Below are 57,671 nucleotides of genomic sequence, written 5' to 3'. Positions count from 1 at the left end.
GCCTCGGCGTGGCCCGGGCCTCTCGCCGCGCTCCTCGTCGTGCCCTACCTCGCGGTCGTCTGGCCGTTCCGCAGCGTGACCGACGACACCGCGGAGACGGCCACGCGCGGCTGGCGGCGCTTCCTCTGGGTGAACCAGCTCGCCGGCTTCGGCGCGACGCTGCTGCTCATCTGGTGGGCCCTCCTCCCGGCCTGACGCGGCGCCCGCCGCACCCGCCGCACCCGCCGCACCCGCCGCACCCGCGAGACTTCATCGTGGCTACGAGACTGCACGCGTCGCCCGCAGTCTCGTAGTCCGGGTGAAGTCTCGCGGTCGTGAGAGGTACGGGTACGAACCACGAAGGCCCCGCCCCCGAACGCATCGGGGGCGGGGCCTTCTTGCGGATCAGCCCTGGTCGCCCAGTTCGATCAGGCGCTCGACGGCCGCGGTCAGCCGCTCGTCGGCCTCACCGAACGCGGTGAGGTCGCCGGCGCGCAGCGCGGTGTCGCGGTCGAGCATGGCCTGCTGGGCCTGCTGCAGAGCCGTCTGGTAGTCGGACGACGGGGTCGTGGGCGTCGTCGGCTCGGGCGACGCGGTCTCACCCGGGGTCGGCGTGGGCGACGGTGTGGCCCCGCCCTCGGGCGTGGTCGGCGTCACCTCTTCGTCGCCGGTGTCGGCACCGGAGTCACCGCCGAAGAGCACGTCGAGCGCCTCGCTCAGGGTGTCTTCGAACGCGATCTGGTCGCCGAAGGCCACCAGTACGCGTCGCAGCTGCGGCAGCTGCGTGCCCGCCGACGACTGCACGAACACGGGCTGCACGTAGAGCAGGCCTCCGCCCACGGGGAGGGTCAGCAGGTTTCCACTGAGCACCTCCGACTGCCCCTGCGACAGGATGTTGATCTGCGAGGAGACCGCCGTGTCGGAGTTGAACGTGTTCTGCACCTGACCGGGTCCGGGCACGGTGGTCGCCGAATCGATCTCCAGCAGGCGCAGCTTGCCGTAGTCGTCGGACTTCACGCCGGCCTGGTCGCCCGCGTTGGCGTCGACGGCGAGATAGCCCGTCAGCACGTTGCGCGCGTTGCCCTGCGAGGCCGGGATGAAGCTCGAGAACATCGAGAATGTCGGTTCCTCCTGGCCGGGCATCTGCATCGTCAGGTAGTACGGCGGCTGGAACCGCGTCTCGTTCTGGGGGTCGTCGGGCGTCGCCCAGCGGTTGTCCTGCTGGTAGAACGAGCCGGCGTCGTCGACGTGGTAGATGCCGAGCTTCTCGCGCTGCACCTTGAACAGGTCCGTGGGGTAGCGCACGTGGCTCATCAGGTCGGCCGACATCTCCGAGATGGGCTGCACGGTGGTGGGGTACACCTTCTGCCATGCCTGCAGGAGCGGGTCTTCCTCATCCCAGGCGTACAGCGTCACCGAGCCGTCGTAGGCGTCGACGGTGGCCTTGACCGAGTTGCGGATGTAGTTGATGTTGTCGAGCGCGAAGCGCGGCTGCGTGTTGTTCGTGTCGGCGATCGCCTGCGACAGACTGACGCTGCTGGAGTACGGGTAGCTCGCGCTGGTCGTGTAGGCGTCGACGACCCACTTGATCCGACCGTCGACCACCGTGGGGTACGGGTCGCTGTCGAGAGTCAGGTAGGGCGCGACCTTGCTGATGCGCTGCAGCGGGTCGCGGTCGTAGAGGATCTGCGAGTCGGCGTTCACCGAGTCGGAGAAGAGGATCTGCTCCGACTGGAACTTCAGGGCGTAGATGAGGCGGCTGAAGACGTTGCCGACGCTCGGGCCGCCGTTTCCGTCGAACGTCGTGCGCGTGACGTTTCCGCTCTCGGCGCCGATGGGGTAATCGAGTTCGACGGGCTCGGTGCCGGCCGGCGCGCCGACGATCGAGTACGCGGGCGACTGCTCGCCGAAGTAGACGCGCGGCTGGAAGTCCTCCTGGTCGCTGAGGAACCCGGTGGCCGGAATACCCTGCTCGAGGAAGACGGGGTCGCCGTCGGTGGTGCGCTCGTTGCCGGCGAGGGCGACCATTCCGTAGCCGTGCGTGTAGACGGTGGTCGTGTTCTGCCACGAGGCCGCCTCGCCGAGCTGCGTCATGTCGAGCTCGCGGACGCCGACGACGGTGTCCTGCATCTGACCGTTGATCTCGTAGCGGTCGACGTCGAGCACGCCGGGGAACTGGTAGTACGCGCGGTACTGCTCGAGCTGGCGGACCGTCGGTCCGATGATCGCGGGGTCCATGATGCGGATCTGCGCGGTGGTCGCCGCGTCTTCGCGCAGCTGCCCGGCCTCGGCGGTCGTCTCGGTCTGGAAGTTCTGCTTCTCGAGACCGTCGATGCCGTAGGCCTGCTTGGTCATGTCGATGTTGCGCTGGTAGAACTGGCTCTCCAACGCGAGCTGGTTGGGGCGCACCTGCACGGTGTTGATGACCCACGGCACCGCGACGCCGATCACGAGGCCCGAGACGACGAGCAGCGCGGTGGCGATCAGGGGGAACCGCCAGCGACCGATCACGGCGGTGACGAAGAAGAGGATGGCTACGAGCACCGCGATGATGGCCAGGATCGTCTGGCCGGGGATGACGATCTGCGTCCCGACGTAGCCGGGGCCCGTGATGCGGTCGTTCGCCTCGATGAGGCTGCGGTAGCGGTCGAGCCAGAGGCTGGCCGCCTGGGTGAGGAGGTAGAGGCCCGCGAGCAACGCGAGCTGGATGCGCGCCGCCTTCGAGATCCGCAGTTCGCGCTGACCCACTCGCACCGAGCCGTACAGGTAGGCAACGACCGCGGTGACGAGGAGGCAGATGAGGATGACGGCCGAGGCGAAGCCGAGCGCCGCGCCGTAGAAGGGCATGGCGAACAGGTAGAAGCCCGTGTCGAGACCGAACTGCGGGTCGGTGACGGTGGTGGCGACGCCGTTGAACCAGAGCCAGGTGACCTCCCACTGCGACGACGCCGCGAAGCCCGCGAAGAAGCCGAAGAAGACCGGGATGCCCCACATCGCCAGACGACGCAGCGGCTCGACGACCTCCTGGTAGCGATCGAGCTGCGAGCTCAGACGCGCGTAGACCGGTCGCAGACGGTAGGCGAGCTGGATCGCGACCCAGACCGGAACGGCCATCGCGAGGAAGCCGACGACGAACATCACGACCCGGCCGAGCCACTGGGTGGTGAGCACGCCGAGGAACCCGAGCTGGTCGAACCACAGCCAGTCGGCGTAGAGGTTCGCGAAGACGAAGAACCCCACCACCAGGGCGGCGATGATCGCCAGCGAGATGGTGATGATTCGGCGGGAACGATTCGGCGTGGCCTGGTTCGGCGTCGAGGTCGTGGTCACGTTCCCAGTCTAGGCGCGTGGTTCTGGGGGAATGCCGTGACCCTTCAGGTCAGACGGTCAGGATGCTGCGCACGCCGCGAGGGCGTCGAGGTCGCCGCCGTCGCGGATCGCATCGAGCACCGCGAGGGAGTCGTCGAGCGTGGCGACGGAGAACACCCGGAGACCGTCGGGCACGTGGCCGACGACCTCGTTGCAGTTGGATTCCGGTGCGAGGAAGTACTGGGCCCCGGCGTCTTTAGCGCCGTACAGCTTCTGTCGGATGCCGCCGATGGGCCCTACGACGCCCTTCGCATCGATGGTGCCCGTTCCCGCGACCTCCTGCCCGCCGTTGAGCTCGCCCGGAGTGAGCACGTCGATGATCCCCAGCGCGAACATCATGCCCGCGCTCGGGCCGCCGACGTTGTTCAGCTGGAGGGCGACGTCGATCGGGAAGTCGAAGTCGGTCATCAGCTGGATGCCGACGATCCAGCGCTGCTCGCCGCCGACGTCCTCCTGGCGCGGGGTGATCTCCACCGCCTGCTCCTGGCCCGAGCGCTCGATCGTCATCTCGACGGGTTCTCCGCCCCCGGCGGCGATGCGATCCGACACGTCGGTCAGCTGCGACGTCGGTTCGCCGTCGACCGTGAGGATGAGGTCGCCGTTCTCGAGCAGGCCGTCCGCCGCCGAGCCGGGCGAGACCGCGTAGACCGACGGGTGGGTCTCCACGTCGTAGCCGAGCTCGGTCAGTGCGGCGGCGGTGGCCTCCTTCTGAGAGTCGACCATCAGCCGCACGCTGTCTTCGTTGCGCTGCTCGGTGGTCTGACCCGCGGGGAAGATGCTGTCGATGGGGACGACGGCGCGGGACGGATCGAACCACGCGGCGGCGAGTTCGTACCAGGAGGGGGTGCGCTCCCGGTTTCCGACCACCTGCACGGTGAGCAGGTCGAGCGAGCCGGCCGTCGGGTAGGTCTCGGCATCCTCGATCGAGATCAGCGGCACGTCCTCGCCGTCGGCGTTCTGCGCGGTGCCGAGCGTGTTGTAGACCGGCCCCTTCTGCTGGATCACGTAGGCGGTGGGCAGGAAGCTGATCACCAGCAGCACGATGAGCGCGACGCACACCGCCCACGCGCCCGCGGTCGTCCGCCGGCCCCACCGCTGACGCGGGGCAGGCTCGACCGTCGTGTTCTCGTCGAACAGCGTCACAGGGACCTACCTTGCCTGGTCGTTCGCGACCGGCGTACAGGGCGATGGCCGTGCCGGGGAGTGCGATGAATCCGTGCGACTAGCGTAGATCGCACGCACATCCCCCGGCTGAAAGGCGGCTGAAGTGGCAGACGACGACCGGAACCCCGAAGAGGAGTTCCAGGAGCTCTTGCGGCGGCTGCTGTCGGGAGACACCGGAGCTATCGACCCCGAGCAGCTCTCCCGCCTCTCGGGCATGCAGATCGACCCCGCGATGATGCAGCAGATGATGCAGCAGCTCCAGGGGGCGTTCGCCGGATCCGACGACGGCATCTCGTGGGACCTCGCGAAGCGCCAGGCACTGCACATCGCGAACCAGAGCGACCTCGGCGTGACGACGGGTGAGCGACGCGACCTCGATCAGGCCTTCTCGCTGGCCGCGCTGTGGCTCGGCGAGGCGACCACGATCGCCGACCTGCCCACCCCCGGCCGCACCATCACGCGGGGCGCCTGGGTCGAGGCGACGCTGCCGGTCTGGCAGGAGCTCGCCGAGCCGGTGGCCACCAGCATCGCCGACGCCCTCACTGCGGCGCTCAGTGAGCAGGCGCCCGACGACATGCAGAGCATGATCGCCGACGCCGGCCGTCTGATGCGCGCCGTCGGCGGGTCGCTGTTCGCCACACAACTGGGCCAGGTGGTCGGACGCCTCGCGACCGAGGTCGTCAGCGGCGGCGACGTCGGCATCCCGGTCATGCCGGCCGGTGACGCGGCGATCCTGCCGCAGAACTTCGCCGACTTCGGACGGGATCTCGAGATCCCCGACGACCAGCTCGCGCTGTACCTCGCCACCCGCGAGCTCGCCCACGCCCGACTCTTCCGCCATGCCAAGTGGCTGCGCCTGCACGTCATCGCGCAGGTGCGCGACTTCGCGCATGGCATCCACGTCGACACCGGCGCCCTGGAAGACCTCGCATCGCGCTTCGACCCCTCCGAGCCCGACGAACTGCGTCGCGCGCTCGAGACGGGCGCCCTCCTCCCCGAGCGATCCGAGGCCCAGACGGCGGCGCTCGTGCGACTCGAGAACCTCCTCGCCACGATCGAGGGCTGGGTCGACGTCGTCACCGACGACGCGACCTCCCGGCTGCCGTCCGCGGGCCGGATCGCCGAGGCCGTCCGTCGTCGCCGCGCCGTCGGCGGGCCCGCCGAAGAGGCGCTCAAGTCGCTCGTCGGACTCGAACTGCGCCCGCGCCGCATGCGCGAGGCCGCGGCGATGTGGCGGGCGGTGACGGATGCTGCGGGCGTGGCCGGACGCGACGCGCTCTGGGACTACCCCGACCTCATGCCCACCGCCGAGGACATCGACGATCCCGCCGCGCTCGTCGCGCGCCTGCAGGCCACCGCTCGGGGCGAGCTGCCCGCGCAGGACGCGATGGACGACGCGCTCGCTCAGCTGCTCGCCGAGGAGACCGATCGCACCGACGGCGCCCCCACGTCATCGGGTGACGACGACGGCGACCCGAGCGACGACCGCCCCGAGGACCCGCGGCCCGTCTGAGACGGTGGGCCCCGCGCTCTCCTCCCCAGCCTCAGCCCGCGGCCTCCGCGGGCTGAGGCCTGTGGACAGCGCGGGGACGCGTGGCCCCGGGCGCGGGACAATCGGGCCATGCTGCGCATCGACCCGGCCCATCCCCCGCTCTGGCGGAGCGCGACGTGCCTGCAGTTCGGCGTCGATGATACGGCGAGGCTCGACGAGCCCGAGCCGTGGGAGGAGCTCCTCGTCGACCAGCTCACGCGGGGTTCGTCACCCTCGGAGGTACACGCGTTCCTGCGCTCGCACGACGTCGACGAGCAACGCGCCGACGCGTTCTTCGCCGAGTTGCAACCCGTGCTGCGCGACGACCCGCCGCCCATCCCGGTGGTCGTCCAGGCGGGCGACGACGTGCTGTCCCGCGACCTCGACCGCGTCGTGGCGGCGATGCGTCACGCCGGGGCCGCCGCCGAGCACCGCCCTTGGGCGGGCACGGCCACTCCCTCGCCGCCCCCTCGGGCGACCGTCGTGCTGCTCGCCACGCACCTCGTCGAGCCGCGCCGGGCGTCGGCCCTGATGCGCGACGACGTCCGCCATCTGCCGCTCGTGCTCGACGGGGGCGGCGCTCTCGTCGGCCCCGTCGTCGAACCCGGCCGAACCGCCTGTCTCGCCTGCGGCGACGCTCATGCGCGCGACGCCGACGCCGCCTGGCCGCTGGTCGCCTCTCAGCTGGTCGCCCGGCGCTCCCCCGTCGCGGGGTCCGTCCTCGCCTCGGAGGCCGCGCGCGTCGCCCTCCACCTGATCACTGAGCCCGACCCCGGCCCCGTGCGCTCGTCGGTGCGCCTGCGCGTCGACTCCCCGCACCGGCGGTGGCGGCAGCATCCGCCGCACGCAGCGTGCGGTTGCCGATCTCTTGAAGGAATCTCGACGGCGATCGCTCGGATCGCCCCGACGACCGCGACCAGCTCACCGACAGAGTTCGCGCGGCCCGCGTGATGCCGACGTACGCCAGCCGGCGCTCTTCGTCGACCGCCTCGAACGTGCTCGCGTACGAGATGGGCAGGAACCCTTCGCTCATGCCGACGAGGTGCACGTGGTCCCATTCGAGACCCTTGGCCGCGTGCAGCGTGGAGAGCGTGACCGTGCGCGTGGCCGGTTCGTGCTGATCTTTCGCGCGGGCCAGCAGCTGATCGGTGAAGTCGCGAAGTGTCGTCTCGGCCGGCGCCTCCTCGGCGAGGCGCAGGAGGGCGGCCCGCGCCTCCCACGCGTCTCGCAGCGCCCCTCCCGCGGGCGGCGCCTCGTCGGTGAGGCCCAGCGAACGCAGCACGTCGCGGACGGTTGCGACGAACCCGGTCTCGAGCGGGGCGACCGAGGCCGCGCGCAGCGCCATGACGGCCTGCCGCACCTCCGACTGGTCGAAGAAGCGTTTGCCGCCCAGCACGGTGGATGCCACGCCCGCCGACGAGAGTGCGGAGATGAGGGCGGCGGACTGGGCGTGCGCGCGGTAGAGGACGGCGATCGAGGCCGGGTCCACGCCGGAGGCGATCGCGGTCGACACCGATCGCGCGACGCCCGCGGCCTCGGCCGCGTCGTCGTCGAAAGCCCGCACCACGGGCGTCGGGCCGTCGGCGTCCTGGGCTGGGTGCAGGTGCAGGGAACCGGGCCGATCGCGCATGAGCTCGTTCGCCACCGCCAGGATGGGCTCCGACGAGCGGTAGTTCGTCTCGAGCCTCACCACGCGGGCGTCCTCGTGCCGGCGAGGGAAATCGAGCAGGAACGACGCGTCGGCTCCGGTGAAGGAGTAGATGGTCTGACTGGCGTCGCCGACCACGCAGAGGTCGTGCCTCTCCCCGACCCAGAGCTCGAGGAGGTGGTGCTGGAGGGGCGAGACGTCCTGGAACTCGTCGACCGTGAAATGCCGGTACTGCTCGCGGACCGCGGCGGCGACGCGGGGTTCTGCCTCGATCATCCCCGCACAGGCGAGGAGCACGTCTTCGAAGTCCATCTGGCGACGTTCGTCTTTGAGCTTCTCGTAGGCGCGCTGCAGGTCGACGACCCGCTCCAGGCTCAGGCGTCCGATGCCGTCCGGACGCGCCGCGGCGTAGGCGTCGATCGAGCGCATGGTGACCTTGCGCCACTCGATCTGACCCGCGACGTCGCGCAGTGTCGCGGTGTCGAGGTTCATCCCGATGCCGTCGGCGGCGTGGGCGAGCATCTTGACCTTGTTGTCGATGATCGACGGCGCCGAGTCGCCCGCGAGCGTCGGCCAGAAGTAGTTCACCTGCGCGAGCGCACTCGCGTGGAAGGTGCGCGCCGACACTCCCTCGACGCCGAGCGCCCGCAGGCGCCCCCGCATCTCCCCCGCCGCCTTCGCGGTGAACGTCACCGCCATCACCCGGCCCGGCGAATACGCCCCGGTGTCGACGCCGTGCGCGATGCGGTGCGTGATCACGCGTGTCTTACCCGTGCCCGCGCCGGCGAGCACGCACAGAGGACCACGGAGCACGGATGCGGCGTCCCGCTGCCGCTCGTCGAGACCGTCGAGAGCGCTTGCGCTCATCGCGCCTCGGCCAGCCACTCGAGGATAAGTCGGTGGGCGATCGACGCCGGCCCCGGGAGGCGGAGCTCGCTCTCACCGGCGAGACCGGCGGCGATCTCGGCGCGGGTGAACCACCGCACGTCGAGGATCTCCTCCCCGTCGGCCTGGGCGTCGGTCGGCACCGTGGCCGAGGCGCGGAACCCCAGCATCAGCGATCGAGGGTACGGCCAGCCCTGGGAGCCACGGTACGCCACATCTGCGACGACCACCCCGGCCTCCTCGCCCACTTCGCGGGCGACGGCCTCCTCCAGCGATTCGCCGGCCTCGGCGAACCCGGCGAAGCACGAATAGCGGTTGTCGTCCCAGAGGGCGTTCGAACCGAGGAGGAGCAGATCCGGATCGTCGGCACGCGTGACGGCGACGATGACCGCGGGATCGGTGCGCGGGAAGTGCTGGCGACCGCAGGACGGGCACTTCCTCGACCAGCCTGCGTCCCGTTCCTCGGTGCGAGCACCGCACGCGGGACAGAACGGCGAGTCGATCAGCCAGCGTGCGAGCGAGACGGCCGTCACCAATAGCGAGGCCTCCCCGGCCGGAAGCGACCCGGCGATCGAGCGCAAGGAGCCCCACGAGACCGAGACGGGGGCGTCGGCTGCCGCATCGAAGGCGGCCAGCAGCACCGCTGATCCGTCGGACGCGCGTCCGAGGAACGCCCACTCGGCGTCGACGGGTACGGCGTCGACGGCGAGGAGCTCGAGCCGTCCGTCGGCGGTCAACGCAGTGGCGTCGCCGTGCACGACGAGCGCTCTTGTGGCGGGGTCGGCGCGGAGGGCGTCGAGGAGTCCGGGAACGGCGCGTTCCTCGGCGCGTCGGTCGACGACGAGGTCGTTCGGATCCGAAGCGGGTGGCGTAGCTGGCGCCGTCATCGATGACCTCTTCCAAGGGCGTGGCGCGGGGGTTCGGAGGCGAGCCCGGCCTACCCTGGGCCCATGGCACGCTCCCCTCTCACTCTAGCCGCGTCGGTCACGGCCGCCCTTCCCGGGGCAGGGGTGGTGGGTGTGGGCCTTCTCACCGAGAACGGCGCGGGGCGGTTCGATTCGGCCGTCGCCCGCCTCGACGACGGCCGCGAGGTCGTGGTGCGCACCCCCGCCGACGACGATTCGGCGGGAGAGCTCGCGGCGGAGTCGCGCGCCCTCCACGCCCTCACCCCCGGTGTTCGCGCCCTCCTCCCGTTCCGCGTTCCCGAGGTGCTCGGCGAAGCCGGGTCCGGAGCCGCGCGCGTTCTCGTGGTCGACCGGCTCGAGGGCTATCGGGTCGACCCGGCGCACCTGCCCCAGGGTTCCGGTTTCGCGACCGCCATCGGCAGCGCCCTCGCCGCCGTGCACGCGCTCCCGCCGTCGATCGTTCGCACCGACGGCCTCCCCGTCCGCACTCCCGATCAGGTGCGCGACGACGTCTCACGGCTCCTCGACCGCGCCGAGGCCACTCGACGCGTCCCCGACCTCCTGATCGAACGCTGGCGACGCGCCGTCGACTCCGACGACCTGTGGCGGTTCGAGTCGGCCGTCGTGCTCGGCGGGGCCACCTCCGCGTCGTTCCTGCTCTCCGAAGACGACACGGCGACGGTCACGGGCCTGCTCGACTGGGGCGGCCTGAGCGTCGGCGACCCGGCGACCGATCTGCGCTGGCTCGCGTCGGCCCCGACCGCGGCCGACGACGTCTACGCGGGCTACACCGCCGACGCGTCGAGGGCGCCCGACGCGCTCCTGCGTGAGAGAGCGCGGATGTACGCCGAGCTCGAGTTCGTGAAGTGGCTGGTCCACGGTCACGACAACGGACGCCCCGAGGTCGTGGCCGACGCCGTCGCCCTGCTCGAGTCGCTCGCCGACGGGGTGCGCGGCGACGAGATCGTGCCGGAGGCCCGTCCCGATGTGGATGCTGCGCTGTCGTACGCGCATCTGATCCCCGAGTCCGCACCGACCGCCGTCGATACGTCCATGCAGACCGACGCCTACGATCCGCAGATGATGTCGCTGTTCCTCGCGGCCGAGCGCGACCGGCAGACCGCGGCATCCGCGCCCGATTTCGGCCTCGACGGGCTCCGCGAGCCGGAGGAGCAGTCGACGGCGCCGATCGATATGGAGGGCTGGTCGTCGCTGCGGGAATCGGACGCCACCGGGCAGGAGCCCCAGGAGGAGCCGGCGCCCGCCGATGCCGCCGGGGTCGACGACGCCGTCAGGGACGACGAGGATCTTCGGGACGAGGCGCAGCGGGCGACCCGCGCAGCGTTGCGCCGATGGGGTGCCGGGGGCGACGACGCGCGAGTCGGTCAGGGCACCTGAGTCCGTCCGCCGGCCGTGTCGCGGGCGCGGCGCCATCGCGCGACGAGCTCCGCTTCCTCCCAGACCCGGTCCGATCGGATGACGAGATCGTCCGCGACGTAGTACAGCGCGACGTCGATGTCGTCGAGGGGCACGCCGTGCTTCTTGTGGTAGGCCAGCCGGTAGAGCGCGAGCTGCAGCATCCGCTCGTCCTTCTCGGCGGCCGAGATCGGCGCGCGGCCGGTCTTCCAGTCGACGATCTCGAGGCGTCCGCCGCGATCGGCGCGGCGGTAGACGGCATCGAGCTTGCAGATCATGACGTGCTGCTCGCCGTCGCCCGTCGACATCGCGAAGTCGATCTCGGTCTCCACCTCGAGCGGGGCGAGGTCGGCCCACTCCGACCTCTCGAAGACCTCCTTCAGGCGAGCGAGGTCGGCGGCGTCCGAGGTGGATGCCTCCGACGCGTCGCCGTCGTCGTCGATCTCCCAGAGCGCGTCGTCGATCGACCCGGCCGTGCCGGCGCGACCCGATCGCTGCTCGACCCACGCGTGGAAGAGCGTGCCGAGGCGCGTCTGGCGGAACGGGCGCTCGGGCAGCGGGCGGGTGACCGCTGACACGGTCGCGCGGTAGTCGGTGACGTAGTCCTTGAACCGCGAGGCGGGGATGCGTGCCGGTGGCCGCACGGGCGCTCCCCGGCGGCGCTGCTCCCACTCGGCGAGAAGGCGCGCGAGCGTGTCGTCGGGTACCGGATCGTGGTCGGCGGCGGCCCGCACGGCATCTGCCGCGGAGAGCACCGCCTGGCGCCGCGCTCCGAGCGGGTCGAGCGGCCACTGCACGATGCGGCCGCCCTTGTCGAGGTAGGGATTGTCGTCGGGCGCCGACTCCTCGATCGGCGGAGCACCGAGGGCATCGAGCATCTCGACCAGGTACCGGCTGGGTGTGCGGGGCTCCTTCTGCCCGGCCCAGTGCGCGCCGGTGAGCAGGAGCTCCGACCGGGCGCGCGTGACCGCGACGTAGGCGAGACGTCTCTCCTCGCGCTCCTGATGAGCGCGATCCGCCTCGCGGAGCTGCTCGATCGCGTCGGGCAGATCCGCGTCGTCGTCGTCGAACGACCAATCCAACCGCGGGAGCGCATCGCGATCACCTCGCAGCGGGTAGGGCAGAACCCCGAATCCGAGCCATCCGTTGACCGTGCGGGGCGCTTTGGGCAGCTCTTTGTCGACCAGACGCACCACGGCGACGGCGTCCCACTCGAGCCCCTTCGAACCGTGCACGGTGAGCAGTTGCACGACGCCCGGCTCGGGAGGCTCGGGGCGCGGCATGAGCTCGTCGGTCTCCTCGGCATGGTCGAGCCACGCGAGCAGACTGCCGACCGAGCCTCGATCGTCGGCGAGGAGGAAGGCCCGCACCTCGTCGAGGAAAGTGCGAAGGCGCGCGCTGGCGACGCGCGCGGGACCGCGCGCCTCGTTGGCGGCCAGCTCGATGTCGAGACGCAGCTCGATCTCGATCAGGCGCAGGAGGTCGGGGATGGGCTGGCCGACGGCGCGCCGGAGACGCTCGAACATCTCGCCCGCGTCGCGCAGGCGCCGCCGCCCCTCGGGCGTGATGGCGCGCAGGAATCCGTGATCGTCGCTGGAGCGACGCACGAACTCGAGCGCGTCGATGATCGACAGTTGCTCGTCGGCGCCCGCCGAGGCGCGCACGCGCGCCGCGAGCTCGGCCGGGAGCGGGTCGAGAGCGGCGTCGCGCCGCGAGAGGGTGTCGGCGAGAGCGTGCAGGGCCGCGAGATCGGCCACGCCGATGGAGAACCGGGGGCCGGCGAGCAGACGGATCAGCGACGACCCCTGGGCGGGGTCGTGCACCACCCGCAGCGCGGAGACGACGTCGACGACCTCCGGCGTGGACAGGAGCCCTCCGAGACCGAGGATGCGGTTGGGCACGCCGGCCGCATCGAGGGCGTCGGCGAACAGCTGCATGTGCCGCTTCGTGCGGAACAGGACCGCGCCCGAGTGCGGGTGCGGAGCACCCGACGCGGTGTGGGCGGCGCGGACGGCGACGAACCATTCCGCGACCTCCCGCGCCTCGTCCTCCGCCGATGCCGCGAACACGCGCGACACGCGACCGGTCGCCGCTCCCGGGCGCGGCGCGAGCTCTTCGACGTCGGCGCCGTCCGCCGCGGAGAGGAGCGCGTTCGCGGCGGTGAGGATGGCCACGTCGTTGCGCCAACTGATCATGAGGCGGAACCGTTCGGCCACGCCCGTCGACGAGAACGCGCCCGGGAAGGCGGTGAGGTTGTCGGCCGACGCGCCGCGCCACCCGTAGATCGATTGATGCGGATCACCGACCGCCATCACCGCCGTGTCGCGGAAGATCGCGGCCAGCAACCGTGTCTGGAGCACGGACGTGTCCTGGTACTCGTCGAGCAGCACGACCCGGTACTGCGCGCGCAGTGCCTCACCGACCTCCGGGGCCCGCTCCACGATCGTCAGGGCGTCGGCCACCTGGTCGGCGAAGTCGAGCGTGTCGTCCGCGCGTTTGCGGCGCGCGTACTCGCGCACGAGCTCGGCGAGCACGGGAAGACCCGTCATGCTGCGCCGTGCCTTGTCGACCCGGTCCTGGTCGACCTTCCTGCGGCAGGTCACGGTCGACAATCGCGCGTCCCAGGTATTCGCGAACGCGATGAGGTCGTCGAGGTCGACCCGGTTGTCGAGCACGTCGCCCGAGAGGCGATGCACGGCGTCCACGACGGTCGAGAAGGCCTCCTCCCTCTCGGCGAGACGCTCGTCGTCCGAGGCAATGACCACGCGCCGCGCGAGCAGCCACGACCCCGACTGACTGAGAAGAGCCGAATCGGGGTCGCGTCCGATGCGCGCCCCGTGCTCGCGCACGAGGGCGTCGGCGAACGCATTGTAGGTGGCGACGCGCGGACGGAACGCGAGTTCTTCCCCGTCGAGGGAGCGGATGCTGCGTCCGGGGACCACGTCGTCGGCGAGACGATCCAGCAGCGAGGCGAAGGCGGCGTCGCGCACGCGCGGCGGAGAGGCCGCGTGCGTCTCCCAGAATGCCGGCAGCGTGCCGTCCGAGACGAGCAGATCGAGGTGGGGCAGGAGATCGCGGCGCGCGTACTCGCGTACGACCGCCAGTCGACGGCCGATGCGCTCGGCGAGCTCGCCCGCCGCCTTGCGCGTGAACGTGAGCCCGAGCACTTCGTCGGGTGCGACGTGGTCGTTGGCCACGAGCCACACCACGCGACCGGCCATGGTCTCGGTCTTCCCGCTGCCCGCGCCGGCGACGACGAGCGCCGGGCTCGCCGGCGCCTCGATGACGGCGCGCTGATCGGCGGTCGGCGGAGGAAGCCCCAGGGCGCGGGCGATCGTCTCGGCGGAGAGGGTCACGACGACGACACCGCCTTCACCGTATGCAGCGCGCAGACACCGAACCGAGAGGTGGCGCAGTGCGCGTCGACCGGCGCCTCGAACGTGTCGGCCGCCATCATCCGTGCGGTCTCGACGATGCTGCCGAGGAACTCGGCGCGCTCGGCGGCGGCCATCGGCGCCTGACGTGCGAGGCGGTAATGGGGCTCCTTGGTCGTCGTCCGCGAGAGCACGATCAACCGCGCCCCGGCGTTCGTCTGCGGGTGGGCGCCCGGGACGAGCCCCTCGAGGAAGGCCAGCTGGTAAGCGGCGAGCTGGGGGTCGTCGGCGACCTTGTCGTCGCTGACCCGAGCCTCGGAGCGTCCTGTCTTCAGGTCGACGATCAGCACGTTCTCATCGATGCCCTCGCGCACCGGCACCTTCTCGCCTCGACCCGCCGGGTAGACCTCGACGCGGTCGATCGATCCTGTGAGCAGGGCGAAGCGGCCCTCGGGATGCCGCGCCTCCGGGTCGACCGCCACGACCCGCGGGACACCGTCTGCGGTGGCGTCGAGGTCGACGGCCAGACGGAAGCGCGCCTCGGCTCCGATCGTGCGGCCGCCCTCGGCGTGGAAGGTGCGCAGGTAGGAGTGCAGGCGGTCGGCGAGCAGGTGGGCCCACGCGTGCTCTTTGCGCGACAGCCAGGGCGCCTCGAAGTCGAGCTCGCCCCACCGCTCGTCGACGATCCGGCGGATCTCGTCGAGGTCGCCCGATGGAACCTCCTCCATCGCGGCGTGGAGGATGACCCCGGCCCCCGCGGACCAGGTGCGCGTCTCGCCGCCGAGCGCGCGCACCGCCCAGTCGACCTGGCAATCCGCGAACGTCGTCATCTTCGAGGGAGAGATCGGCACCGGGGCGCGGTCGGGGTCGCGCAGCGGGCCGTCGGACGACGGCGGCGCCACCCCGAACCACTGCTCCGGCGCGGCGCCGGCGACTCCCTCTCGCGCGAGGACGACGAGCTGCGACGCAGCGTGCTCACGGGCTCCGACCGACGATGACGCGGTCAGCGTTCGGCGGTACTGCGACACCAGACCGCGGAGCGTGAGGGGGTGCCCGGCATCGACCTCGTCGAGCACCGGCGGCTCGGGCTCGGGCAGCAGCTCGAACAGGGGGCTCGGGCCGAGGTCGTCGTCGTCGACCGCGGTGACCACGAGGTGCCGTCGTGCGCGCGACAGTGCGCGGGCGAACAGCCGCAGCTCGTCGTGCAGCGCCGCCCGCCGCCGATCCAGCACCGCGGGTGCGGTCGGGGCGGCGAGCCCCTGCCGCCACGCTTCGACCTCGTCGCCGAGGCGCCACGCGTCGAGGATCCCGCCGCGCAGGCGCAGGTTCGGCCACACGCCGTCCTGCACGCCGGCGACGATCACGGCGTCGAACTCGGTACCGAGCGCCGTCGCCGGAGTGAGCACGGTCACGGTCGCCGCGCGGTCGGGAGAGGCCAGGATGTCTTCGGGCACGTCGCTGTCGAGGATGCGCCGGATGAAGTCCGACGTCTTCGCGTCGGGATCGCGCTCGAGGAATCGCTTCGCGGCATCGAACAGCGCCACCAGCGCGTCGAGCGCCTGCCCCGTCTCGGCGGCCAGCACACCACCGCCGACGGCCGTGTCGTGCCAGGAGCGCGCCAGTGGGCGGCCGGCCCCGTCTCGAGCGCGATCCCACGCCAGCCACAGCAGTTCGTGGACGGTGGCGCCCCGATCCGCGTCGGCCGCGATGCGCGCCAGCGTCGTCGCCAGGCGCTCGGCGGCGCGAGCCTCGGGCGAATCGATCAGCGCCAGCTCGAGGGGGTGCGCCAGGGCGTCGGCGAGGAGGTGCCGGGCGGCCCGGGTTCCCCCATCGGCGAGTTCCGCGTGGCGCAGTCGTCCGCGCAGGCGTCGGAGCCCCACCGCGTCGAGACCGCCGAACGGCGAGACGAGCACGCCCGCCAGAGCATCGGGGTCGCGATCGGCGGGGTCGACGAGCGCGATCCGCACGAGCTCGAGCAGGTCGCGCACGACCTGCTCCCGTCCGAGCGGGCGCTGCACGCCAGCGGCCCGCGTCGGCACCTCGCGCGCCGCCAGCTCGGTCTCGAGCGTGGCCACCTGACGGGTGTCGTGGGCGATCACAGCGATCCTCGACCAGGGGATCTCATCGAGCAGATGCCACTCGCGAACGATGCGGGCGATCGCGTCGATCTCTTCGAAGGGCGACCCCGCGACGATCGCGCGCACCGACCGGTCGTCGGGGTCGAGATCGCCCGGGGGCCGCCGATGGTCGATGCGTCCGGCCGCCCCGATGGACTGCGTCACGACGCGCGTGAGTCGGGTCAATGCGGGCGCGGCGCGATGCGGAGCGTCGAGCACGAACGCCGTGCCCAGCAGCGCGCAGAGGTCGGCGAAGAGCGCCGGACTCGATCCGCGGAAGGCACCGGAGGCGATGTCGGGATCGCCGAAGGCGACGACCGCGACACCCCGGGCCCGCAGGGCGGCCACGACGTCGAGGCCGCCACGGGTGAGCTCCTGGCCGTCGTCGATGAGCACCGCCCGCAAGCGACCGGCCGCCCCGAGCTGGCGCTCGCCCTCCGCGCCCGGCGGGGTGCGGTGCAGCACCGCGGCGGCCTCGCGCAGCAGGTCGGCCGCGTCGCGCGCTCGCGTGTGCATCTGGTCGACGGCATCGCGGTACTCCCGGAGGAACGATGCCGCGGCCCCCCAGCCGGCTTCGCCCCGGTCGGCCGCGAGCCGGCCCAGCTCGGCCGCGTCGAGGTCGAGCTCGGTGCAGGCGGCGATGAACTGGCGCAGCTCGCCCCGGAACTCGCGCGAGCCCCTCACCTCGGCACCGATCGTGGCCGGCCAGGGAATGACCGCCTCGCCCGTCGCCTCGTCGGCGATGTCGCCGGCGAGCAGATCGGCCAGGATGCGGTCGTGATCGCTCGCCGCGAGCAACTGCGGCGGCTGGCCGCCGGCGCGCACCTCGGCGGCCCGCACGACCTGGTAGGCGAATGAGGCCATGGAGCGGGCGAGAGCACCCGACGACGCGCGGTCGACGACGATCGAGAGGCGATCGCGCAGCGCCGTGGCCGTCTGCCGCGACGGGGTGAGGACGAGGACGTCGTCGACCGGCACCCCGGCATCGACCAGTGCGCGCAACCGCGCCACGAGCGCCTCGGTCTTGCCCGTTCCCGGGGCGCCCAGCACGACGCCGGAAGAGCCCACCGGCAGCCGCACGACCGCGCGCTGCACCTCGTCGAGCGCGATGCGCGGCTGCGACGCATCGGCTGATCCCATGCCCACCACGCTAACCGGCACGACCGACACCGAGGGGACGGACGTCGTTCGCCGAGAGCGTTCGGGGAACGGCCGGAGGGATACGCGCCCTGTCGTAGAGTTTTTGGTGCGCCCGGGGTAGCCCCGGGCCGGAAAGGGCACCACCGTGGAGATCCGCATCGGCATCGCGAACACCGGCCGCGAGCTCAGCTTCGAAACCTCCGAGGCATCGGACGCCGTGAAGCAGTCGGTCGCCGACGCCCTGGACGCCAAGGCGTCGCACCTGAACTTCACCGATGTGAAGGGCAACAGCTACCTCGTGCCCACCGCGACGCTCGCCTACATCGAGTTCGGCACCGAAGAATCGCGCCGCGTCGGCTTCGTCGCCTGATCCAGACACCATGCAGATCGCGCTCGCTCTGCTGATCGCCGTGGTGATCGGCGTCGCCCTGCACGTCGCGCTCCCCCACCGCCAGAAGCGCGGGGTGGTGGTCGCCCCGGCGATCGCCGCCGCGGCGGGCGTCATCACGTGGGCCGCCCTCACCTGGGCCGGTGTCGGTATCGACAATCCCTGGATCTGGCTGTCGGCGATCACCGTGCCGGCCGTGGTTACCGCGCCCCTCGTGCTCGCACTGGGCGCCGCCCGGGTGCGGGGCGACGAACGCGAACGCCGCAGCCTCGGTCTGGTCTGACCCGACCTCAGGCCGCGAGGCCGGTGGCGTCCATGCGCCGCGAGTGAGCGGCCATCAGCTCGGTGAACACCGGTTCGACCCGCTCCTCGTCGGCGGCGCCGAGCGTCGTCGGCCGGAGGGCCGCGCGCGCGACGAGAAGCGTGTCGCCGACAAGCCGGCGGCCCCACATCGCCAGAAGCGAGCGCCACTCCTCATCGCTGTCGATCGTGGCGGCGATGATCTCGACGATGGCCTGGCGGTCGTCGTCGGCGCGGAGGATGCGCGCGACGCGACGACCGGTGTCGCCGTAGCTCGCCGACAGGGCCAGATAGAAGTCGTCGAGCATCCCGGCGGTGATGTGCACCGAGACCATCGTCTCCTGGGGTCGGACGCCGTGCGTCGCGCGGCGGAAGGCGTCGAGGGACTCGCGAAACGGCAGCATGAGGGCGGTTGGATCGTCGCCCCGCTCCCGGATGAGGGAGACGAGCGCCTCGTGCTTCGTGAGAGCCGCGCCCGCGGCGCGGGAGAGCGCCTCCTTCTGGGCGAGCTCCGGTGTCGAGGCGATCAGCTCGCTCAACGTCTCGAAGAAGCCCAGCTGCAGGTAGGCCGCCTGACCCAGGAAGGTGTCGACCTCCGGCGCCAACTCGGCGAAATCGACCCGCACGGCGTCGCCGAAATCGCCGCGCGACCTCAGAGTGAGGGTGCGACCGGCAGGGCGACCACGACGACGCAACCACTCGAACACGTACGAAAGCCTAAGCCCGCGGCCGCTGCGCCCCGCCGAGGTACGCGCCTTTCCGCCGCATCCGGACCGCTCCGGTATCGTTGAGGGGTCCCGGCGTCGGATCGGGACCCCCGCGCCTGCGGCTGAGTGAGGGCGTGGACCGATCACTCTAGGCGGCTCTCTTCCGCCGGACAGGCTCATATCGTGACGACCTTCGCCGAGCTCGGCGTAGACCAGGACATCGTCGACGTGCTCGCGTCGAAGGGCATCGTCGATGCCTTCCCCATCCAGGAGCAGACGATTCCGCTGGGCCTTCCCGGCCAGGACATCATCGGCCAGGCCAAGACCGGTACCGGCAAGACCTTCGGCTTCGGCATCCCCGTCGTGCAGCGACTCGGCCTGAACCCCGAGCCCGGGGTCAAGGCGCTCATCGTCGTCCCCACGCGCGAACTCGCCGTGCAGGTCTACGAAGACATGGACATGCTCACGTCGGGCCGCTCGACCAGCGTCGTGGCGATCTACGGCGGCAAGGCCTACGAAGGACAGATCGACCAGCTGAAGGCCGGCGCGCAGATCGTCGTCGGCACCCCGGGTCGCCTGATCGACCTGAACAACCAGCGCCTGCTCGACCTGTCGAGCGCCGTGGAGGTCGTCCTCGACGAAGCCGACAAGATGCTCGACCTCGGATTCCTCGCCGACATCGAGAAGATCTTCACCAAGGTCGCGCCGGTGCGCCACACGCAGCTGTTCTCCGCGACGATGCCGGGGCCGATCGTCGCCCTCGCCCGCCGGTTCATGTCGAACCCCATCCACATCCGCGCCACCGACCCCGACGAGGGTCTGACGCAGGCGAACATCCAGCACCTCGTCTACCGCGCGCACTCGCTCGACAAGGACGAGGTCATCGCCCGCATCCTGCAGGCCGACGAACGGGGCAAGACCGTCATCTTCACGCGCACCAAGCGCGCCGCGCAGCGCCTCTCCGACGAGCTGGGCGACCGGGGCTTCAACACCGCCTCCGTGCACGGCGACATGAGCCAGGAGGCCCGCGAGCGCTCGATGGCCGCCTTTAAGGCGGGGAAGAAAGACGTGCTGATCGCCACCGACGTCGCAGCTCGCGGCATCGACGTCGACGACGTGACCCACGTCATCAACCACACGATCCCCGACGACGAGAAGACGTACCTGCACCGCGCCGGGCGCACCGGCCGTGCCGGCAAGACGGGCATCGCCGTCACGTTCGTCGACTGGGACGACCTGCACAAGTGGGCGCTCATCAACCGCGCGCTCGACTTCGGGCAGCCCGAGCCCACCGAGACCTACTCGTCGAGCCCGCACCTGTTCACCGACCTGAACATCCCCGAGGGCACGAAGGGTCGTCTGACCACGGCTCCCCGCGCCCAGGCGGCCGAGACATCGAAGCCGCGCTCCGACTCCGGCTCGGGAGAGAACGGCAGCCGTCGTCGCCGCTCGCGACCGGAGCAGTCTTCGCGCGAACCCCAGCCGATCGCCGAGCACGGCGCCGCCGCCGACGCCACGCCCGAGGGCGCCGGCACGCACGACGGCGGCGGCTCCGAGCACCACGACGGCAACGCCGCACCGCGGCGTCGACGTCGTCGTCGCGGCGGAGCCCGCACGGGCGGCGGCGCACCCGCCGCCTGATCCGCGGCGTCCGCCGGGCGCAGCATCCGAATCTCCCGAGGGGGCGTCCGACGACCGGGCGCCCCTTCGTCGTGGGCGCGGTGTCAGGGGTAGACGGGCGCCGTACCGCTCGCGAGGGCGATGATCTTCGCGACCTCCGCGTCGGCGGTGGTGTTCTCACCGGGCTGATTCGGCTTGCCCAGACCGTGGTAGTCGCTCGAGCCGGTGACGATCAGACCGCGTTCGTCGGCGATGCGCCGGAGCGTGCGGATGCCGGGAGCGAGGTTCTCGCGGTGGCCGAGCTCGAAGCCGGCGAGGCCCGCCTCGAGCATGCGGTCGAGCAGCCGCGACGGCAGAAGACCCGCTCGCCCCGCCGGGTGCGCGATGATGGGCACTCCCCCGGCCCCCACGACGAGCGAGACCGCCGTGACCGGATCCGGCGCGTAGAGCGCCACGTAGTAGTCGCCCGCCGGGCTGAGAATGCCCGCGAACGCCTCGGCCCGGTCGCGCACGAGTCCGCGTGCGACGAGGGCGTCGGCGATGTGCGGTCGGCCGACGGTGGCCCCGTCGGAGGTCTGGGCGACGATGTCGTCCCACACCAGGTCGTAGTCCCGGGAGATGCGATCGGCCATCACCCTGGCGCGATCCACCCGCGAGGAACGGATGCGATCGGTCATCGCGCGCAGCGACGGCTCGTCGGGATCGAACAGGTAGGCCAGCAGGTGGACGCTGCGCCACTCGTGGAGAGCGGAGAGCTCCATACCGGGGAGGAACGTCATGCCGAGCGACGACGCGGCCTCGGCGGCCTCCGCCCACCCGGTGGTCGTGTCGTGGTCGGTCAGCGCCGCCGTCCGCAGCCCGTGTCGGTGGGCGGCTGCCATGACGAGCGCCGGGGCCTCGGTGCCGTCCGAGCATGCCGAATGCAGATGCAGGTCACTCGGACCCTCGAACCTGCGCACCGACTCCACTCCCCCGAGGGTAGCCGCATCCGTCGATCTCCCAGACTGCTGTCCTAGAGTCACGGGGTGCGTCGCGTCTGGGGGGTTCTCATCGCGCTGCTCTGCACAGGCGGGGCGGCGGTGCTCACCTGGCCCCAGCTGTTCAAGCTCGAACGCACCTTTCCGATCGCGCAGATCGTGTCGTTCCGGGGCCCGCTGGCCGCCGCATTCGCGGCCCTCGCGATCCTCGCCCTGATCTTCGCCCTGGCGCGACCGATCCGTGCCCTCGCGCTCACCCTGGCGGTCGTCTCGCTCGTCGCGGCGGGGGCCAACGCCGGCATCATGGCCTCCCGCGGTATCGGAACCGACGCGCTGCCCGACAAGACCGACACCAGCCTGCGCGTGATGACCTGGAACACCGCCGGTTCGGCGACCGCCCCCGAGACGATCGCCCAGATCGCCGTCGCGATGAACGCCGACATCATCACGCTCCCCGAGACGACAATCGACACCGGCGAGAAGGTGGCGATCGTCATGGGCGATCTCGGCCGGCCCATGTGGGCTCACCACGCCGAGTACGGCGAGTACGGCATCGACGGGTGGGACGCCACCTCCACCACGGTGCTCATCAGTCCCGAGCTGGGCGACTACTCCGTCATCGAGTCGTCGCAGGACGGCACGAGCAACACCTCCACCGTGCCGAGCGCGGTCGCCATGCCGACCTCCGGCGACGGTCCGATCGTGGTGGCAGCGCACGCGGTGGCGCCGCGGCAGTCCTACATGCAGCACTGGCGCGACGACCTGCAGTGGCTCGCCGACCAGTGCGCCGCCGACAACGTCATCCTCGCGGGCGACTTCAACGCCACGCTCGACCATATGGCGGGGCTCGGCGTCGACGGTGGGGCTCTCGGTCGATGCCACGACGCCGCCGCAGACACGGGCAACGGCGGGGTCGGCACGTGGACGACACAGTTCCCCGCGCTCTTCGGTGCCCCGATCGATCACATCCTCGTCTCACCGAGATGGCGGGCCACGGGATCCGCGGTGCTGAAATCCCTCGACTCCTCCGGCAGCGACCATCGTCCGCTCGTCGTCCAGCTCGAGCCCGCCCAGGGATGATCCATCCTCCCGGTGAGACACTGGGAGTATGAGCGACGCAGGCCAGAACGACACGACGACCGCGACCGACGGCGCGCCGGCCGAGACCACGACGAACCGACGGCAGCCCTTCCCGCAGGGATTCCTCGACGCGATCGCCGAGGGCTGGGCGACGCGTCCGGACGGCGTCCCCGAGCCGCGCGAGCAGGCCGCCTGGGCGGCTCGCCGCAGGGATGCCGTCTCACGCGCGTTCCCGGGCCGGCGGCTCGTCATCCCGGCCGGCGGTCTGAAGCAGCGCAGCAACGACACCGACTATCCGTTCCGGCCGCACTCCGCCTTCGCGCATCTCACGGGGTGGGAGAACGAGTCCGAGCCCGACTCCGTGCTCGTCTTCGACCCGCGCGACGGCGGGCACGACGTCGTGCTCTACTTCCGCGAACGCGCCGACCGGACGACCCCCGAGTTCTACGCCGACGCCTCGATCGGCGAGTTCTGGATCGGTCCCCGCCCCTCGCTCGCCGGGGTGTCCGCCGACCTGGGCCTCACGACCGCGCACCTCGACTCGCTCGAGCACGGCGACGACGACGTCACCCTCGGCGACGACGACGATCTGGCGCGCGTCGTCTCCGAGCTGCGACTCGTCAAGGACGACTGGGAGATCTCGCAGATGCGCCTCGCCGTCGACGTCACCGTGAAGGGGTTCGACGACATCGTCGCCGATCTCCCCCGTATCGTCGCGCACCCGCGCGGAGAGCGGATCATCGAGGGCGTGTTCCACCAGCGGGCGCGCAGCGACGGCAACACCGAGGGCTACGACACCATCGCCGCGTCCGGCCCGCACGCCTGCTACCTGCACTGGACGCGCAATGACGGTGCCGTGCTGCCCGGCGACCTGCTGCTCGTCGACGCGGGGGTCGAGGTGGACAGCCTGTACACCGCAGACATCACGCGCACGATCCCCGTGGACGGCACGTTCTCGCCCGTCCAGCGCAAGATCTACGAGACGGTGCGCGAGGCCGCAGACGCGGCATTCGCCGCGGCGAAGCCCGGCGCGAAGTTCCGCTCCGTCCACGAAGCCGCCATGGAGGTCATCGCCGCGCGCGTGGCCGAATGGGGTCTGCTGCCGGTGTCGGCCGACGAAGCGCTCGATCCGCGGCGGGGCGGCCAGCACCGCCGCTACATGGTGCACGGCACGAGCCATCACCTCGGTATCGACGTGCACGACTGCGCTCAGGCCCGCCGCGACATGTACTACGACGGTGAGCTCGAGCCCGGCATGGTCTTCACGATCGAGCCCGGTCTCTACTTCCAAGTCGACGACCTCACCGTGCCCGAGGAGTATCGGGGCATCGGTGTGCGGATCGAAGACGACATCCTCATGACCGTCGACGGACCCGAGAACCTCTCGGCGGGCATCCCCCGCACCGCCGACGAGGTCGAGGAGTGGGTGGCGCGCCTCTCGCAGCGCTGAGCGTCAGCCCGCCCGCATCGCCTCGACGACGATCGAGGCGATGTCGGCGCCGATCTCGTCGGCGGGGCGCCTGCGGCCCTTCACCTCGAACGAGTGACCGCCGCCGTCGACCCACCGCAGCGTCGCATCGCGGCAGGCGGCGACCGCCGCCTCCAGCTGATCGTGGGGCTCGATGAACGGGTCGTTCGTGCCCTCGATGAAGACCTGCCGCTGCGCGATGTCGGGCAGGTGGGCGGTGCGCGCCTTCGACGGGTCGCCGGGAGGATGCAGCGGATAACCCAGGTAGACGAGCCCCGCCGGGGCGATGGTTCCGGCCGCCGCCGCCATCGAGGCCATCCGCCCGCCGTACGACTTGCCGGCGGCCCACACGGGCCCGGGCGCCGCGGCGTCGTCCAGCCACGCGAAGACCGCGCCCCAGGTCTCGATCGCGTGAGCGGCCGGTCCCGGCATCCGCCGTCCCGCTTGGACGTAGGGGAAGTTGAAGCGCAGGGTGGCGATGCCGGCGTCGACGAGCGAGCGCGCGAGCCCCTCGAGGAACGGATGCCGGTAGCCCGCGCCCGCACCGTGCGCGACGGCGATCGTCGCCCAGGCGCCATCGGGCCGCTCCCAGACCGTCGAGACGGTCGCCGGGCCGGCCGGGAGCTCGACGGTCAGCGGCCGGTCGCTCACGCGGGAGGTTCGATCCGTTCCGGCGCGCCCTGCGAGGGCGCGGCCGGCGGAAGACGCTCACCGTATCGGGGCGGCTCCTCGGGCTGGGGGGCCACGGGCGTCGGGTCTGCCGTCGTCGACGGGTCGGACGCGGGGGCGGTGCCCGGACCGACGATCTGGCGCGCGCGGTGCAGGCTCGACGCCGTCACGCAGACCTCGTAGTGGTCGGCGACGACCTGCATGACCGAGGCGAAATCGCGACGACGACGCACGATCGAGTAGGTGATGAGGCTCAGCAGCATGCCGATCGCGATGCCCACGAACATGACACCCAGGAACGCGCCGATCTGCACCGTCGGTTCGCCGAGCACGAAGATGAACGAGAAGAGCAGACCGAGCAGGACGCCGTTCACGGCGCCCGATCGCGCCGCCGTCGCGTAGCCGAGCCGGCCGGTCACGCGCTCGATGGAGCGCAGGCCCTTGCCGACGATCGCGATGTCGCGCGCGGGGACGTCGGCGGCGATGAGAGCCGAGACCGCCTTCTGCGCGCCCTCGTACGTGGGGAAGGACGCCACCTGCTCCCCGACTTCTTCGCGACCGGAGGGGACGCGTCCGCCGAGCATGCTCATGCGTTCATTCTCTCACGCAGCGGCGCGCACCCGATCGGCGGAGGTCGCGGGCTACTCTGGGGGAGTGAGCACGCAACGAGTCTTCGTCGCTCGCCTCGCGGGCTGTACGGTATTCGATCCTGCCGGTGACCGGCTCGGCAAGGTCCGCGACGTGGTGGTGATCTACCGGTCATCCGATCCGCCCCGGGTCGTGGGGCTGGTCGTGGAGATCCCCGGGCGACGGCACGTGTTCGTCTCCATCGGTCGCGTGACCTCCATCGCCACGGGTCAGGTCATCACGACGGGACTCATCAACGTCCGCCGCTTCCAGCAGCGCGGCGGCGAGGTGCGGGTGATGGCCGAGCTCCTTGGCCGACGCGTCTTCCTCGTCGACGGCTCGGGCGACGCGGTCATCGAAGACGTCGCGATCGAGCGCAGTCGGCTGGGCGACTGGGACGTCGGTCAGCTGTTCCTTCGTCGACCGAAGACGAGCGCCTCCCCGTTCGCGCGCGGCGCGACGACGTTCGCGTCGTGGTCCGAGGTGCGCGAGCAGCAGGTGCCGGGCGAGTCGCAGTCGGCGGAGCAGCTCGTCGCGACCTATGCCGATCTCAAGCCCGCCGATCTCGCCAACACGCTGCTCGATCTTCCCGGCGACCGCCTCATCGAGGTCGCGGAGGAGCTTCCCGACAACCGACTTGCCGACGCCCTCGAAGAGATGCCCGAAGAGGAGCAGGTGCACATCCTCGAGCAGCTCGGAGACGAGCGCGCCGCCGACATCCTCGACGCGATGGAGCCGGACGACGCCGCCGACCTCCTCGGCCAGCTCCCCGAAGGCCGTCTCGAGCAACTCCTCGACCTCATGGAGCCCGAGGAGGCCGATGACGTCCGAGCACTCCTGAAGTACAGCCCCGACACGGCCGGCGGTCTCATGACCCCCGAACCGATCGTGCTGTCGGCCGATGCCACGATCGCCGAGGCCCTCGCGCTCATCCGCCGGCACGAGCTGCATCCCGCCCTCGCCGCCTCCGTGTTCGTCACGCTTCCCCCGTACGAGACCCCGACCGGACGGCTTCTGGGCACCGTGCACTTCCAGCGGATGCTGCGCTATCCCCCGCACGAGCGCCTCGGGGCGATCATCGACGACACCGTGTCGGCCGTGCCCGCCACCGCGTCGGCGGCCGAGGTCGCGCGTCTCCTCGCGAGCTACAACCTCGTGTCGCTGCCCGTGGTCGATCAGGCCCATCGCCTCGTCGGCGCGGTGAGCGTCGACGACGTGCTCGACTACCTGCTGCCCGACGACTGGCGCTCGCACGACAGCGATGATCCGAAGTCGACGGCCCCCGTGCGGCCGCTCGCGACCACAAGTATTCCGACCGTGCCCCCGAGGAGGCGATGATGGCCCGCCAGAAACGTCGCATCGCCCTCGACGCCCCTCGCGACCGCGGCGGGAAGCTCGGCCGCACCGCGCATCCGTCGCGCGACCGTTTCGGCAAGTTCTCCGAGGCGTTCGCCCGGGCGATGGGCACGTCGGGCTTCCTGATCGGGATGACGGTCTTCGTGGTCGTCTGGCTGACGTGGAACTCCACCGCACCCGTGGAGTGGCAGTTCGACCCGGTCGCGACGAACTTCACCCTGCTCACGCTGATCCTCTCGCTCCAGGCCTCGTACGCCGCACCCCTCATCCTGCTCGCTCAGAACCGACAGGACGACCGCGACCGCGTGCAGATCGAGCAGGATCGACAGCGTGCCGAGCGCAACCTCGAGAACACCGAGTACCTCGCTCGCGAGGTCGTCGCGCTGCGCATGGCGGTGCGCGAATCGACCGACGAGGTCGTCACGCGAGAGGTGCTTCGCGCCGAACTCAAGGGTCTTCTGAAGAAGCTCGACCGACGCGACGACCGCGAGTCGACCGCCCCGTGAGCGACGCCGCGCTGACCGACGCGGTGCGCTCGGCCGTCGCCGGTGTCGTCGATCCCGAACTGCGCCGCCCCCTCGGGGAGCTCGACATGCTGCGAGAGATCGAGGTGCGGGGCGACCTCGCCCGCGTGGGCATCGCTCTCACGATCGTCGGCTGCCCGGCCGCCGTCAGGATCGAGCGCGAGGTGCGCGCCGCCGCGGCGGGTGTCACCGGCATCGGGGCGGTCGATGTCGAGCTCGGCGTCATGAGCCCCGATGAGCGCAAGGCGCTGACCGAGAAGCTGCGCGACGGACGGCCCGCGCGCCAGATGCCCTTCGGCCCCGACTCCCTCACGCGGGTGATCGCCGTCACGAGCGGCAAGGGCGGTGTCGGCAAGTCGACGATGACGGCGAACCTCGCCGTGGCGCTGGCGCGCCGCGGGCTGCGTGTGGGTCTCATCGATGCCGACGTGCACGGGTTCTCGATCCCCGCCCTGCTCGGACTGGTCGACGACGACGGCCTGCCGCCGGCGCCGACCCGCATCGACGACCTCATGCTGCCGCCGGTGGCCTACGACGTGAAGGTCATCTCGATCGGCATGTTCCTCCGCCGTCCCGGTGAGAACGCCGCGGGCGCCGTGGCCTGGCGGGGCCCGATGCTCCACCGCACGGTGCAGCAGTTCCTCACCGATGTCTTCTTCGGCGACCTCGACCTCCTCCTCCTAGACATGCCTCCCGGCACGGGCGATGTCGCGATCTCCGTCGGCCAACTGCTCCCCCACGCGGAGGTGCTCGTGGTCACGACGCCCCAGCCGGCAGCATCCGACGTCGCCGTGCGCAGCGGGCTCGTCGCGCGCCAGACCGGGCAGCGGATCATCGGGGTCGTCGAGACCATGTCGGCGATGACCCTCCCTGACGGCAGCTCCCTCGACCTCTTCGGCGCGGGGGGCGGGTCGGAGGTCGCCACAGCGCTCTCCGCGACGGGTGAGACGGTCCCCCTGCTCGGCACGGTGCCGCTGAGCCCGGCGCTGCGCACGGGTGGCGACGTCGGAATCCCCGTGGTCGTCGCCGATCCGGCCGACCCCGCAGCTCGCGCCATCGACGCGGTGGCGGCGACGCTCGCCCGCCAGGGCCGCGGCCTCTCGGGGCGCAGCCTGCCTTTCACTCCCCGCTGAGCGGCGCACCGGACGGCGCCCGATAGCCTGACGCCATCCGAGGGAAGGATGCCGCGTGGCAGACAACGACATCGTCGACACCGTTCACGGGCCGGTCCGGGGTACCTCCGACGGGTCGGTCCGCAGCTTCCGGGGCATCCGGTTCGCTGCTCCACCCGTCGGGGAGCTGCGGTGGCGCGCGCCTCTGCCCCCCGATCCGTGGACCGACCCCGCGGATGCGACCGCGTTCGGACCCATGCCCGTGCAGCCCCCGAACCAGATCATCGTGTTCCCGGACGGCGTCTCGCAGAGCGAGGACTGCCTCTTCCTGAACGTCTGGGCACCTGATTCCGCCCGCCCGGGCGACGACCTGCCGGTGATGGCCTGGGTGCACGGCGGCGCGTACATGTTCGGCGGCACGGCGCAGCCGATGTTCAACGGGCGGTCGTTCGCCCACACCGGCGAAGTCATCGTCGTGACCCTCGCCTACCGGGTGGGCGCACTGGGCTTCCTCGACCTGTCCCGTCTTGTGGACGACGCCGATCCGAATCCCGCGCTCCGCGACGTGATCGCAGCCCTCCGGTGGGTGCAGGAGAACATCCGCGCCTTCGGCGGCGATCCCGACCGGGTCACGCTGTTCGGCGAATCGGCCGGTGCCGGGATCGTGACGACGCTGCTCACGGTGCCGGAGGCGGACGGACTCTTCTCCCGCGCCATCGCCGAGAGCTCCCCGGCGACGTCCGTCTACGGCCAGGACCGCTCCGAGCACGTCGCCCGCACTCTGCTGGCAGACCTGGGGATCGACGCATCCGACGCCGCCACGCTTCGAGGTGTCGACGCGGATCGGATCACCTCGGCGGGCATGGACATCTTCTCCCGTGTCCCGACCGACGACCCGGGCACCCTCGCTTTCGCCCCCGTCGTCGACGGCGACCTGGTCCCGCAGCATCCGTCCGCCGTCTTCGCTCGCGGCGCCTCGCTACCCGTCCCCCTCATCATCGGCACCAACCGCGACGAGGCGACCTTGTTCACGCGCATGAAGTCGCCGCTCATGCCGGTGAGCACCGAAGCCCTCGCCGCCATGACGGCCGATCTGCGCGCCGAGCGCCCCGATCTCGACGTGCCCGCCGACGCCGAGATCGCCGGCGCCTACAGCGGCCTGAGGGCCCCCGCGCGCGGACCGGCGATCTCGCGAGACCTCGGGTTCCGCATGCCCACCGTCTGGGTCGCGGAGGGTCACAGCCGCGTCGCGCCCACGTACCTGTACCGGTTCGATTGGACGACGCCGCTTCTGCGCCTGCTCGGAATCGGTGCCTCGCACGGCACGGAGCTGCCCTACGTCTGGGGCAACCTCGCCACGTCGCGCAAGGACATCACCTTCCGGCTCGGCGGGCTGCGCACCGGCCGGGCCGTGTCGACCCGCATGCAGTCGAGGTGGATCGGGTTCGCCGTCGACGGCGTGCCCTCGGCCGACGACGACAGCGCACCGTGGCAGCCGTACACCGTGCCCGAGCGCCGTTCTCTCGTCATCGACAGGACGGATGCCGCGGTCGCCGACCTCGACGCCGAGGGCCTGAGCGTCTGGGGCACGACTCCCCTGGCCTTCCCGTGAGGGACGGCGCGGGGCCGGAACCGCGGGGAGGCCGATCATGAGTGCCCTCGCGCGTGTGTCGAACGTGTCGGCCGCTGACGTGAGCGAGCTTCGGGACCGGCTCCGGAACACGCGATGGGCGCCTCGGTGGCCTCTTGATGGGTGGGCTGCCGGAACCGACGAGGCCGAATTGCGCCGTCTCGTCGCGTATTGGGCGGACGGCTACGACTGGGAGGCGCACGAACGGGAGATCAACGCTCTGCCGTGGGCGGAGGTCGTGCTCGACGGGGTGCCGCTGCGCTACCTGCGCTTCGATGCCGAGACGGTCGGCGCACTCCCGGTGATCCTGACGAACGGATGGCCGAGCACGGCGGTCGAGCTCGTCGATCTGGCCCGGCACCTCTCCGCCCCGTCCGAATACGGTGGTGACGCAGCGGACGCGGTCACCGTCATCGTGCCGGCCCTCCCGGGGTTCCCGTTCTCGCCGCAGCGCCCGTCTCACGACGATCAGACCCACGAGCTGTGGCATCGGCTGATGCGCGACTGTCTCGGCTTCGATCGCTACGCCGCGCACGGCGGCGACCTCGGTGCCGGGATCACGTCGCGACTCGCGCAAGCCCATCCCGAATCGGTCGTGGCGATACACCTCCTCGCGGTGGCGTCGCCCCTCTCCTTCGACCCCGATACGCTCTCCGCCGCCGAGCGGGCGTATCTCGCCTCGGCGGATCGGTGGCACGACGAGGAGGGCGGATACGAGCACGAGCAGCAGACGCGGCCGCTCAGCCTCGCACCGGCGCTCTCGGATTCCCCCGCGGGGCTCCTCGCGTGGATCGTGGAGAAGTACCGGGCGTGGAGCGATTGCGATGGAGTCCTGTCATCGAGGTTCAGCGACGACGTCCTCCTCACGCAGGCGTCGCTCTACTGGTTCTCGAACTCCATCTCGACGTCGTTCCGGCCCTACTGGGAGTTCGCCACCGGTCGCACGTCGCGCGTCGCGCCCGTGCCCGTCGCCACGGCTGTCGCGGTCTTCCCGTTCGACCTCACGCAGCCCCCGCGCGAGTGGGCGGAACGCACCTACGACGTCGTGCGCTACACCCGCATGCCCCGTGGTGGTCACTTCGCACCGCACGAAGAGCCTGCGCTGCTGGCCGACGACCTCCGGGAGTTCCTCAGACCACTGCGCTGACTATGCCCGTCAGGTCGCCTCGGAGTCGAACGGGGGGCGAACGTCGGGCGAGAAGGCCCCGCGGGTCGGTTCCGTCCCCGCCGCGGCCATCGTGGCCGCCACGCTCGCGGCCTGCACGCTCGCGACCGGCGCGTCGTCGAGAAGAGCCTCGCGGATGATGCGTCGAGGGTCGTACTGACGGGGGTCGAGCTTACGCCAGTCGACGTCGTCGAACTCGGAGCCCATCTCGTCACGGACCCGCGATCGAGCGCCTTGCAGCATCTCCTTCGCGCGGGTCGTCAGACGCGCGAGCCCCTCGGCGTAGCGAGGAAGTCTTTCGGGTCCGATGAGGAGCGCGGCGATCACCCCGATCAGCAGCAGCTTCTCGATCGTGAGCCCGAAGAACATGGGTCTCAGCGTAGTCGTCGCGCCTACCCGTGTGCTGTGCCTCGCCCACGTAATCTGTGCGAGGAGGTCGAGATGAGCGGTAGCGAAGCGAACCAGCGATTCGTGTCGGAGGCGACGGTGGAGCCCGAGCACATCGCGCGGGCGCGCGCGCACGCCCTCGAACTCGGAGCCCAGCCCGTGAGCGCGCCGGTGGGTGCTCAGATGGCGGTCATCGCCGCAGCATCCCGCGCCCGGAGCATCATCGAGGTCGGCACGGGGGGCGGCGTCTCGGGCCTATGGCTCCTGCGCGGCGCACCCGGCGCGACCCTCACCACGATCGATAGCGAGCCCGAGCACCTCGGCGCCGCGCGCCAGGCCTTCGCCGACGCGAAGATCCCCGCCGCACGCGCCCGTTTCATCACCGGTCGGGCCTCCGACGTGCTCCCCCGCATGAACGAGGCGTCGTACGACATCGTGCTGATCGACGCCGATCCCGAGGGCGTCATCGAATACGTCGAGCACGGCCTCCGACTCGTGCGCGCGGGAGGTACGGTGCTCGTCCCGCGGGTGCTCGCCGGCGGCGCCGTCTCCGACCCGGTGCGCCGCGACCCTCAGACCGCCGCCTACCGATCCCTGATCCAGGAGACGCAGGCGTCGCCCGCGGTCATCGGCGCCCTGTCGATCACGGGCGAGGGTCTTCTGCAACTCACGACGCTCCCCGAGACCCCGTGAGAACGGCGATGGCGACCGCGCCGAAGAGCGATCGCCATCGTGAAGGAAGAGACGTCAGGCGCTGACGACCCCGCTGAGCACGTCGTAGAGCTCCTTGGCTTCCGCATCGTTGACGGAGACGACCAGGCGCCCGCCGCCCTCGAGCGGAACACGCACGATGATGAGGCGCCCCTCCTTCACGGCCTCCATCGGCCCGTCCCCGGTTCTCGGCTTCATGGCTGCCATCGTGGCTCCTTTTCGTCGTTAGGTCTGCATAAGTAGTTTATCGTGAGCGAACGCAACATAACGGCGGCCTCAGGGGATCTGCCAATAGGTGTTGCCCAGGGCGTACATGTTGTAGATCCACCACCACTGCCCCAGGAGGGCGAGCGCGAGCACGCTCAGGCGCCAGACGGGCGACTTCGGAACAGCGAGAGCGCCCCAAAGAGGCGACAGCGGAACGAGCAACCGGAAGATGCTCGATTGCGGGAAGAACACCGCGAGAAGGTAGAGCAGATAGCTGGCCGACCAGAGGCGCACCTCGATTCCGAGCGTGCGCACCTGGGGTAGCAGGAGGAGTACCGCGGCGAGTCCGACGACCAGCAGGACGAGGGCGACGTACCCCGCGATCTCGCCGAGCCCCCAGGTGCGGAACCAGAAGGCCGATGCCTGGACGAATCCGTCGAACGGCACGAAATGCGGCGACGTCTCACCGAGCCAGTTGCGGCGCCACGCGAGCTCCGTCGCCAGGTAGGCGCCGGAGTCTCCCGTGACCGCCGCCGCGATCAGCTGCCAGGAGAAGCCCACGACCGTCGCCAGCGCTCCGAGCGCGACGATGTGGACGATCTCGCGGACCGGCAACGTCTCGCTCCGACGCCGGAACCAGCGCCACACGCCGTACAGACCCAGCAGCAGGGCGAACGCGAGGATCCCCGGCCGGGTGTACCCCATGAGCGGGATCAGCAGGTACAGCCATCCGTACCGTCGCTCCCGTAGGCACCAGAGCGCGACGAGGAGGAAGAAGAGGAAGAGCGACTCCGCGTACCCCACCTGGAACAGCGCCGACAGCGGGCCCGAGGCGAAGAACACCACGGCCCACATCGCCGCGGAGCGATCGAGTCGCGGGCGCATCAGGGCGTACAGGGCGACGGATGCGCCATACCCGGCCGTCACGGAGATCACCAGGGCTCCGGCACCCCAGGACCCCAGAAGTACGCCGAGGCCGGCCGACGCGTACGCGTACAGCGGCATGAACGCCCACGAGTTCTCGGCGACCGCTCCGGTGTCGGTCAACGGCAGATCGGCCGGGTAGCCGTTGACCGCGGTGAACCAGTACCACGTCGCATCCCACCCGACCGCGAAGTCGCCCAACCCGGCGCCGTCGCCGAAACGCGAGCCCTGCACCGAGAGGTGGGCGGCGAGCAGCAGGAACAGGGTCGTCACGACGCGCGCGAGCACGTAGACGATACCGATCCGGGCGGCGACCGGCAGGTGCCTCCAGCCGCGCCCCGCGCGTGTCAGGACTGCGTCAGCCACGCCCGGAGTCCGCGCTCGACGTCATCGATCTGGCGCAGCGGGACGCGCTCCTCGTCGTGGTGGGCGAGGCTCGGGTCACCGGGCCCGAAGTTCACCGCGGGCACTCCCATCGCCGAGAACCGTGCGACGTCGGTCCAGCCGTACTTCGGGCGGGGTTCCGCCCCGACCGCGCGGACGAACTCCTGCGCGAGCGCCGCGTCGAGGCCCGGGCGGGCCCCCTCGGCGAGGTCGATGACCTCCACGTCGAAGCCGTCGAACACCTCGCGGATGTGGCGCGAGGCCTCCTCACCGTCGCGACTGGGAGCGAAGCGGTAGTTCACCTCGACCTCGCACGCGTCGGGGATGACGTTCCCGGCGACGCCGCCGGCGATGCGCACGGCGTTCAGGCCTTCGCGGTAGACGAGGCCCTCGACCTCGACGTCGCGGGGGCGGTACTCGGCGAGGCGCCCGAGGATGGGTGCTGCGCGGTGGATGGCGTTGTCGCCGATCCATGCCCGCGCGCTGTGCGCCCGCGTTCCGCTGGTGCGCACGATCGCGCGCAGGTTGCCGTTGCAACCGCCCTCGACCTGACCGTTCGACGGCTCACCGAGGATGGCGAAGTCACCCGCGAACAGATCGGGCCGCGTGCGGGCGAGGCGCGTGAGTCCGTTGAGGTCGGCGGCGACCTCCTCGTGGTCGTACCACATCCAGGTGATGTCGACCCGCGGATCGGTCAGCTCGGCCGCGAGCTTCAGTTGCACCGCCACGCCGGCTTTCATGTCGACGGTGCCGCGGCCCCAGAGGTGCGGCTCACCGTCGATGTCGATGGCACGGGTGGGGAGGTTCGCGTTGATCGGAACCGTGTCGATGTGCCCCGCGATCACCACCCGCTGGGTGCGCCCGAGGTTCGTGCGGGCCACGATCGTGTCTGCGTCGCGGTAGACCTCGAGGTGCGGGAGGTCGGCGACGGCGGCCGCGATCGCGTCGGCCAGTGCGCCCTCGTCGTCGGAGACGCTGGGGATGTCGCAGATGGTGCGGGTGAGATCGACCGCGGACGATGACAGGTCGAGTACCGGCATGGCCCGATTCTACCGACCGCTCGCACCGCCCCCTGCCCGCAGGACGGCCCGCCTCGGCGGGACCAGTACCGTGGAAGCATGAGTGACAACCGTTGGGTATGGGGATTCGGCCTTTCGACTGTGAGCGAGAGCGGCACAGTCCTCGACGCGTGGTTCCCCGAACCCGCGCTCGGGCGACTGCCGCTCGGACTCGACCCGGCGATCCCGCCGGCGACCCTCGACCAGCTCGCTGTCGCCGACCCCCGACGCGCGGTCACCACCGAGGTCATCGCGATCGAGGTCGACCTGGATGCTGCGCCCACCTCGACGGCGGATGCCTACCTGCGCCTGCACGCGCTCTCCCACCGGCTCGCGATGCCCAACGAGGTCGATCTGACGGGGATCTTCGCCCACCTGCCCAACGTCGCGTGGACCAACGCGGGCCCGATGCACCCGGACGACGCGACGCGTCTGCGCCCGTTCCTCCTGCGCGAGGGCATCCAGGTGCAGGGCCTCGACAAGTTCCCCCGCCTGCTCGACTACGTCACGCCGGCGGGCGTCCGCATCGCCGACGCGTCGCGCGTGCGCCTGGGCGCCTACCTCTCCCCCGGCACGACCGTGATGCACGAGGGCTTCGTCAACTTCAACGCGGGCACGCTGGGCGCCTCGATGGTGGAGGGCCGCATCTCGCAGGGCGTCGTCGTGGGCGACGGCAGCGACATCGGCGGCGGGGCGTCGATCATGGGCACCCTCTCGGGCGGCGGGTCGCACCGCGTGTCGATCGGCGCCCGCACCCTTCTCGGCGCGAACGCGGGCATCGGCATCTCGCTCGGCGACGACTGCGTCGTCGAGGCGGGCCTGTACGTCACCGCCGGATCGAAGATCGTGCTCGCCGACAAGCCCGCGAACGCCGACGGCGCCCTCCCGACCGCGAAGGGCTCCAACCTCTCGGGTCGCGATGGGCTGCTCTTCCGACGCAACTCGCTCACCGGCGCGGTCGAAGCATCCGTCCGCTCGGGCGTCGGCGTCACCCTCAACGAGGCGCTGCACGCGTAACGCCGCCCCGGCCTGACGACGAAACCCGTTCCCCCCGGCGAGACCCCGACATTCTGCGGGGGTTTCGCTGCGAGGAACGGGTTTCGTCGTCAGGCGGGCGAGCGAACTCAGGCGCCGGGATAGGGGCGCTCGGGCGCTCCCGTGTAGAGCTGCTGCGGGCGACCGATCTTGGTCTGCGGGTCGTGCTGCATCTCGCGCCAGTGGGCGAGCCATCCCGGCAGTCGGCCGATGGCGAACAGCACGGTGAACATGCGCGTGGGGAACCCCATCGCCTTGTAGATCACGCCGGTGTAGAAGTCGACGTTCGGGTAGAGGCGACGCTCCTTGAAGTAGTCGTCGTGGAGGGCGATCTCCTCGAGCTCCTTCGCGAGATCGAGCAGCGGATCGCTCACGCCGAGAGCCTGCAGCACCTCGTCGGCCGACTCCTTCACGAGCTTGGCGCGCGGGTCGTAGTTCTTGTAGACCCGGTGCCCGAAGCCCATGAGCTTCACGCCGTCTTCCTTGTTCTTCACGCGCTCCACGAAACGCTCGACGCTCTCGCCGGAGTCGCGGATGCGGCCGAGCATGGCCAGCACCGCCTCGTTGGCGCCCCCGTGGAGCGGACCGTAGAGGGCGTTGATGCCGGCGGAGATCGACGAGAACTGGTTGGCGCCCGTCGAGCCGACAAGGCGCACGGTCGACGTCGACGCGTTCTGCTCGTGGTCTTCGTGGAGGATGAGCAGCCGCTCGAGCGCCCGCGACATCACGGGGTCGACCTCGTAGTGCTCGGAGTGCACGCCGAAGTTGAGCTTGAGGAAGTTGTCGACGAAGCCCAGCGAGTTGTCGGGGTAGAGGAACGCCTGGCCGACGCTCTTCTTGTGCGCGTAGGCCGCGATCACGGGGAGCTTGGCCAGCATGCGCACGGTGTTGAGTTCGACGTGCTCGGGGTTGTGCGGGTCGGACTCGCCCTCGTAGTACGTCGAGAGCGCCGCCGTGGCCGCCGAGAGCACCGACATGGGGTGCGCGGTGTGGGGAAGCGCGGAGAAGAAGCGCTTCAGGTCTTCGTGAAGAAGGGTGTGGCGACGGATGCGCTCGTCGAAGGCGGCCAGCTCGTCGGCGGTCGGCAGCTCGCCGTAGATCAGCAGCCACGCGACCTCGAGATAGGTGCTGTTCTGCGCCAGCTGGCCGATCGGGTAGCCGCGGTAACGCAGGATGCCCTGGTCGCCGTCGATGAAGGTGATCTCCGACTTCGTCGACGCGGTGTTGACGAACCCGTAGTCGAGGGTCGTGTGACCCGTCTGCCGGGTGAACGTCGAGATGTCGACGCTCGGGGCGCCGTCGGTTCCTCGGATGACCGGGAATTCTGCCGTGGTGCCGCCGACGGTGACGGTGGCCTTGTCGTCCTGCGCTGCCGCGTCGCTCATGGCGCCTCCTCGCGAAATCAGATCGGTTCTTACAGCCTATAAGTCGTCGGCGGGTACGGCGGACACCGCCAAAGGATGGACCGGTCTGATGGAGGTCGCAACCAAAAGGGGCGGATCTACGCCGACCGCAACCGCTCGGCCGCCGCGCGGATCCGCTCGTCGGTCGCGGTGAGCGACAGACGCACGTGCTGCGGGAAGTGCGACCCGTAGAAGTGTCCGGGGCCGGCGAGGATGCCGAGATCGGCGAGCCTGCTCAGGCTCTCCCAGGCATCGCGCCCCTCCGTGGCCCAGAGGTAGAGACCCGCCTCGCTGCGGTCGACGCGGAACCCGGCGGCCTCGACCGCCGGCTTCAGCACGGCCCGGCGCTCGGCGTAACGGGCCTTCTGGGCGCGGACGTGCTCATCGTCGCCGAGGGCCGTGACCATCGCGGCTTGAACCGGCGCCGGCGGCATCAGGCCCAGATGCTTGCGACCCGTGAGGAGCCTCGACACGATCGTCGGATCGCCGGCGAGGAAGGCCGCGCGGTATCCCGCGAGATTCGACTGCTTGCTGAGGGAGTAGACCGAGATCACGCCGGCGAGGTCGTCGCCGACGACGCGAGGATCGAGGATGCTGGGGACCGCGGAATCCGCCCACTCCCCCTCCCAGCCGAGCTCGGCGTAGCACTCGTCCGACGCGAGCACCGCGCCGAGCTCATGCGCACGTGCCACGGCACGGCGGAGGTCGTCGACTCCGAGCACGCGCCCGTCGGGATTGCCGGGGGAATTGATCCAGACGAGCTTCGTCCCGGTGGGCCAGTCGGCGGGATCGTCGGCGGCGACCGGTGTCGCCCCCACGAGACGGGCACCGACCTCGTAGGTGGGGTAGGCCGCCCGCGGATGCACGACGGTGTCTCCGGCACCCAGGCCGAGCAGCAGGGGCAGCAGTGCGACCAGCTCTTTCGAGCCGACCGTCGGGAGCACGTGTTCGGGGGTGAGGCCCGCCACCCCGCGCCGGCGCGCGTACCACTGCACGATCGCTTCCCGCAGGAGCGGCGTTCCCGCGGTCTGGGGATACGCGTGCGCGTCGGTCGCTGCTTTCAGCGCGTCTGCGATCACGTCGGGCGTGGGGTCGACCGGGGAACCGATGGAGAGATCGACGATGCCCCCCGGGTGACGACGGGCCGTCTCGGCGTAAGGCGCGACGGCGTCCCAGGGGTAGTCGGCGAGATCGGCGACGCCCATCGGCCTACTCGCCCTGGGGCGGGAGGACCGAGATGACCGGGTGATCCTTGGCGATCACGCCGACCTTGGCGGCACCGCCCGGAGAGCCGATGTCGTCGAAGAATTCGACGTTGGCCTTGTAATAGTCCGACCACTCTTCGGGCAGGTCGTCTTCGTAGTAGATGGCCTCGACGGGGCAGACCGGCTCACACGCACCGCAGTCGACGCATTCGTCGGGGTGGATGTAGAGCGACCGTTCACCCTCGTAGATGCAGTCGACCGGGCATTCGTCGATGCAGGCGCGGTCTTTGACATCCACGCACGGAAGAGCGATCACATACGTCACTCGACCAGTTTACGGGGCGCGGGGAGGCGTGAGGTGTCGGGCCACGCGAACACCAGCGCGACGATGATCGGCACGACGAAGGTCCACGTGAGCGGAATCCATTCCGTGTCGGGGGTCGGAGCCGCCACGATCACCGATCCGCCCGGGCCGGTGCCCGAGAAGACGACCATCGCGAGGATCGCGCCGAGGCCCCCGGCCAGGGTCGTCCACCGGTCGCCCACGAGCAGGCGCAGAGCGACGAAGAGAGCGGTCGTGCCGACGGTGGCGAGTACGAGCCCCACGGGGAGCACACCGATCGTGAAGGCCTGCGCGACGGTCGCCGCCGTGCCGTACACGACGCCGATCACCGCAGCGATCAGCCAGGTCAGCAGGCGGGATACCGTGGTCGTCACCGCGTCAGTGTAACCGCGGCGTCTCGGCACCGCTCTCAGCTCGCCCAGCCCCACAGGCGCAGGAGTGCAGCGACAGCCGCGGCGGCGGCGACGACGACGAGGAACGGCGCCCGGACGGCGAGAAGCCCTCCCGCCACCAGCACGGCCGGCAGGCGCGCATCGACGACGATCGCCTGCCCCACCCCGAGGGTCTGCACGGCCACCAGGGCGGCCAGGAGCGCCACAGTGAGCAGATCGGCGATCCGGGCCGGGCGGGGGGCTTCGAGCCAGTGGCCCGGAACCGCGTAGCCGACGGCCTTCACGGCGACGCAGATGACCGAGGCGAGCAGCACGGCGTTCCACAGACTCACGGCAGGCCCTTCCGTTCGGGGGTGTCGGCCGGCTCGGATGCTGCTCCCCCGCGTCGGTTCGATCCACCGAGCAGGTTGAACCACCCGACCGCCAGCGCGACGAGTGCGGCGACGATGACGGGCACACCGGGCATGAGGCCCGGCGTGAGGAGCACGGCGACGACAGCGGCAGCGGCTCCCACGGCGATCGCCTGCCGCCCCCTCAGGCGCGGCCAGAGCAGAGCGAGGAAGGCGGCTGCGGCCGCAGCATCCAGCCCGTACTGTCTCGGATCCCCCAGCACGTCGCCCAGGAGCGCACCCACCAGGGTGGAGATGTTCCAGCCGACGTAGATCGCGATGCCGGTGACCCAGAACCCGACCGCGCGCGCCCGGGGCGTCGTCTGCGCGAGCGAGACCGCCGTCGACTCGTCGATGGTGAAGGGGGTCGCGGCCGCGCGACGCCAGAAGCCGCGTCCGACCACGGGCGACATGCGCATCGCGTACGCGGCGTTTCGCACGCCCAGCAGCGCCGACGACGCGATGGCGGCGGGAGCCGCGGCGGGCCCTCCCGCGCCGATGACACCGACGAACGCGAACTGCGATCCGCCCGTGAACATGAACAGGCTCAGCACGCAGGTCTGCCAGACGTCGAGGCCGGAGGCGACCGAGAGCGCACCGAAGGAGATGCCGTAGGCGCTCGTCGCCAGGGCCACCGCGAGCCCCTGCCGGGCGGCTCGACGCGATAGGGGGTCGCGCAGCCCGCCTGTTCGCCGGAATGAACGCATGACTGACAGTGTGAACGCGCTCGGGTGGCTAGTCAAGCTGAACGATCGTTTGACATACTGAACAGATGACGATCCTGGGACCCCGCATCGCTCACACCCTGCGCCGGGAACGCGAGGCCGCCGGCGTCTCCGTCTCCGAGCTCGCCCGACGCGCCGGGGTGTCGAAGGCGACCGTGTCGCAGTTGGAGGGCGGCTCGGGCAATCCCAGCGTGGAGACGCTCTGGGCTCTCGCCGACGCGCTCGGGGTGCCGTTCGCCGTCTTCGTCGACCAGGAGACGGGCGCGCCGACGCTCGTGCGCGCCGCCGAGGCGCCCGGCGTTCCCTCCTCGGCCGCGCCGTATCTCGCCTCGCTGCTGTCTGCGAGTTTTCCGAACGCGCGTCGGGACATCTATCTGATCCGGGCCGAGCCCGGTGAACCACGCCTGTCGACACCGCACCAGCGCGGGACCACCGAGCACGTCGTGCTGATCGGCGGACAGGCGCGCGTGGGCCCCTCCGACGCCGCCGTCGTGCTCGAGCCCGGGGACTACCTGTCGTACGCCGGAGACGCCGCCCACGTGTTCGAGGCGCTCCTGCCCGGCACCAGTGCGGTCATGGTGTCGGAACTGCGCTGACACGACGAAGGCCCCCGGACGGATCCGGGGGCCTTCGTCATGGGTGCGGGAGTCTCAGGCCCCGGCGTCCTGGCGCTTGCGCTGCGAGGCGGTGCGGCCGCGCACGTTCGCGTCGAGCTCGACCTTGCGGATGCGGACGGCCTCCGGGGTCACCTCGACGCATTCGTCGTCGCGGGCAAACTCGAGGCTCTCCTCCAGCGTCAGCAGTCGGGGCGGGGTCATCGACTCGAAGGTGTCGGAGCTCGCGGCACGCATGTTCGTGAGCTTCTTCTCCTTCGTGATGTTGACGTCCATGTCGTCGGCGCGCGAGTTCTCGCCGACGACCATGCCCTCGTAGACCTCCTGGGTCGGCTGCACGAAGAACGACATGCGCTCCTGCAGGGCGATCATCGCGAACGGGGTCACCACACCGGAGCGGTCGGCCACGATCGACCCGTTCTGACGGGTCGAGATGGCGCCCGCCCACGGCTCGTAGCCGTGCGAGATCGCGTTGGCGATGCCGGTGCCGCGCGTGGTGGTGAGGAACTCGGTGCGGAAACCGATGAGGCCGCGCGAGGGGACGACGAACTCCATGCGCACCCAGCCCGTGCCGTGGTTCGTCATGCCCTCCATGCGCCCCTTGCGGCCGGCGAGCAGCTGCGTGATGGCGCCGAGGTACTCCTCGGGGGCGTCGATGGTCAGGTGCTCGAAGGGCTCGTACGTCTTGCCGTCGACCTTCTTCGTGACCACCTGGGGCTTGCCGACCGTGAGCTCGAAGCCCTCGCGGCGCATGTTCTCGACGAGGATCGCCAGGGCGAGTTCGCCACGACCCTGGACCTCCCACGCATCCGGGCGTCCGATGTCGACGACCTTGATCGACACGTTACCGATGAGCTCGCGGTCGAGACGGTCCTTCACCATGCGGGCGGTGAGCTTGTGGCCCTTCACCTTGCCCATGAGCGGCGAGGTGTTGGTGCCGATCGTCATCGAGATGGCCGGGTCGTCGACGTGGATCTGCGCCAGCGGACGCACGTCGTCGGGGTCGGCGATCGTCTCACCGATCGTGATGTCTTCGAAGCCGGCGATGGCGACGATGTCGCCGGGGCCGGCCGACTCGGCGGGGTAGCGCTCGAGCGCGCGGGTCTTGAGCAGCTCGGTGATGCGCGCATTGCTCGTCGAGCCGTCGGCGCGGACCCAGGCCACCGTCTGGCCCTTCTTGAGCGTTCCGTTGAAGACGCGCAGGAGCGCCAGGCGGCCGAGGAAGGGCGAGGAGTCGAGGTTGGTGACCCACGCCTGCAGCGGCGCCTCGTCGTCGTACGCCGGGGCGGGGACGTGCTCGAGGATCGCGCCGAAGAGCGGCTCGAGGTCGTCGTTGTCGGGCAGCGCGCCGTTGTCGGGGCGGTTGCGCGAGGCGGCACCGGCGCGGCCGGACGCGTAGACGACCGGAACGTCGAGCAGGGCGTCGACATCGAGGTCGGGCACGTCGTCCTGCAGGTCGGAGGCGAGACCCAGGAGCAGGTCGTGCGCCTCTTCCTCGACCTCGGCGATGCGGGCGTCGGGTCGGTCGGTCTTGTTGACCAGGAGGATGACGGGGAGCTTGGCTTCGAGCGCCTTGCGCAGCACGAAGCGGGTCTGCGGGAGGGGACCCTCCGACGCGTCGACCAGAAGCACGACGCCGTCGACCATCGACAGACCGCGCTCGACCTCGCCGCCGAAGTCGGCGTGGCCGGGGGTGTCGATCACGTTGATGGTGATGGGCTCTTCGGTGTGGGCGCCGTTGTAGGTGATCGTCGTGTTCTTCGCGAGGATCGTGATGCCCTTCTCGCGCTCGAGATCGTTCGAGTCCATGGCGCGTTCTTCCATGTGCTCGTGCGAGCCGAACGAGCCCGTCTGGCGCAGCATCGCATCCACGAGCGTCGTCTTGCCGTGGTCGACGTGCGCGACGATCGCGACGTTGCGCAAATCGGAACGGAGGGCGTGCGCCATGAATAATCCTTGCGGTTCGGGGAGGGCGCCCGGAATCGGGCCCCCCTAGTCTATCCGGCCCGACAGGGCAAGCGGGCACGACCCTTTCCGACCCCCGGGCGGATGCCCGGCGGCCGGCGTCGTCATCGGGTCAGGATGCGTCGTTCTCGGTCTGCAGGAGTTTGTGGCGCAGGGCCCGGCGAGCCGCCTGCACCTCGGGGTCGGGCACCGGGATGGCGGCGATGAGGCGCTGCGTGTACGCCTCTTTCGGCGAACGGAGGATCTCGTCGCGCGTGCCCTGCTCGGCGATCTTGCCGTTGTGGAGCACGACGATGCGGTCTGCCATCGCGTCGACGACCGCGAGGTCGTGACTGATGAACAGGCACGCGAAACGGTACTCGCGCTGCAGTTCGACGAGGAGTTCGAGCACGCGCGCCTGCACCGAGACGTCGAGGGCGCTGGTGGGCTCGTCGGCCACGAGCAGGCGGGGCTTGAGCGCGAGCGCGCGGGCGATGCCGACGCGCTGCTTCTGACCGCCCGACAGCTCGTGCGGGTAGCGGTTGCGGTAGCTGCGGGGCAGGCGCACCTCGTCGAGGAGGGTCTCGACGCGGCGGCTGAGGTCAGCACCCTTGGCCTCGCCCGAGAGCAGCAGCGGCTCGCCGATGCTCTCGCCGATCGGCAGGCGCGGGTTCAGCGACGACGACGGGTCCTGGAAGACGATGCCCACCCGGCGGCGCAGCGAACCGATGAGCTTGCGCCCACCCGCGCTGATGTCGACGCCGTCGACCACGAGCTTCCCGTCGGCGATCGGCTGCAGGCCGATCGCCGCACGACCGATGGTCGATTTGCCCGACCCCGACTCGCCGACGAGGCCGAGGATCTCGCCCTCCGCGATCGCGAGCGAGACCTCGTCGACGGCCCGGAAAGCCGCGACCCTCCCCCGCTTGCCGTACTCGATCGACACGCGATCGAGCGAGAGGACCGGTTCGACGATGACGGGGGCTGCCGCAGCATCCGCCGCCGTCTCGGTGCTGCCGCCGTGGGCGGATTCCTCGACGACCTGCGCGAGCGCCTCGACGACGTCGACGCTGCCACCGGCGCCCGACCCCTCGCCGAGGCGGGGAACGGCTGCGAGCAGCTCTTTGGTGTACGGATCGCGCGGCTCGCGCAGCACCTGCGCGACGGGGCCCTGCTCGACGACCTCGCCGTCCTTCATCACGACGATCCAGTCGGCGAGGTCGGCGACCACGCCCATGTCGTGGGTGATGAGGAGGATCGCCGAGTCGAGGCGGTCGCGGAGGTCGCGCAGCAGATCGAGGATCTCGGCCTGCACGGTGACGTCGAGGGCCGTGGTCGGCTCGTCGGCGATGAGCAGGGCCGGGTCGAGGCTGATCGCCTGGGCGATCATGGCGCGCTGGCGCTGGCCGCCGGAGAGCTGGTGAGGGTACGACGCGAACGCCTTCGCCGGGTCGGGGAGCCCCACGAGGCCCAGAAGCTCCATCGCGCGCTCACGCGCTTCCGACGGGCTCTTGGACGTGTGCGCGCGGATGGCCTCGATGATCTGGAAGCCCACCGTCAGCACGGGGTTGAGCGCCGTCATGGGCTCCTGGAAGATCGCGGCGACCTGAGGGCCGCGCAGCTGGCGGAGCTGACGGGAGGACAGGCCCGTGATCTCTCGCCCGTTGAGCATGATGCTGCCGCGCACCCGGCTGTTGCGGGGCAGCAGGTCGAGGATCGCCATCGAGCTCGCGCTCTTGCCCGAACCCGACTCGCCGACGACGGCCACGACCTGGCCGCGATCGATCCGGTAGTTCAGGTTCTTCGCCGCGGGGACCCAGACGTCGTCGACCGCGAAGTCGACGCTCACGTCGGTCATCTCCAGGGCGGGGGTTTTCGGCTGGACGGGGGTGCTCATGATGAGATCCTTCCCGCCGTCGTCCGCGAGGACGCGACGATCGTGGATGGGAGAATGGCCGCATGGCCGAAACCGTGTTCCGCTCGACGTTCAACAGGGTGCTGAGCTACGTGGCGTGGGCGCTGCTGGCCGTGGCGATCGTGATCACCCTGGTGACGCCCGGCGGTCTCTCGATCGCTCCGTCGGTCGCGCTCGGGTGCGCCGGAGGTGCCGCGCTGATCTGGGCCCTGCTGTGGGCGCCCTACCTCGGCGTGGACGACGCCGGCGTGACCGTGGTGAACGTCTTCACGCAGTACCGCGTTCCGTGGGAGGCGCTGATCCACGTCGACACGCAGTACGCGCTCACGCTCCACACCCCGAACCGTCGTGTGCGCGCCACCGCGGCTCCCGCGCCCGGCTCGCTGTCGTCGCTCCGCGCCGCGCGCAGTCACCGCCGAAAGGGCGGAGACGCCACCGGCGTACGCCCCGGCGACCTGCCGGGAACCGACTCCGGAGACGCGGCCGACCTGGTGCTCACCCGCTGGCACGACCGACGGGATCGCGGTCTGATCGAGACCGGACTGGCCGAGGGCATCGCCGTCCGGCCGCACCCGCGCGTGAGCGCCGTGGCGGCCGTCGCGCTCGGCGTTGCCGCCCTCGCCGGCGCGGCGCTGCTCGTCTGAGAGCACGGCGCGCATCACGACGATGCCTTTTCCTTCGTCCGTCGCAGCGAGAACCGCTTCTGGCGCGGGTCGAACGCATCGCGCAGGCCGTCGCCGACGAAGTTGATCAGCAGGGCGAGCAGCACGATGAACGCGGCCGGCCACCAGAACAGCCAGGGGCGGGTCTGGAAGGCCGACTGGTTGTCGGAGATGATCAGGCCCAGCGATACCTCGGGCGGGCGCACGCCCAGACCGAGGTAGCTCAGTGCCGTCTCGAGCAGGATGGCGGATGCGGCGAGCAGGGTCGCGGCGACGATCACCACGCCGATCGCGTTCGGCAGGATGTGCTTGAAGATGATGCGGAAGTCGCTCGCGCCCGCGACCCGGGCCGCCTCGACGAACTCGCGCTCGCGCAGCGACAGGAACTCGGCGCGCACGAGACGCGCGATCACCATCCACGACACCATGGCGAGGAAGAACGCCAGCGGCAGGACGCCGAGGCCGCCCGTGGTGCGTCCGACGACGGCGCCGATGACGAGCACGGGGATCACGATGAACACGTCGGTGATGCGCATGAGGATCGAGTCGAGAAGGCCACGGTAGTACCCCGCGAGGGCGCCGATCACCGTGCCGACGACCGTTCCGACGATGCCGATGACGAACATCACCAGGATCGAGTTCTGGATGCCGCGCATGGTCATGGCGAAGTAGTCGATACCGATGCGGTCCTGACCGAAGGGGTGCTCCCCCAGCGCGAGTCCCGATCCGCCCAGCCACTCCGGGAGAAGCGAGAGGGAGGGCGCGCCGCCGTCGATCTGCGGGTTCAGCGTCGAGAAGTCGTACTTCCACCACCCGGGGATCGGACCGAGGCCGACCGCCGAGATGGAGAACGCGGCGATGATCACGAACAGGATGCCGGAGACCACCGCCACGCGGTTGGCGAGGAATCGGCGGAGGATCAGCCGCCCCTGGCTCACGCCGACGGTGTCGTCGTCGGTCGTCACGACGGCGCCGGCTTCGGGCTGCGTCGGTTCGGGCATCATCTGGGTCATCGCGTGGCCTCCCCGCAGAAGCGGACGTCGGAGATCATGCCGCCACCCGCACGCGCGGGTCGAGCGCGGCGTAGGCGAGGTCGGCAAGGAAGTTGAACAGGATCGCGGTGACCGCGATGATCAGGAAGTAGCCCATGACGGGGTTGACGTCGGTGCGCAGGATCGACGAGACGAACAGCTGCCCCATCCCGCTGATCGCGAAGACGCGCTCGGTGATGACCGCGCCGCCGAGGAGCGCCCCGATGTCGGTCGCGATCAGCGTCACGATCGGGATCAGCATGTTGCGGAGGGCGTGACGCATGACGACCGTCCGCTCGCCGAGGCCCTTGGCCCGCGCGGTGCGGATGTAGTCCTGGTTCATGACCTCGAGGAGGCCCGAACGGGCGTATCGGGTGTAGCCGGCGAACGAGATCAGCAGCAGCGCGATGGTCGGCAGCAGCAGGTGGGTGAACGAGTCGATGCCCGAGAGCCACACGTCGCCCGTGAAGCCCGGGGTGCTCGCCCCCACGGTCGCGATGGGACGACCGCCGATGCGGGGCGAGTTGACGTACGCCGGCCACGACTGCATGAAGCGGTCGAGCACCACGAGCGACGAAGTCACGAAGGCCACGATCGCGCCGATGCGTGCTGCCTGACCTCGGTCGTTGCCGCCCAGGACGAGACCGGTGATGATGCCGACCGCGAGGGCGGCGATGCCCAGGATGATCAGCGTGCCGAGCGACGAGATGTCGAAGAGCCCCTGCAGCGCGAAGTAGCTGATGTAGGCGATCGCACCGTTGATGCCGGCCACGATGAGAGCCCGTCGGTTCTCGAGACCGGCGATGAGGGCCGTGGTGAGCACCACGGTTCCGGCGATGAGGATGAAGAGCCCGACGGGACCAAACCCGGGGTTGCGGAACCAGTCGGCGAGGTCGAAGTAGACCAGAAGCGCTGCGGTCGCCGCGCCCGAGATGCCGGCCACGATGAGGCGGCGGCGGACGTTGCCGCCGATCATGGCCTGCCAGACGACGGCGCTGATCACCGTGATCAGGACGATCACCAGGGGCGGGATCGACGTGGCCGAGACGAGGAAGTCGTTGAACCCGATCGCCATGAACTCCTTCAGGAGCACCGCGATGAGGAAGGAGGGCAGCGAGTAGAGGAAGAAGCTCACCAGCGTCACGCCGAAGTCGAAGCCGCTGTACTGGCGGAGAGCCGTGACGATGCCGACGGCGACGCCGAGAACGATCGCGACGACGAAGGCGACCGTGACCAGCTGCAGGGTCGAGACCATCGCGGCCGGGAGGATCGACGTCACCGGCGCGTTCGAGATCGTGGTTCCGAGGTCGCAGCTGCCGACGAACGGGATGAGGCACTGAGCCGCGCCGCCCAGCCACAGGAAGTAGCGCAGCACGGGCGGGACGTCCAGGTCGAGCGCGGCGATGCGCGCCGCGATCAGCTGGTCGCGGTTGGGGTCGTTGCTGCCCTGCAGATCTTCCAGCGGGTTGCCGGAGTTGGCGGACAGCACGTACATGATGAACGACGCCGCCAGCAGAACGAGGATGGAGACGGCGATGCGCCTGAGGACGAATCCGACCATCGCGGGGAACTTCCTTCGGTCGAGAGAGTGCGCATCGCAAGTGCGATCACGACAGGATAACGGTTGCCTGGAGCGGGCAAGGCGAGGCGCCGGAGCCTTTACGACTCCGGCGCCTCGCTGTAATGCGGTTCAGCCGGTGGTCACCGGGCGGCTATCAGCCGGCCAGCGTCCACTCCTGGGCGTTCCACACGATGCCCGTCTGGCCACCGAAGTAGTCGATGCCCGTGACGGTGCCGTTGTCGGCGAAGATGCCCGGCGTCTGGAAGAGCGGCAGACCGTAGAAGTCCTGCGCGGTCTTCGCATCGATCTCGATCTTCAGCTGCTGCAGGGCGTCGTTGTCGACCGTGACCTGGCTCTCGTCGACGAGGGTGTCGACGTCGGCGTTGGTGTACAGGTTGTAGTTACCGCCACCGTTGGTCTTGAAGATCTGCGGCAGGGCGGCGTTACCGGCACCCGGCGAGACCCAGCCGAAGATCGACGCGTCGTAGCTGCCGGAGCCCAGGAGCGAGCTCCAGTCGGGCGAGCCGGCGTCCTCGATCACGAAGCCCGCCTGCTGCGCCGACTGCTGGATGGCGCGGAAGCTGTCGACACGGTTCGGGTTGTTGGTGTTGTAGAGGATCCGCACCGTCGGCGTCGCTCCGGCGAGGAGCGCCTTGGCACCCTCGATGTCGGGCTCGGTGAAGGCGTCGTACCCGCTCGCCGCGACGGCGTCGGTGTAGTCGGCGTCGGTCGGCAGGAAGATCTGCGAGTTGAGCACCTCGGCGTCGGGGTTGACCGGCGTGATGATCGAGTCGAGGATCTGCTGGCGCGGGATCGTCTTGAGGAAGGCCTCGCGCACGTTCGCCTCGGCGAACACGCCGCCGAAGGTCAGGTCGAGGTGATCGTAGGCGACCTGGTTACCCGCGTGCACCGTGGCGTTGTTCGCCTCGAGCGCGGTCAGGGTGTCGGCGGACGGCTGCGGCTGGATCGCGTTGACCTCGCCGTTCTGCAGAGCCGTGACCTGTGCGTTGGCGTCACCGATGAAGCGGATGATCAGCTGGTCGTACGCGGGCGACATGGAGCCCTTGTACTCGGGGTTCTTCTCCAGCGTGATGCTCGACTCCGCCTGGAAGTCGGTCACGATGAACGGGCCGCTCGCCACGAGAAGGCTCTCGTCGCTCGGCATCGTGGTCACGTCGTAGCCGGTGTTCCAGAAGTCGGCGGCGGCCTTCAGCGTCGCGTTGGGGGCGACGGGTGCCTCGGGGTTGCCCTCGGGGAGGGTGTTGACCAGCTCGACGAACTCCTCGAGCGACACGCCCGCCTTCTCGGCGAGCACGTGAGCGGGCTTTCCGATCGGGTTGAAGAGCTTGTAGTCGACGAACGGCGTCGCGTACGTGATCGTCATCGACATGTTGTCGTCGCCGATCTCGGGGAACGAGGTCGTGTCGATACCGGCGGTGCTGCCGGCGAGGGTGAAGTACTGGGTGCCGCCGTTGGTGACGTCACCGGTGGAGCCGTCGATGACGGCGTCGTCGAACCAGCCCGAGCTCTGCGCCCAGTTCACGAGCATGTCGTCGGCGGTGATGGGCTCGCCGTCCGACCAGGTGAGGCCCTCGTTGAGGGTGTACTTCACCGTCAGCGGGTCTTCCGAGACCGTCTCGATGGTTCCGAAGTCGTCGTTCGACAGGATGCTGAAGTCCTTGTCGAGGCGCAGGAAGCCGCCGAGGCCGAGCCCGCCCGACACGCCGGTCAGGTAGCCCACCATGCCGTTGGTGTCGAGGTTGGCGTCGGGGGTGTCGCCGTTGAACGAGGTGAACGCGTTCGTGGTGGCGATCGTGACCGTTCCGCCGCTCTCGGCGGGGGTCTCTTCCGCGGGCGCGGTGGTGCAACCGGCCAGCGCGAGCGCCGTGACGGCTACTCCCGCTCCGGTCGCAAGGGCGCGTTTGCGCCACGTGTTCTTCGACACATTTCCTCCTGTGCAAGGGGTGAGCGCGTCCACGCCGAATCGGGGGGGCCTCGGCGGGACACAGATAGGGAAACGATAAGTAAACGATCAGCCTTGGTCAAAACTATCGGCGCAAACGTTACATACCCTTAACTCGGGCCGCGCCTGATGTAGCAATCTGACAAAGATGACCCGCTCAGCGGTCATTTCACAGGCTGCCACGTCCAGAACTGGCTCGGAGCGGCCCATGGCGAACTCGTGTACGAGACCCCGCTCACCTTCACGGAGTGAGCCACGACACCCGACGCTTCGACCAGGGGCATGCCGTACAGATCGTCGAAGAGCGCGCGGTCCACGTCCTGCCCGACCTCGATGACGTGCTCCGGATCGGTGCTGCGACGCATCTCCAGGAGAGCCCGAACGGCGTCCACTCCCCCGGCTCCCTCGGTCACGCGCTGGCGGGCCGTCTCGTAGAGCGAACCGCTGACGTCGGCGGAGACGAGCTCCGCGTCGGCCTGGTCGTCGTCGCCGGCGGGGCGGACGTCGATGCCGGCAGCCCCCGCCATGCGCGCGATCTCCGCGAAGAGATGGGCGGCGACCGTGTCGGTCGGCTCGTAGCGGATGCGCACCTGCGGCTCGTCTCCGTCGAGCAGGGAGGTCGCCCGGTCGACGTCGGGTCCGTCGCCGGGCGAGCCGTTGTCGGCGATGAGGTCGCGGTACGCCGACCCCGACGCGGCCGAAGAGATGAACGAGCGCAGCGGCGCAGCATCCGGATTGACTCCCCCGACCGATTCCTCCACGAGCTGCTTCCTGTCGAGGGAGAGCATCAGCGCCTCGCGAGTCGTGTCGTCCATGCGCTCGGCCTCGTCGACGAAGATGAGGCTGAGGGTGCGCGGGCGTGCCCCGGTCAGCACCTCGGCCCCCGCCGACTCGAGGCGCCCGATCGTCGCCTCCGAGACGTTCCCGAGGTTGGCCACGTCGACCTCGCCCGCCTGCACCGCGTCGAGCTGCGACTGCTCATCGGGGAAGAAGCGCACCGTGAGGCGATCGAGAGCCGGATAGTTGGCGCCCTCGTAGACGGGGTTGCGGACGAGCTCGAGCCGGTCGCTCTGCAGCGACTCCACCATGTACGGACCGTTCGAGACCGCGCCCGACAGATCGGGCGCGGCGGGGTCGACGTCGAACCCGGTCGACCACGCGCGTCCGGCCGCGAGAAGAGTCGCGTTCGGCTCCGCGGGTGCCTCGGGGTCGCCCTTCGGCGCCTCGCGGATGACACGCAGGATATCGCCGGCGGAGACGCCCGCCTTCTGTGCGACGACATGGAGCGGGCGATCGAGCAGCCACTGGCGGTTCCAGTCGGCGAAGGGGTCGTCGTAGGTGACGGTCATGATGCGCTTGCGCGTGTCGATCTCGGCGCGCTCTGTGTCGCTGTTGAGCGATTCGGTCTTCGCCGTGTCGAAGTAGCGCGTGCCGCTGACGACGTTGCCCTGCTCGTCGTAGGCGGCGTCGTCGAACCATCCGGTGTTGACCGCCCAGCCGAACAGCAGGTCCTCCATGGTGACGAGGGTGCCGTCCGACCACTTGCGCCCCTCGTGGAGCGAATAGACCACGGTCAGCGGGTCGTCGGAGATCTTCTCGACCTCGCCGAACCCTGTGTTGCCGGTGACCTGGAGGTCGTCTCCGATGTAGGCGAACGACTCGTGGAGATACTGCGAGACGGCGAGGTTCGCGTGGGTCGCACCCTGCGACGTCTCGGGGTTGAAGCTGGTGAACTGGCCGACGACGCCGACCGTCGCCGTGGTGGGCGGTGGGGTCGGCTCCGGTTCGGTCGGAGGCGCCGCGGCGGTGCAGCCGCTCAGCAGCGCCACCACGGCGACGGCGGCGACCGCTGCCCGCACGATGTTCTTCGGCTTTCGTCCCGAACCCATATAGCTTGTCGACCTCCTGCGTGAAAAACCTTGAGAATCGTCGCACATCGCGCTGTGGCACCCTGGGAGGATGCCCACGGATGCCCCGCCCTCGGGACCCACCCCGATCACCCCGGCGGCGCGGACGCGCTGGATCTGGGAGGTCTCGCTCGTCCTGGCGATCAGCGTCGGGCAGTCGGCGCTGTACTCGGTGCTCTCGCTGATCCGTGCGTCGCTGCGGACGACTCCGATCGGGCAGCAGCAGACGCAGCTGAACCCGGCGCAGGACGCCGAGGCGCTCTGGGACGCGTTCTACCGCCTGCTCTCCGTCGGCTTCGCCCTGGCGACGGTCGCGCTGGTCATCTACCTGCTGTGGGAGCCCGGCACGAACGCGCTGCGGCGCATCGGGCTCGACTTCACGCGCTTCGGCGGCGACCTCGGCCGTGGCGTCGCGCTGGCGGCCATCATCGGCATCCCGGGCCTCGGGCTCTACGCCCTGGCGCGCGTGACGGGCTTCAACGTCGCCGTGGTGGCGTCGCCGATCGACTCCGCCTGGTGGGCGGTGCCCCTGCTCGTCCTCTCGGCGATGCGCGCCGGCCTCACCGAAGAGGTCATCTTCATCGCGTACCTCTTCGACCGGCTGCGTCGCATCGGCTGGTCGTGGTGGACGATCATCCTCTCCACCGCCGCGCTCCGCGGCGCGTATCACGCGTACCAGGGCCTCGGAGCGGTGCTCGGCAACTTCGTGATGGGCATCGTCTTCGGCTGGTGCTACAAGCGCTGGGGCCGCGTGATGCCCCTCGTCATCGCCCACACCCTGCTCGACGTCGTCGCCTTCGTGGGGTACCCCCTCGCGGCGTCCCTCTGGCCCGGCGTCTTCGCCCCCGCATCCTGACCCCGATACTTCATCCCGTATACGAAACAGCAACCCTCGCGCGCAGTCTCGTATAGGGCTCGAAGTCTCGAGGTGCGTAGCGGGCGGGGCGCCCTCGCCTGCACAGGGCGCAAACGGGCGGCGGGGATCCACAGGATTCGGAGATCGCCGACAACGACGGGCAGAGCGCGGGAGCCTTCCCTCATGAACGAGCACGACATCGCCCGGAGTCCCATCGCCCTCATCCCCATCGCAGAACTCCGGGACGCGTCTCGGGGCGTGCGATCGGGAGAACTCACGCGCGTGTTCCGTGGCGTTTACGCCCTCAGCGACGAATGGACCGCCCTCGCTCCGTGGGATCGTTACGCGGCCCGCGTGCACGCGGCCGCACTCCGGCATCCCGACAGCGTGTTCTGCCTCGAATCGGCCAGCGTGCTCCACGGCTTGCCGGTGTTCGGTGATCCCGGCACCGTCCATGTCTTAAGCGATGACTCGTCGACCTCGCGCGTGTCGGGAGGCGTGCTGGTCCACACCACGTCGGAACACCGATCGATAGACACCGCAGGTGGGATGCTGCGCACCACCGTCCGCGACACCGTGATCGACCTCGCCCGATCGCGTCACAACGCCGTGGCTCTCGCCGTCGGCGACGCGGCGCTGCGGCAGGAGACCGGGATCGCGACGGCCTCCCTCGTCGGAGAGAACGAATCGCGCGCCTCGTCGCGCGGTCGGCGCCGCGCGCGGTGGGTCTTGGACCGCGTGTCGCCATCGGCGGAGTCGCCGCTCGAATCCGTCGATAGAGCCGTGCTCGAATGGCTGGGTTTTCCTCGACCCGAACTCCAGGTGCGGCTCGGGGACGAAGCATTCGCGGGGGATCGTGTCGATAAGTGGTGGCCCGAGATGCGGATAGCCGGCGAGGGCGACGGCGACCTCAAGTACGACGGTCGATACGGCGAGCACAACACCGTCATGCGCGAGCGCCATGCCCGCGACGCCCGGCTCTTCGAACGCGGTGCTCGAGCGGTCGTGCACTGGGGGTGGGCGGAGGCGATTGCCGCCACACCCCTGCGCGCCATGCTGCTCTCGGCCGGTCTGTCGCTGATCGGCCCCGAAGACTCGGCCCAGCTGTTCTCTCTCCGGCGCGCTCTCCGATCCTCGCCCCGGCCGCGAGACTTCACCCCCGCAACGAGACTGCAGCGCTACGCCGCTGTCTCGTCGCCAGGTTGAAGTCTCGCGGTCAGGAACCCGCACGCGGGTCAGGCGAAGGCCTCGGACGGCGGGCAGGCGCAGACCAGGTTGCGGTCGCCGTAGGCCTGGTCGATACGGCGCACGGGCGGCCAGTACTTCGTGCGGATGAGCGAGCGCACCGGGTACACCGCCCGTTCGCGGGAGTACGGATGCTGCCACGGGCCCGAGATCGTCGACTCGGCCGTGTGCGGGGCGTTCACGAGCGGGTTGTCGGCGGCGGGCCACTCCCCCTCGGCCACGGCGACGGCCTCGGCCTTGATCGCGATCATCGCCTCGACGAAGCGCTCGAGCTCCGCGAGGTCCTCCGACTCGGTCGGCTCGATCATGAGCGTGCCGGCGACGGGGAACGACATCGTCGGGGCATGGAACCCGTAGTCGATGAGGCGCTTGGCGACGTCGTCGACGGTGATCCCGGTCTCCTCGCGGAGGGGGCGCAGATCGAGGATGCACTCGTGCGCGACCAAGCCGTCGGCGCCGGTGTACAGCACCGGGTAGTGCGCGCGGAGCCGCGCGGCGAGGTAGTTCGCCGACAGCACGGCGGCGCCGGTCGCCTCCCGCAGCCCTGCGGCCCCCATCATGCGCACGTACGCCCACGAGATCGGGAGGATCCCGGCGGAGCCGTGCGCCGCCGCCGACACCGGCCCGCCCTCGACGCCGTACGACGCGCGGCGCTGGGAGAACGGGTGCGACGGGAGGTAGGGCGCCAGATGGGCCTTCGCCGCCACGGGGCCGACGCCGGGCCCGCCGCCGCCGTGCGGGATGGCGAACGTCTTGTGCAGGTTCAGGTGCGACACGTCGCCGCCCAGGTCGCCGAACCGCGCATATCCGAGCAGGGCGTTGAGGTTCGCCCCGTCGACGTACACCTGACCCCCGGCGTCGTGCACCGCCTGCGTGATCTCCAGCACGTCGTGCTCGTACACCCCGTGGGTCGAGGGGTAGGTGATCATCAGCACCGCGAGCTCGGCGGCGTGCAGCTCGATCTTCGCCCGCAGGTCGTCGAGATCGACGTTGCCGGCCTCGTCGCACGCGACGACGACCACCCGCATGCCCGCCAGCACCGCCGACGCGGCGTTCGTGCCGTGCGCCGACGATGGGATGAGGCACACCGTGCGGGCCTCGTCGCCGTTCGCGCGGTGGAAGCCGCGGATGGCCAGCAGCCCGGCGAGCTCGCCCTGCGACCCGGCGTTGGGTTGCAGCGACACCGCGTCGTAGCCGGTCATCTCGGCCAGCCACGTCTCGAGCTGCTCGATCATCGTGAGGTAGCCGTGCACGTCGGCCTCGGGCGCGAAGGGGTGCACGCGCGAGAACTCTGGCCACGACACCGCAGCCATCTCGGTCGCCGCGTTGAGCTTCATCGTGCACGACCCGAGCGGGATCATGCCGCGGTCGAGCGCGTAGTCGCGGTCGGCGAGCTGCTTCAGGTAGCGCATCATCGCGGTCTCGCTGCGGTGGCTGGAGAACACGGCGTGCGTCAGGAGCTCGTCGATCCGCCGCATCCCGTGGCTCACTCCGCGCAACGGCACAGCGTCGTCGAGGGGAAGCTGCTCGGAACGCGGCAACCCGAAGGCCTCCGCCACGGCCGCGAGATCCCGCGCCGTGGTGGTCTCGTCGATCGAGATCCCGACCGTCGCGTCGTCGACCCACAGCAGCTGGTATCCGAGCGCGCGAGCGCGGTCGATCACGCGCCCGGCAGGACCGGGGGTGGTCACGCGGATCGTGTCGAAGAACGACTCGGATGCTGTCGACAGCCCGAACGCGCGCAGCTCGGCCGAGAGCGCATCGGCCTTGCGGGCGACGTCCGTCGCGATCGCCCGGAGTCCGTCGGCACCGTGATAGACGGCGTACATCGCGGCCATCACGGCCAGCAGCACCTGCGCGGTGCAGATGTTCGACGTCGCCTTCTCGCGGCGGATGTGCTGCTCGCGGGTCTGCAGCGACAGGCGGTAGGCGGGGTTTCCCGCAGCATCCTGCGACACGCCCACGAGGCGCCCGGGCAACTGACGCTCCAGACCGCCGCGCACGGCCATGTAGCCCGCGTGCGGGCCACCGAACCCGAGCGGCACGCCGAAGCGCTGAGTGGTGCCCACGGCGACGTCGGCTCCGAGCGAGCCCGGCGAGCGCAGCAGCGTCAGCGCCAGGAGGTCGGCCGCCACGACGGCGAGCCCGCCGCGTTCCTGCACCGCACCGATGGCCGGGGTCGGATCCCAGACCCGGCCGGACGCCCCCGGGTACTGGACGAAAACCCCGAAGGCGTCGGGAACGGCGCGGTCGGCCTGACCGCTCGCCGCCTCCCAGACCCGGAAGTCGACCACGACGATCTCCACACCGACGGCCGCGGCGCGGTGCTCGAGCACGGCCTTCGTCTGGGGAAGCGCGTCGGCGTCGACGAGGAAGACGTCGCTCTTCGAGGTCGACGCACGACGGGCCAGCAGCATCCCCTCGACGGCGGCGGTGGCCTCGTCGAGCATCGAGGCGTTCGCCGTGGCGAGGCCGGTGAGGTCGCTCACCATCGTCTGGAAGGTGATCAGTGCCTCGAGCCTGCCCTGCGAGATCTCGGGCTGGTACGGGGTGTACGCGGTGTACCAGGAGGGGTTCTCCAGCACGTTCCGTGCGATCACCGACGGGGTGACGGTGTCGTAGTAGCCGAGGCCGATCATCGGGCGCGCGGGGCGGTTGTCGCCCGCCAGCTCCCTCAGCTCGGCGAGGGTCTCGGCCTCGCTCCCGGCCTCGGGGATCGAGGTGGTCTCGCGAGGACGCACGTGGATCGACGCCGGGACGGCCGCCCGCACGAGGGCGTCGACCGAGTCGTAGCCGAGCGTGTCGAGCATGCGGCGCTGGGCGGCAGCATCCGTTCCGATGTGGCGGTCGACGAAGGGCGTGGTCACGCCGCGCTCCCGGTGAGGGCGACGTACGCGGCGCGGTCGAGCAGATCGGCCGACGCCGAGGAGTCGACGCGGATCTTCAGCAGCCATCCGCCGCCGAACGGGTCGCTGTTGACGAGCGAGGGGTCGTCGACGACGGCCTCGTTGATCTCGACGACCTCGCCCGAGAGCGGCGCATAAATCTCGCCGACCGACTTCGTCGACTCGATCTCGCCGCAGACCTCGGCGGCGGCGACGACAGAGCCGACGGCGGGGAGGTCGACGAAGACCACGTCGCCGAGCTTGTCGGCGGCGAAGTCGGTGATGCCGACGGTGGCGACGGCGTCGTCCGACGCGATCCACTCGTGCTCGGCGGTGTAGGACAGGGCGTCGAGATCGGTCATTTCTTCCTCCGGTAGAACGGCAGAGCGGTCACGGTTGCGGGGATGCGCGTGCCGCGCACGTCGATGGCGAGTTCGGTTCCGAGAGAGCTCGACTCCGGCGAGACGAAGGCGAGGGCGATCGGATGCTGCAGGGTCGGGCTCAGCGCACCGCTGGTGATCTCGCCGACCCGGGTGTCTCCGTCGTAGACGGCGTAGCCCGCGCGCCCCGCGCGCTTGCCGTCGGAGACGAGACCGACGAGAACCGGCCGGTCTCCGACTCCAGTGGCATCAGCGGCGAGCGCGCCCTTCCCGACGAAGTCGTCTTTGTCGAGCGCCACCGCGTGGGCGAGCCCCGCCTGGGCAGGCACGACGTCGCGCGCGAGTTCGTGACCGTACAACGGCATTCCCGCCTCCAGACGCAGCGTGTCGCGCG

Annotated in this window: 48 protein-coding genes (2 of these 48 only partly in view); 19 read left to right on the top strand and 29 right to left on the bottom strand. The window is 70.5% G+C overall.

What is annotated here, in order from left to right; genetic code table 11:
* On the top strand, positions 1 to 195 hold the 3' portion of the coding sequence (locus tag DEU34_RS05445) for a prenyltransferase (protein WP_259460034.1). It extends 696 nt beyond the left edge of the window; only the last 195 of its 891 coding nucleotides appear in the window; its start codon lies off the left edge, out of view; the stop codon is at positions 193 to 195.
* 189 nt (positions 196 to 384) lie between these two features.
* Here the strand turns inward: DEU34_RS05445 and DEU34_RS05440 are convergent, their stop codons facing one another.
* Both DEU34_RS05440 and DEU34_RS05435 read right to left on the bottom strand, forming a co-directional pair.
* Positions 385 to 3,309, bottom strand: a complete 2,925-nt coding sequence (locus tag DEU34_RS05440) for a UPF0182 family protein (RefSeq protein ID WP_121149145.1) — start codon at positions 3,307 to 3,309, stop codon at positions 385 to 387.
* Between the two features lie 57 nt (positions 3,310 to 3,366).
* The gene (locus DEU34_RS05435) at positions 3,367 to 4,491 is read right to left on the bottom strand and encodes a PDZ domain-containing protein (RefSeq protein ID WP_121149144.1); all 1,125 of its coding nucleotides are present in this window, start codon (positions 4,489 to 4,491) and stop codon (positions 3,367 to 3,369) included.
* Between the two features lie 124 nt (positions 4,492 to 4,615).
* Here DEU34_RS05435 and DEU34_RS05430 point away from each other — a divergent pair, with 124 nt between their 5' ends.
* Complete coding sequence (locus DEU34_RS05430) at positions 4,616 to 6,025, top strand: zinc-dependent metalloprotease (protein WP_121149143.1); 1,410 nt, start codon at positions 4,616 to 4,618, stop codon at positions 6,023 to 6,025.
* A gap of 775 nt (positions 6,026 to 6,800) precedes the next feature.
* Here DEU34_RS05430 and DEU34_RS05420 read toward each other — a convergent pair.
* Together DEU34_RS05420 and nudC are read right to left on the bottom strand one after the other, a co-directional pair.
* Positions 6,801 to 8,558, bottom strand: a complete 1,758-nt coding sequence (locus DEU34_RS05420) for an ATP-dependent helicase (protein WP_121149141.1) — start codon at positions 8,556 to 8,558, stop codon at positions 6,801 to 6,803.
* On the bottom strand, positions 8,555 to 9,463 hold the full coding sequence (gene nudC, locus DEU34_RS05415) for an NAD(+) diphosphatase (RefSeq protein ID WP_121149140.1): 909 nt from the start codon (positions 9,461 to 9,463) through the stop codon (positions 8,555 to 8,557). The genes DEU34_RS05420 and nudC overlap by 4 nt, the downstream gene beginning before the upstream one ends.
* 63 nt (positions 9,464 to 9,526) lie before the next feature.
* On the opposite strand from nudC, the gene DEU34_RS05410 reads away from it, so the two are divergent.
* Positions 9,527 to 10,879 (top strand): phosphotransferase, encoded by a 1,353-nt coding sequence (locus tag DEU34_RS05410; protein ID WP_121149139.1) that lies wholly within the window; start codon positions 9,527 to 9,529, stop codon positions 10,877 to 10,879.
* Here the strand turns inward: DEU34_RS05410 and DEU34_RS05405 are convergent.
* On the bottom strand, positions 10,867 to 14,253 hold the full coding sequence (locus tag DEU34_RS05405) for an ATP-dependent DNA helicase (RefSeq protein WP_121149138.1): 3,387 nt from the start codon (positions 14,251 to 14,253) through the stop codon (positions 10,867 to 10,869). The two genes, DEU34_RS05410 and DEU34_RS05405, sit on opposite strands and share 13 nt — an antisense overlap.
* Positions 14,250 to 17,528 carry a UrvD/REP family ATP-dependent DNA helicase gene (locus DEU34_RS05400; RefSeq protein WP_121149741.1) on the bottom strand — a complete coding sequence of 1,093 codons (3,279 nt, stop codon included), beginning with the start codon at positions 17,526 to 17,528 and terminating at the stop codon, positions 14,250 to 14,252. Before DEU34_RS05400 ends, DEU34_RS05405 begins: the two co-directional genes overlap by 4 nt.
* 145 nt (positions 17,529 to 17,673) lie before the next feature.
* Between DEU34_RS05400 and DEU34_RS05395 the strand changes: the two genes are divergently transcribed.
* Together DEU34_RS05395 and DEU34_RS05390 are read left to right on the top strand one after the other, a co-directional pair.
* Entirely contained in the window at positions 17,674 to 17,898 is a 225-nt protein-coding gene (locus DEU34_RS05395; protein WP_121149137.1) for a DUF3107 domain-containing protein, read from the top strand.
* Between the two features lie 10 nt (positions 17,899 to 17,908).
* Positions 17,909 to 18,199 (top strand): hypothetical protein, encoded by a 291-nt coding sequence (locus tag DEU34_RS05390; RefSeq protein WP_121149136.1) that lies wholly within the window; start codon positions 17,909 to 17,911, stop codon positions 18,197 to 18,199.
* 7 nt (positions 18,200 to 18,206) lie between these two features.
* On the opposite strand, the gene DEU34_RS05385 is transcribed toward DEU34_RS05390, so the two are convergent.
* Positions 18,207 to 18,923: a ferritin-like fold-containing protein gene (locus tag DEU34_RS05385; RefSeq protein ID WP_121149135.1), complete on the bottom strand. Its 717-nt coding sequence runs from the start codon at positions 18,921 to 18,923 to the stop codon at positions 18,207 to 18,209.
* 183 nt (positions 18,924 to 19,106) lie between these two features.
* On the opposite strand from DEU34_RS05385, the gene DEU34_RS05380 reads away from it, so the two are divergent.
* Positions 19,107 to 20,564, top strand: a complete 1,458-nt coding sequence (locus DEU34_RS05380; RefSeq protein ID WP_121149134.1) for a DEAD/DEAH box helicase — start codon at positions 19,107 to 19,109, stop codon at positions 20,562 to 20,564.
* 83 nt (positions 20,565 to 20,647) lie between these two features.
* Here DEU34_RS05380 and DEU34_RS05375 read toward each other — a convergent pair whose 3' ends face one another.
* Positions 20,648 to 21,511: a PHP domain-containing protein gene (locus DEU34_RS05375; RefSeq protein ID WP_121149133.1), complete on the bottom strand. Its 864-nt coding sequence runs from the start codon at positions 21,509 to 21,511 to the stop codon at positions 20,648 to 20,650.
* Positions 21,512 to 21,568: 57 nt separating this feature from the next.
* Here DEU34_RS05375 and DEU34_RS05370 point away from each other — a divergent pair, with 57 nt between their 5' ends.
* Together DEU34_RS05370 and DEU34_RS05365 are read left to right on the top strand one after the other, a co-directional pair.
* Positions 21,569 to 22,600, top strand: a complete 1,032-nt coding sequence (locus tag DEU34_RS05370) for an endonuclease/exonuclease/phosphatase family protein (RefSeq protein WP_121149132.1) — start codon at positions 21,569 to 21,571, stop codon at positions 22,598 to 22,600.
* A gap of 28 nt (positions 22,601 to 22,628) precedes the next feature.
* Positions 22,629 to 24,050 carry an aminopeptidase P family protein gene (locus DEU34_RS05365; protein ID WP_121149131.1) on the top strand — a complete coding sequence of 474 codons (1,422 nt, stop codon included), beginning with the start codon at positions 22,629 to 22,631 and terminating at the stop codon, positions 24,048 to 24,050.
* Positions 24,051 to 24,053: 3 nt separating this feature from the next.
* On the opposite strand, the gene DEU34_RS05360 is transcribed toward DEU34_RS05365, so the two are convergent.
* Positions 24,054 to 24,719, bottom strand: a complete 666-nt coding sequence (locus DEU34_RS05360) for an alpha/beta family hydrolase (protein ID WP_121149130.1) — start codon at positions 24,717 to 24,719, stop codon at positions 24,054 to 24,056.
* Positions 24,716 to 25,327, bottom strand: a complete 612-nt coding sequence (locus DEU34_RS05355; RefSeq protein ID WP_121149129.1) for a general stress protein — start codon at positions 25,325 to 25,327, stop codon at positions 24,716 to 24,718. Before DEU34_RS05355 ends, DEU34_RS05360 begins: the two co-directional genes overlap by 4 nt.
* Positions 25,328 to 25,391: 64 nt before the next feature.
* Here DEU34_RS05355 and DEU34_RS05350 point away from each other — a divergent pair, with 64 nt between their 5' ends.
* The 5 genes from DEU34_RS05350 to DEU34_RS05330 are packed head-to-tail and all read left to right on the top strand — an operon-like array spanning position 25,392 to position 31,133.
* A complete protein-coding gene (locus tag DEU34_RS05350; protein ID WP_121149128.1) occupies positions 25,392 to 26,702 on the top strand; it encodes a magnesium transporter MgtE N-terminal domain-containing protein in 1,311 nt (436 codons plus the stop codon).
* Positions 26,702 to 27,226, top strand: a complete 525-nt coding sequence (locus DEU34_RS05345; protein ID WP_121149127.1) for a DUF1003 domain-containing protein — start codon at positions 26,702 to 26,704, stop codon at positions 27,224 to 27,226. Before DEU34_RS05350 ends, DEU34_RS05345 begins: the two co-directional genes overlap by 1 nt.
* Positions 27,223 to 28,377: a P-loop NTPase gene (locus DEU34_RS05340; protein WP_121149126.1), complete on the top strand. Its 1,155-nt coding sequence runs from the start codon at positions 27,223 to 27,225 to the stop codon at positions 28,375 to 28,377. The genes DEU34_RS05345 and DEU34_RS05340 overlap by 4 nt, the downstream gene beginning before the upstream one ends.
* 55 nt (positions 28,378 to 28,432) lie before the next feature.
* Entirely contained in the window at positions 28,433 to 29,968 is a 1,536-nt protein-coding gene (locus tag DEU34_RS05335; RefSeq protein WP_121149125.1) for a carboxylesterase/lipase family protein, read from the top strand.
* Between the two features lie 37 nt (positions 29,969 to 30,005).
* Entirely contained in the window at positions 30,006 to 31,133 is a 1,128-nt protein-coding gene (locus tag DEU34_RS05330) for an epoxide hydrolase family protein (protein ID WP_121149124.1), read from the top strand.
* 9 nt (positions 31,134 to 31,142) lie between these two features.
* Here the strand turns inward: DEU34_RS05330 and DEU34_RS05325 are convergent, their stop codons facing one another.
* Entirely contained in the window at positions 31,143 to 31,520 is a 378-nt protein-coding gene (locus DEU34_RS05325) for a Sec-independent protein translocase TatB (RefSeq protein ID WP_246134023.1), read from the bottom strand.
* A 72-nt stretch (positions 31,521 to 31,592) separates the two neighbouring features.
* Here DEU34_RS05325 and DEU34_RS05320 point away from each other — a divergent pair, with 72 nt between their 5' ends.
* Positions 31,593 to 32,231: an O-methyltransferase gene (locus DEU34_RS05320; protein WP_116646232.1), complete on the top strand. Its 639-nt coding sequence runs from the start codon at positions 31,593 to 31,595 to the stop codon at positions 32,229 to 32,231.
* Positions 32,232 to 32,285: 54 nt separating this feature from the next.
* On the opposite strand, the gene DEU34_RS05315 is transcribed toward DEU34_RS05320, so the two are convergent.
* The 3 genes from DEU34_RS05315 to dapE all read right to left on the bottom strand — a co-directional run bounded on the left by DEU34_RS05315 (position 32,286) and on the right by dapE (position 34,804).
* Entirely contained in the window at positions 32,286 to 32,456 is a 171-nt protein-coding gene (locus DEU34_RS05315; RefSeq protein ID WP_116646231.1) for a DUF3117 domain-containing protein, read from the bottom strand.
* A 69-nt stretch (positions 32,457 to 32,525) separates the two neighbouring features.
* Complete coding sequence (locus tag DEU34_RS05310) at positions 32,526 to 33,746, bottom strand: hypothetical protein (protein WP_121149740.1); 1,221 nt, start codon at positions 33,744 to 33,746, stop codon at positions 32,526 to 32,528.
* Positions 33,728 to 34,804, bottom strand: coding sequence for a succinyl-diaminopimelate desuccinylase (gene dapE / locus DEU34_RS05305; protein WP_121149123.1), 1,077 nt, complete (start codon positions 34,802 to 34,804; stop codon positions 33,728 to 33,730). The genes DEU34_RS05310 and dapE overlap by 19 nt, the downstream gene beginning before the upstream one ends.
* A 78-nt stretch (positions 34,805 to 34,882) precedes the next feature.
* Here dapE and dapD point away from each other — a divergent pair, with 78 nt between their 5' ends.
* Positions 34,883 to 35,839 carry a 2,3,4,5-tetrahydropyridine-2,6-dicarboxylate N-succinyltransferase gene (gene dapD / locus DEU34_RS05300; protein WP_121149122.1) on the top strand — a complete coding sequence of 319 codons (957 nt, stop codon included), beginning with the start codon at positions 34,883 to 34,885 and terminating at the stop codon, positions 35,837 to 35,839.
* A gap of 107 nt (positions 35,840 to 35,946) precedes the next feature.
* On the opposite strand, the gene DEU34_RS05295 is transcribed toward dapD, so the two are convergent.
* The 6 genes from DEU34_RS05295 to DEU34_RS05270 all read right to left on the bottom strand — a co-directional run bounded on the left by DEU34_RS05295 (position 35,947) and on the right by DEU34_RS05270 (position 40,296).
* Complete coding sequence (locus tag DEU34_RS05295) at positions 35,947 to 37,242, bottom strand: citrate synthase (protein ID WP_121149121.1); 1,296 nt, start codon at positions 37,240 to 37,242, stop codon at positions 35,947 to 35,949.
* A 116-nt stretch (positions 37,243 to 37,358) separates the two neighbouring features.
* Positions 37,359 to 38,465, bottom strand: coding sequence for a succinyldiaminopimelate transaminase (gene dapC / locus DEU34_RS05290; RefSeq protein WP_121149120.1), 1,107 nt, complete (start codon positions 38,463 to 38,465; stop codon positions 37,359 to 37,361).
* Positions 38,466 to 38,469: 4 nt separating this feature from the next.
* The gene (gene fdxA, locus DEU34_RS05285; RefSeq protein WP_116646225.1) at positions 38,470 to 38,790 is read right to left on the bottom strand and encodes a ferredoxin; all 321 of its coding nucleotides are present in this window, start codon (positions 38,788 to 38,790) and stop codon (positions 38,470 to 38,472) included.
* Positions 38,787 to 39,182: a DUF6113 family protein gene (locus tag DEU34_RS05280; protein ID WP_121149119.1), complete on the bottom strand. Its 396-nt coding sequence runs from the start codon at positions 39,180 to 39,182 to the stop codon at positions 38,787 to 38,789. The genes fdxA and DEU34_RS05280 overlap by 4 nt, the downstream gene beginning before the upstream one ends.
* A gap of 35 nt (positions 39,183 to 39,217) precedes the next feature.
* Complete coding sequence (locus tag DEU34_RS05275) at positions 39,218 to 39,532, bottom strand: AzlD domain-containing protein (protein WP_121149118.1); 315 nt, start codon at positions 39,530 to 39,532, stop codon at positions 39,218 to 39,220.
* Complete coding sequence (locus DEU34_RS05270; protein WP_121149117.1) at positions 39,529 to 40,296, bottom strand: AzlC family ABC transporter permease; 768 nt, start codon at positions 40,294 to 40,296, stop codon at positions 39,529 to 39,531. The genes DEU34_RS05275 and DEU34_RS05270 overlap by 4 nt, the downstream gene beginning before the upstream one ends.
* A 65-nt stretch (positions 40,297 to 40,361) precedes the next feature.
* Between DEU34_RS05270 and DEU34_RS05260 the strand changes: the two genes are divergently transcribed.
* Entirely contained in the window at positions 40,362 to 40,910 is a 549-nt protein-coding gene (locus DEU34_RS05260; RefSeq protein WP_121149116.1) for a helix-turn-helix domain-containing protein, read from the top strand.
* Between the two features lie 54 nt (positions 40,911 to 40,964).
* On the opposite strand, the gene typA is transcribed toward DEU34_RS05260, so the two are convergent.
* Together typA and DEU34_RS05250 are read right to left on the bottom strand one after the other, a co-directional pair.
* Positions 40,965 to 42,875 (bottom strand): translational GTPase TypA, encoded by a 1,911-nt coding sequence (typA, locus tag DEU34_RS05255; protein WP_116646220.1) that lies wholly within the window; start codon positions 42,873 to 42,875, stop codon positions 40,965 to 40,967.
* A 130-nt stretch (positions 42,876 to 43,005) separates the two neighbouring features.
* Entirely contained in the window at positions 43,006 to 44,769 is a 1,764-nt protein-coding gene (locus DEU34_RS05250; RefSeq protein WP_121149115.1) for an ABC transporter ATP-binding protein, read from the bottom strand.
* 62 nt (positions 44,770 to 44,831) lie between these two features.
* Here DEU34_RS05250 and DEU34_RS05245 point away from each other — a divergent pair, with 62 nt between their 5' ends.
* A complete protein-coding gene (locus DEU34_RS05245; protein ID WP_121149114.1) occupies positions 44,832 to 45,431 on the top strand; it encodes a PH domain-containing protein in 600 nt (199 codons plus the stop codon).
* Positions 45,432 to 45,445: 14 nt separating this feature from the next.
* On the opposite strand, the gene DEU34_RS05240 is transcribed toward DEU34_RS05245, so the two are convergent.
* From DEU34_RS05240 to DEU34_RS05225, 4 genes are all read right to left on the bottom strand, one after another.
* Positions 45,446 to 46,462 (bottom strand): ABC transporter permease, encoded by a 1,017-nt coding sequence (locus DEU34_RS05240; protein ID WP_121149113.1) that lies wholly within the window; start codon positions 46,460 to 46,462, stop codon positions 45,446 to 45,448.
* A gap of 34 nt (positions 46,463 to 46,496) precedes the next feature.
* Complete coding sequence (locus DEU34_RS05235; RefSeq protein WP_121149112.1) at positions 46,497 to 48,041, bottom strand: ABC transporter permease; 1,545 nt, start codon at positions 48,039 to 48,041, stop codon at positions 46,497 to 46,499.
* 154 nt (positions 48,042 to 48,195) lie between these two features.
* Positions 48,196 to 49,986, bottom strand: coding sequence for an ABC transporter family substrate-binding protein (locus DEU34_RS05230; protein ID WP_121149111.1), 1,791 nt, complete (start codon positions 49,984 to 49,986; stop codon positions 48,196 to 48,198).
* 182 nt (positions 49,987 to 50,168) lie between these two features.
* On the bottom strand, positions 50,169 to 51,893 hold the full coding sequence (locus DEU34_RS05225) for an ABC transporter substrate-binding protein (protein ID WP_183042367.1): 1,725 nt from the start codon (positions 51,891 to 51,893) through the stop codon (positions 50,169 to 50,171).
* Positions 51,894 to 51,963: 70 nt separating this feature from the next.
* Between DEU34_RS05225 and DEU34_RS05220 the strand changes: the two genes are divergently transcribed.
* Complete coding sequence (locus DEU34_RS05220) at positions 51,964 to 52,767, top strand: CPBP family intramembrane glutamic endopeptidase (protein WP_121149109.1); 804 nt, start codon at positions 51,964 to 51,966, stop codon at positions 52,765 to 52,767.
* Positions 52,768 to 52,950: 183 nt separating this feature from the next.
* Positions 52,951 to 53,973, top strand: a complete 1,023-nt coding sequence (locus tag DEU34_RS05215; RefSeq protein WP_121149108.1) for a hypothetical protein — start codon at positions 52,951 to 52,953, stop codon at positions 53,971 to 53,973.
* Positions 53,974 to 54,002: 29 nt separating this feature from the next.
* On the opposite strand, the gene gcvP is transcribed toward DEU34_RS05215, so the two are convergent.
* The 3 genes in view from gcvP to DEU34_RS05200 are tightly spaced (at most 53 nt apart) and all read right to left on the bottom strand, a layout consistent with a single transcriptional unit that may run on beyond the window.
* Entirely contained in the window at positions 54,003 to 56,822 is a 2,820-nt protein-coding gene (gene gcvP, locus DEU34_RS05210) for an aminomethyl-transferring glycine dehydrogenase (protein WP_396652112.1), read from the bottom strand.
* A 53-nt stretch (positions 56,823 to 56,875) separates the two neighbouring features.
* Entirely contained in the window at positions 56,876 to 57,259 is a 384-nt protein-coding gene (gcvH, locus tag DEU34_RS05205; RefSeq protein ID WP_121149107.1) for a glycine cleavage system protein GcvH, read from the bottom strand.
* Positions 57,256 to 57,671, bottom strand: partial view of a glycine cleavage system aminomethyltransferase GcvT gene (locus DEU34_RS05200; protein WP_121149738.1) — the final stretch only. It continues 766 nt past the right edge of the window; the window shows 416 of its 1,182 coding nt (coding positions 767-1,182); the start codon falls outside the window, past its right edge — the gene reads right to left on this strand; its stop codon occupies positions 57,256 to 57,258. The genes gcvH and DEU34_RS05200 overlap by 4 nt, the downstream gene beginning before the upstream one ends.

This window comes from Microbacterium sp. AG1240, assembly GCF_003635115.1.
In the GTDB taxonomy this organism is placed as follows: Bacteria; Actinomycetota; Actinomycetes; order Actinomycetales; family Microbacteriaceae; genus Microbacterium.
Note: the sequence above shows the minus strand (reverse complement) of the source record. Positions and strands in the feature narration are given on the sequence as shown.

Bases quoted from the DNA above. Each gene is read 5' to 3' on its own strand.
- DEU34_RS05420 (WP_121149141.1), bottom strand. From the start codon at position 8,558: ATGAGCGCAAGCGCTCTCGACGGTCTCGACGAGCGGCAGCGGGACGCC.
- nudC (WP_121149140.1), bottom strand. From the start codon at position 9,463: ATGACGGCGCCAGCTACGCCACCCGCTTCGGATCCGAACGACCTCGTC.
- DEU34_RS05410 (WP_121149139.1), top strand. From the start codon at position 9,527: ATGGCACGCTCCCCTCTCACTCTAGCCGCGTCGGTCACGGCCGCCCTT.
- DEU34_RS05400 (WP_121149741.1), bottom strand. From the start codon at position 17,528: ATGGGATCAGCCGATGCGTCGCAGCCGCGCATCGCGCTCGACGAGGTG.
- DEU34_RS05390 (WP_121149136.1), top strand. From the start codon at position 17,909: ATGCAGATCGCGCTCGCTCTGCTGATCGCCGTGGTGATCGGCGTCGCC.
- DEU34_RS05365 (WP_121149131.1), top strand. From the start codon at position 22,629: ATGAGCGACGCAGGCCAGAACGACACGACGACCGCGACCGACGGCGCG.
- DEU34_RS05355 (WP_121149129.1), bottom strand. From the start codon at position 25,327: ATGAGCATGCTCGGCGGACGCGTCCCCTCCGGTCGCGAAGAAGTCGGG.
- DEU34_RS05345 (WP_121149127.1), top strand. From the start codon at position 26,702: ATGGCCCGCCAGAAACGTCGCATCGCCCTCGACGCCCCTCGCGACCGC.
- DEU34_RS05330 (WP_121149124.1), top strand. From the start codon at position 30,006: ATGAGTGCCCTCGCGCGTGTGTCGAACGTGTCGGCCGCTGACGTGAGC.
- DEU34_RS05325 (WP_246134023.1), bottom strand. From the start codon at position 31,520: ATGTTCTTCGGGCTCACGATCGAGAAGCTGCTGCTGATCGGGGTGATC.
- DEU34_RS05320 (WP_116646232.1), top strand. From the start codon at position 31,593: ATGAGCGGTAGCGAAGCGAACCAGCGATTCGTGTCGGAGGCGACGGTG.
- DEU34_RS05315 (WP_116646231.1), bottom strand. From the start codon at position 32,456: ATGGCAGCCATGAAGCCGAGAACCGGGGACGGGCCGATGGAGGCCGTG.
- dapE (WP_121149123.1), bottom strand. From the start codon at position 34,804: ATGCCGGTACTCGACCTGTCATCGTCCGCGGTCGATCTCACCCGCACC.
- dapD (WP_121149122.1), top strand. From the start codon at position 34,883: ATGAGTGACAACCGTTGGGTATGGGGATTCGGCCTTTCGACTGTGAGC.
- DEU34_RS05295 (WP_121149121.1), bottom strand. From the start codon at position 37,242: ATGAGCGACGCGGCAGCGCAGGACGACAAGGCCACCGTCACCGTCGGC.
- dapC (WP_121149120.1), bottom strand. From the start codon at position 38,465: ATGGGCGTCGCCGATCTCGCCGACTACCCCTGGGACGCCGTCGCGCCT.
- DEU34_RS05270 (WP_121149117.1), bottom strand. From the start codon at position 40,296: ATGCGTTCATTCCGGCGAACAGGCGGGCTGCGCGACCCCCTATCGCGT.
- DEU34_RS05260 (WP_121149116.1), top strand. From the start codon at position 40,362: ATGACGATCCTGGGACCCCGCATCGCTCACACCCTGCGCCGGGAACGC.
- typA (WP_116646220.1), bottom strand. From the start codon at position 42,875: ATGGCGCACGCCCTCCGTTCCGATTTGCGCAACGTCGCGATCGTCGCG.
- DEU34_RS05250 (WP_121149115.1), bottom strand. From the start codon at position 44,769: ATGAGCACCCCCGTCCAGCCGAAAACCCCCGCCCTGGAGATGACCGAC.
- DEU34_RS05245 (WP_121149114.1), top strand. From the start codon at position 44,832: ATGGCCGAAACCGTGTTCCGCTCGACGTTCAACAGGGTGCTGAGCTAC.
- DEU34_RS05240 (WP_121149113.1), bottom strand. From the start codon at position 46,462: ATGACCCAGATGATGCCCGAACCGACGCAGCCCGAAGCCGGCGCCGTC.
- DEU34_RS05235 (WP_121149112.1), bottom strand. From the start codon at position 48,041: ATGGTCGGATTCGTCCTCAGGCGCATCGCCGTCTCCATCCTCGTTCTG.
- DEU34_RS05225 (WP_183042367.1), bottom strand. From the start codon at position 51,893: ATGGGTTCGGGACGAAAGCCGAAGAACATCGTGCGGGCAGCGGTCGCC.
- DEU34_RS05220 (WP_121149109.1), top strand. From the start codon at position 51,964: ATGCCCACGGATGCCCCGCCCTCGGGACCCACCCCGATCACCCCGGCG.
- DEU34_RS05215 (WP_121149108.1), top strand. From the start codon at position 52,951: ATGAACGAGCACGACATCGCCCGGAGTCCCATCGCCCTCATCCCCATC.
- gcvP (WP_396652112.1), bottom strand. From the start codon at position 56,822: ATGCTCGACACGCTCGGCTACGACTCGGTCGACGCCCTCGTGCGGGCG.
- gcvH (WP_121149107.1), bottom strand. From the start codon at position 57,259: ATGACCGATCTCGACGCCCTGTCCTACACCGCCGAGCACGAGTGGATC.